Genomic DNA, 57,671 nt, shown 5'->3' on the forward strand with positions numbered 1-57,671 from the left:
GGTTTTTCGATGACATGCAGCTGTTTATCAGCCTTGATGGATTCCACGTCTGCGGGGCGCGGATTCAATGTAACCTGGCACTCGTCTTTTTTGAGTTTTTGAATGCGTACCGAGGCATCCGTATTGATTGCAAAGATCAACTGATCAATTTTAATCCGGCTCGGATCCCAGAACTGTTTGTTAGCGACATAGCGGATCTGCGAGTCTTTTTGGTACCGCTGGAATACGAACGGACCGGTACCGATGGGCGCCTGGTTAATATCGCGCACATTACCCGAGGCCATCAGTTTGTCAGCGTATTCAGCCGAAAGAATCGATGCGAAGTTCATCGCAATGTTCTGGATAAATGCCGCATCAACTTTGTTGAGCGTGAACACCACCGTCATTGGCGAAGTTTTATCCACCGACTTGATGTTTTTGTCCAGACCCATGCTGGTGAAGTAAGGAAACTCTGTCGGGTACGCAACCCGGAAAGGGTGGTCCTTTTGCAGCATGCGGTTGAAGGTGAAGAGCACATCGTCGGCGTTGAAGTCGCGGGTCGGCGTGAACGTCTTGTTGCTATGAAATTTCACTCCCTCGCGCAGGTGAAACGTGTAAGTCAGCCCGTCAGGCGAGATGTCCCAACTTGTCGCCAGGGCAGGTACCACACTGGTCTGGCCCCGTTCGAATTCGGCGAGACGGTTGTAAATCGGTTCCGCTGCATCATTGTCGGTGCCCGATGTGTACTGCCCGATATCAAAACCGGCCGGGCTGCCTTCCGAGCAAAACACCAGACTCTTGCTGGCGGCCTGGGTGACAGGCGTCAAGACGAGAAGACCGGCTGTAATCAATGATGGCATAACGATATTCGAACGCATGATATTCCTTATCGTGATTGACGCGTTGAGACGAGTGCCTGTTTAGATCCGTGGCAATCGTTTGCGCAAATGGACGGTCGACGCCTGGATAACACCCCGATGTTCAGTCTGAACGACGAATGCATTTCGGCTTATCAAAAGGTATGTCTCTGACGCCAGACAGTCCATAGTCGTGCATGCTTCAAAGTGTGTAGGAAAAGTGCTTATTGTTAGTAGGCAAGGTCTGTCGGCAAACCATTACTCATCTAACGATATTCACTTTCGTTTAATGATCGCGCACATGACAGCGCGGTCGCATTGCCCATGGGCAACGCGACCGGTCAGTCATATTGAAGTGTTACTTGCCGCTGACGCTGACGCCGTAGAAGGAGTTCAGACCAAATGGGCTGATCTTGAAATCCTGAACTTCTTTGCGCATCGGCTGATAAACAGTCGAGTGCGCAATCGGAGTCATCGGAACCGCGTCTTTAAGCAGATGTTGAGCCTGCTTGTAGAGTTCTGTGCGTTTGGCCTGATCGGTGGTTTCCTTGGCCTGGTGGATCAAGGTGTCGAAAGGCTTGTCACACCATTTGGCAAAGTTGTTGCCGTTGATGGCGTCACAGCCAAACAGGGTGCCGAGCCAGTTGTCCGGGTCACCGTTGTCGCCGCTCCAGCCAATCAGCATTGCGCCGTTCTCGCCAGCTTTGGCGCGTTTGATGTACTCGCCCCACTCATACGAAACGATCTTCGCGTTGATACCAATTTTCTTCCAGTCGTTCTGGAGCATTTCGGCCATCAGTTTGGCGTTCGGGTTGTAAGGACGCTGAACCGGCATCGCCCACAGGGTGATCTCGGTGCCTTCCTTGACGCCGGCCTGCTTGAGCAGGTCCTTGGCCTTGGCGATGTCGTACGGTGCGTCCTTGATGGTGGTGTCGTAGGACCATTGGGTTGGCGGCATGGCGTTGACCGCCAGTTGGCCCGCGCCCTGGTACACCGCGTCGATGATGGCTTTCTTGTCGACAGCCATGTCCAGCGCCTGACGCACTTTCAGGTCGGCCAGCGGGTTGGGCTTGTCGTCACCCTTGATCTTCGGCATCACGTTGTAGGCGATGTAACCCAGGTTGAAGCCCGCCTGATCAGGCATCTTCAACGCAGCATCGGCCTTCAGCGGAGCGAGGTCGGCAGGACGCGGGTAAGCCGTGATCTGGCATTCGCCCTTCTTCAGCTTTTGCGCACGAACCGAAGCGTCGGTGGTGATGGCGAAAATCAGGTTGTCGACTTTGACGTCTTCAGGCTTCCAGTAATCCTTGTTCCCTGTGAAACGGATGTTGGAGTCTTTCTGGTAGCTCTTGAAAACAAACGGACCGGTGCCGATCGGCTTCTGGTTGATGTCTTCCGGCTTGCCTTCCTTGAGCAACTGAGCAGCGTATTCAGCGGACTGAATGGAGGCAAAGCTCATTGCCAGGTTCTGGATGAACGCAGCATCTACAGTGCCGAGGGTCATCTTGACGGTGTGATCGTCGACCTTCTCGATCTTGGTGATGTTGGTGTCCATCGCCATGTCGGTGAAGTACGGGAATTCGGTCGGGTACGCCTTACGGAACGGGTCGTCCTTGTTGATCATGCGGTTGAACGTGAACAGCACGTCATCCGCATTGAAGGTACGGGTCGGTTTGAAGTAAGGCGTAGTGTGGAACTTCACACCTTCACGCAGATGGAAGGTGTAGGTCAGGCCGTCCGGGGTAACGTCCCAGCTGGTTGCCAGACCTGGAATGACAGCGGTGCCGCCACGTTCGAACTGGCTCAAACGGTTGAAAACGGTTTCGGCCGAAGCGTCGAAGTCGGTACCGGTGGTGTATTGACCTGGATCGAAACCAGCAGGGCTGCCTTCGGAGCAGAACACCAGATTCGATGCTGCATGGGCGAAGGGAGCGCTGGCGATCAAACCTGCGCCGAGAAGAAACGGAATGACCGCTTTTTTGAGCATGGTGGCCTCAGTTGTTGTCATTTTTTGATTGAGGGTACGGCCTTTTGAGCCGGTCCCGCGGATACTTATGCAGGCGCCATACCCAAAGCAAGATGTTGGCGCCAGACGGGTGACAAACAGTGGCACGAACGTACACGAATGTCGCATAACTGTAATTTCTGACGCTGTTGAACGTTTGCGTGTCGCATATCGATATCTTTGTCGCCCCAAAAAGGTGCATCGCAACGTGGCGATTGCACCCGCTTCGGTCAACAAGTGTTACTTCGCTGTTGGTTTCAGCCGATTATTTAGACAGGCTCACGCCGTAGAAAGGCGTCAGACCGAACGGGCTGAGCTTGAAGTCCTGAACCTCCTTACGCATCGGTTGAAACACCTTGGAATTGGCAATCGGGGTGATGGGGACATCGTTTTTCAGGATGTTCTGTGCCTGCTGGTACAGCTTGATCCGCTCGTCGCGGTTGCTGGTCAGTTTCGCCTGGGTGACCAGTTTGTCGTAACCGGGGTTGCACCACTTGGCGTAGTTACTGCCATTGACTGCCGCGCAGCTGTACAGCACGCCGAGCCAGTTATCCGGATCGCCATTGTCACCGGTCCAGCCGTAGATCATCACGTCATGCTCCCCGGCCTTGGCGCGCTTGATGTACTCGCCCCATTCGTAGCTGACGATATTGGCCTTGATGCCAATCTTCGCCCAGTCCGCCTGGATCATCTGCGCCGACATCCGCGCGTTCGGGTTGGACGCCCGCTGTACGGTCATGGCCCAGAGGTTGATCTGTGTGCCGGGTGCGATACCCGCCTCTTTGAGCAGCTGTTTGGCTTTTTCCGGATCGTGTGGCGCGTCCTTGATCTTCGGATCAAAGCTCCATTGCGCGGGGGGCAGGGCGTTCTGGGCCAGCTGTCCGGCCCCCTGATAGACCGCTTTGATGATGGCAGGCTTGTCGATCGCCATGTCCAGCGCCTGACGGACCTTCAGTTGATCAAGCGGTGGGTGGGTCACGTTGTAGGCGAGAAAACCCAGGTTGAACCCGGCCTGACTCAGCACTTTGAGATTGGGGTCTTTCTGCGCTTCTTCGATGTCCTGCGGGCGGGGATACCCGCTGATCTGGCATTCACCGGTCTTTAGCTTCTGCAGACGGGTGGCCGGATCGGTAGTGATCGAAAAGATCAGGTTGTCGAGCTTCACGTCCGCAGGCTTCCAGTAATCCTTGTTGCCGACGTAGCGAATCTGCGCGTCCTTTTGATAGCGCTTGAACACGAACGGCCCGGTGCCGATCGGCTTGAGGTTGATGTCACCGGCCTTGCCCTGCTTGATGAGTTGCGCTGCGTATTCTGCTGACTGAATAGAGGCGAAGCTCATTGCCAGGTTCTGGATGAACGCTGCATCAATATTGTTGAGATGAAAGCGGACCGTTTGATCGTCGACTTTCTCGACCTGCTTGATGGTGGTGTTCATGCCCATGTCGGTGAAGTACGGAGACTCCGACGGGTAGGCTTTGCGGAAGGGGTCATTGGGGTCGAGCAGGCGATTGAAGGTGAACAGCACGTCGTCCGCATTGAAATCGCGCGTGGGCTTGAAGTAATCCGTGGTGTGGAATTTCACGCCGTTGCGCAGATGGAAGGTGTAGTTCAAGCCGTCGTTGGACACTTCCCATTTCTCTGCCAGACCCGGCTCGACATCAGTGCCGCCGCGCTTGAACTGCGTCAGGCGATTGAAAACTGTTTCTGCTGACGCGTCGAACTCGGTGCCGCTGGTGTATTGGCTGGGATCGAAGCCGGCGGGACTGGCTTCTGAGCAGTAAACAAGCGTGCTGGCCGCTTGAGCCGAGGGCACGCAGAGCGCCATTGCAGCTGCCAGAAGCAGGGGTTTGAAGGCTGTGTCCATCTGAACCTCGTAAAGTGCGGCACTCAGGCCTGAATCCATCGACGTGACAGTAGACCGCCAAGAATGCCGCACGGCTCACCCGGCCAACAAACTATGAATAGTTCTAAGCTTATTACTTGATGAGCTTTTGCAGGTCCTTCCACCAGGATGTGTTGTGAACCAGCTTCATGAATCCTTGTTCGAGGTAACCCTGGAAGGCTGCAGACTGTTCGTCAGTGCTTTTGAAGACGTAGTCAAGATAGCGCTGACTGTCCCGTACAAGTGTCTTCTGGATGCCGCGCAGTTCATCGATCGCGTGCTGGTGGGTTTTGTCGAGCTCGCTCTTCGATTCGCTTCGCGCCACTTCATCGGGATTGCTGCCCGCCCATGCTGTGATGATCGGGTGCTGCCATTCGCTGTCGGCTGGATGGCAAAACAGCGCCGAGGCGACGGCGACCGGATCGGCACCCGGTTTGCCCGCCCAGTAATCAACCATGGACCGGGCTACCTTGCGCACGGCTTCTGTGGCGAGCAGCGCGGCCAGGTCGTGGAGAGGGTGTTCGGCGTGATCCTTGGACAATTGGGAGTGGCTCGGCTCAACCGTGGCATCCACATTTGGATCGCTGCCCAGCAAGGTTTGCGCATCGTCGACGCTGTTGCCGATCCAGGTGAGAACCCCTTGCGCCGCGCTGTTATAAGCGTTGACCAGGATGCCCGCCGGGGTGTTGACCAGCCAGCGGTAAAACTTGAGGGTGTCGACGCCCACTTTCTTTGCGAGTGTGACCAGGCCGTCCCTGGCCTTGAGCAGCGCGATGAATGCGTTGAAATAGTCCTGATCAGGATGCTCGCTCAGCAGGACCAGCATCACTTTGTCCCGCTCCGAGCGATAGCCTGGCTGGGTGAGTTCGAACTCCAGTTCAGCCGTGGAAAAGAGAATTTTGCCCAGCGGTCCTGCCAGGCTTGCCACGACATCACTGGCGCCGAACGTGCCGGTCACGAGAGGCAAACCCCATTTCACGTCGCCCCGGGTTGTCCACGGCAAGACTTGGGTGTGGCCTGCCTTGATCAGGCTCAGCTCTGCGAAGTTTGAATGAGCGAACAGGTCTTCAACCACGTGCAGCGCCGCGCCAAGGTTGCGCAGCCCGTCCAGCGAGCGACCAAGCCGCATGGCCAGACGCAGTTCCTGCGTCATGTAGTCCACGGACCGGGCGATGTAGCGTTTCCTGGAGGTGTCCGGGTCTACGCCCAGTACTGGATTGTCTTGCAGTACCCAGGGTTCAAAGTCCGGATCGCGCATCCTGGGATCTGCAAACGGCGGATCAATCACTAACGGGTTGTCGATGTGTTCATGCGGGCGGTACACGCCGAGCTTTTCGGGCGTGACTTTTAGCTTGTCCGGGTACTGAAAGCGCAAGTCGAAGAATTTCTTCGCTGCCAGTACGTCGACGAGGCTCGTCCAGCCTTCGCGGGACAGTGTCGCCGGAAAGTCCTTGGGCATGTCTGCAGCCCGGGTGATTTTCGGATCGACAATTTGAGAGTAATCCCGCAGCCAGTTGCCAAAATACACAGCGTCGATCTCGTTCTGCTTGAATTCGAAATCCCGCAGTACCCATTCGATTGTCTGGTGCGTGCTGCCTTTGGCTTCGCCGCTGCCGGCCTCGAATGCCTCACGATCCGCATGGCCGTGCGAGGGCTCTGATTGAAAGTCAACGCTGGACAGATACTCGCGAATGTCTTGGCATGCAGTCGTCCACGCTACTTTATAGCCGCGGTCTGGCGCCGGAGGCTCGATGATCGAGTACGTGGCAAAGGTCAGTTCATCCAGTTTCGGGCGGGCGGCTTCGGTTATCCACAGCGTGAAAAGATGGCCTTCCTCACCCGGCGCGTCGGCTGCCACCCAGGGGCGGTCGTTGATCAGGTCATGCCGCAGGAGATTATCGATGTGATGACCGAATTCATGAACCAGCGCCATCAACAACCACCAATGTTGGTGTTCGTGAGAAGTCGCGCGAACGAAGAACGCCCAGTCGATGCGGATCACACGCTCCCGGTTGTCATAATCCGCTTCGCGGCCCAGCTCCCAAGTCAGCAACACGGGAGGCTGTTCGATCTCGCCTGCCGTTAATTTTTCTTGCAGGGTGCAGTAGAGGTGAAGCGGTGTGTCTTTGCCGAAAACGTCGCTCATTTCCTGCGCGAACACGTCGGGGGGAAGCGTTGCGGCCATCTGCGTCAACAGCTCCAGCGCAACGCGGCTGTGCAGGGTATGGGAGGTCATGTCGACCGGCGTTTGAGAGGGGGCTTGATGCAACATTCTGGATTCTTCCTTGAACCAATGGCTGCGCATCGCCGTGGCCCGCCAAACAGGTGGCCGTCGATGCGCAATGAGAGTGGGTGGTGCGGGGACAATTCTAACGATCTGAAACAATGCGCAAATCGGGCGAATCGCTGGAGGGCGTAGGAGAGAAAGACTGCACTTAGAGGGAAGCGGCCACGCAAGAGCGGAAAAGGAGCCGGTGCAGGATAGGGAAAAGGCGGCAACCCCCGGCTGCCGCCGTGTGCATCAAGGGATGGCGACTTCGATGATGCCGTCTGCGGTAACGGTGACCTGGCTGGTGCCCGCTTCCACGTCAGGCGTCGGCGCTCCGTCAGAGCGCTCAGCCTTCATCATCATCACTGGCGCGCGCAGGTAAGGCTGCGGGTAGCCCGCCGTGTTCAGGTTCATGTTGACCAGCTTGTAACCCGTACCACCCAGCGCGTCGGTGACCAGCTTGGCGCGGGCGCGGAAGGCGTTGACGGCGTCTTTGAGCAGCGTGTCTTCGCTGGCCTTGCGCGCGGGGTTGGAGATCGAGAAGTCCATGCCGCCCATCTTCATGTCCCCGCCCAGAAGGTCGCCGGTCAGTTTGGACAGAGCCGCGAAGTCGGCGCTTTCCAGGCGCAGCTCGGCATGTTCACGCCAGCTGGTGATTTTCTGGCCCTTGTCGTCGTAGACGGGGTAGCTGTTGCGGCTGCCCTGACGGATGTTGATGTCCTTGACCTGACGGGCCTCGCCCAGGGCCTTGTTCAGCGTGTCAGTGATGCCAGCCGCGAGCTTGGCCGGGTCGGTGTTTTGCGATTCGGTGTAGAGCGTGACAGTCATCAGGTCGCGCTGGACCTCCTGACTGACCTCTGCACGCACCGACACCTGATTGTAATGAACGTCGTCTGCCAGAGCAGGGGCGCTGGCCAGCGCGAATGCGCCGAGGGTGAACAGTGTGGCTGTAGGGCGAAGGCTGAGCATAAAAACTCCTTGTTTGGCGAACCGTCCCCAAGTGTGCAGCAAGCCCGGCGGACGGATGCCCATGAGACTGTCGAGGCCGGGGCTTGTTCCGGAGCGCCGTCAACGCGCGCCCCGGCCCGGGTCGCGAAACAGTGGATCGAGTGTGGCGCTTTGACGCACATTGGCAGCATCTGTGGTCGCATTGGTTATACTCGTTCCGATTCGCCTGGAGCGCTCATCAGGAGAGCTCATGCTCGCCCCCTTACAATTGCTGTCTGCCACCCGTCAAAACCTCTGGCGCCTGACGTTCATCCGCATTTTAGTGCTGGGTGCGCAAGCGGGTTCGGTGGGGTTCGCCTATCTGTTCGATTTGCTGCCCTTGCCCTGGCTGCAACTGGACATCACCCTCGGTTTCTCCGCGATCGTCTGTCTGCTGACGGCCATTCGCCTGCGCACTTCGTGGCCGGTCACCGAGCTCGAATACGCCGTGCAGCTGGCATTCGACCTGTTTATCCACAGCGCGCTCCTGTACTTCTCCGGCGGTTCGACCAACCCCTTCGTTTCCTATTACCTGGTGCCGCTGACCATCGCCGCAGTCACATTGCCGTGGCGCTACTCGCTCATTCTCTCGGGTATCGCGCTGGCGCTGTACACCTTGATGCTGGCCAAGTTCTTTCCGCTGGACGCTTTCGTTGCTCGCGAAAACATGCAGATCTACGGCATGTGGCTGAGCTTTGCGCTGGCCGCCGGGGTGATTACCTTTTTCGCCGCACGCATGGCTGAAGAGCTGCGCCGTCAGGAACACATGCGTGCGCTGCGCCGGGAAGAGGGCGCACGCGACCAGCAGTTATTAGCGGTGGCGACTGAAGCCGCCGGCGCCGCTCACGAACTGGGCACGCCGCTGGCAACCATGAGCGTATTGCTGAAGGAAATGCAGCAGGACCATAAGGACCCTGCGTTGCAGGAAGACCTGTCGGTGCTGCAGGATCAGGTCAAGCTGTGCAAAGAGACCTTGCAGCAACTGGTTCGCGCCGCAGAAGCCAATCGTCGGCTCAACGTGGAGGAGCAGACAGTCACGCGCTGGCTTGATCAGGCGCTCAACCGCTGGCACCTCATGCGTCCGGAAGCCACCTACCGCTTTCAACGTCTGGGGCAGGGTGATGTGCCCATGCTTGCGCCGCCGCCCGACCTGACCCAGGCACTGCTGAACCTGCTCAACAATGCGGCCGATGCCTGCGCAGAAGGGCTTGAGGTCAATCTGGACTGGACCGCCACTGAAATCCGCATCAGCATCCGCGATCATGGCGCCGGCGTGCCGTTGGCCATCGCCGAGCAGATCGGTAAACCGTTTTTTACCACCAAGGGCAAAGGTTTCGGCCTCGGCCTGTTTTTGAGTAAGGCCAGCGTGACCCGCGCGGGCGGCTCGGTGAAACTTTACCCTCACGAGGAAGGTGGCACGCTCACCGAGCTGCGCCTTCCCCGTAACGCACGAGGAGATGACGCATGACTGAAGAAATCCAGGTTGAAGGCGAAGAACTGCCGCACCTGCTGCTGGTGGACGACGACGCCACCTTTACCCGCGTGATGGCGCGGGCCATGGCTCGCCGTGGGTTCCGCGTGAGCACTGCCGGTTCTGCCGAAGAAGGCCTGACCCTCGCGCAGCAAGACATTCCTGATTACGCCGCCGTCGATCTGAAGATGGAAGGCGATTCAGGGCTGGTGCTGCTGCCCAAGCTGCTGGAACTCGACCCGGAGATGCGGGTGCTGATCCTCACGGGCTATTCGAGCATTGCCACCGCCGTTGAAGCGATCAAGCGAGGGGCCTGCAATTACCTGTGCAAACCCGCCGACGCCGATGATGTGCTCGCGGCGCTGCTGTCCGAGCATGCCGACCTGGACACGCTGGTGCCGGAAAACCCGATGTCGGTGGACCGCCTGCAGTGGGAGCATATCCAGCGCGTGCTGACCGAGCATGAAGGCAATATCTCCGCCACGGCGCGCGCTCTGGGGATGCATCGACGCACTTTGCAGCGCAAGTTGCAGAAGCGGCCGGTCCGTCGCTAGGCAGGGAGCACTGGTTAAACATTTCTTCATGGAAGATCGTCTGCGGCGTCTGGCACATTGGCGCCGACGTCCTTCACTGCCCGCTGCCGAGCTTTTGCCATGAATTTCGATGTAGATGAGTCCAGGGTCAACGACGCTGTGAACGGGAGTTTCTTCTCCCGGGTCTGGAAGCTGGTGGCGCCTTACTGGCGCAGCGAAGAGAAAGGCATGGCCTGGGTGCTGCTGATCGCCGTGATCGTGCTGTCGCTGTTCAGCGTGTTTATTTCTGTGCTGGTCAACAGCTGGTATCGCGATTTCTATAACGCCCTGCAGAACAAGGATCTGGGCGCCTTTACGCATCTGATCCTGTATTTCTGCGGTATTGCCGCTATCGCCATCCTTGGCGCTGTGTACCGGCTTTACCTCACTCAGATGCTGACCATTCGCTGGCGTCGCTGGCTGACCGAACAGCATTTCGCCAAGTGGCTCGCGCACAAAAATTACTACCGGCTGGAGCAGGGCGGTTACACCGACAACCCGGACCAGCGCCTGTCCGAAGACCTTAATAATTTCACGTCCGACACCTTGAGTCTGAGCCTCGGACTGCTCCGTACCGTGGTCAGTCTGGTGTCATTTTCAGTGATCCTGTGGGGCGTGTCCGGCAGCATCGAGCTGTTTGGCATCACCGTTCCCGGCTACATGTTCTGGGCCGCGCTGATCTACGCCGCCGTCGGCAGCCTGCTGACTCACTTGATCGGCAAACGCCTCATCCTGCTGAGTAATCAGCAACAGCGCTACGAAGCTGATATGCGTTTCTCGCTGGTGCGTGTACGCGAGAATGCCGAAAGCATCGCCCTGTCGGACGGCGAGGCCAACGAAAATCAGCGCCTGAGTGCGCGCTTCGGCATGGTCTGGAGCAACTTCTGGACAATCATGAAGGTGCAGAAGCGCCTGACGTTCTTTACCGCAGGCTATTCGCAAATCGCAATTGTGTTTGCCTTCGTGGTAGCTGCACCACGTTACTTCGCCGGCAAAATCGAATTGGGCGAGCTGATGCAGATCAACTCGGCGTTCGGCAACGTGCAGGAAAATTTCAGCTGGTTCATCGACGCGTATACCCAGCTGGCCTCGTGGCGCGCTACCTGTGATCGTCTGCTCAGCTTCCGTCAGGCCATGGATGAAAACGAAGCGCGTGTGCCATCGATCAAGGTCAGCCACGACAGTAACGCTCTGCAAATCGATGGGCTGGCGCTGTCTCTGGTCGGCGGTCGCCAGCTTCTCGCCAATGCCCACATCAATATTGCTGCGGGCGAGCGCGTCATGCTCAGCGGCCGCTCCGGCAGTGGCAAAAGTACGCTGCTGCGCGCCATGGGTGGGCTGTGGAATGAAGGCCACGGAGCGGTCAGACTGCCGGCCAAACGTGCGTTCTTCCTGCCGCAAAAACCGTATTTGCCCATTGGCACATTGCGCGAGGCATTGAGCTATCCACAGGCGCCCGAGGTCTATCCTGCCGAGCGTTTTGCGCAAGTCCTGGAAACCTGTCGCCTGGGCCATCTGGTCGCGCGGCTGGACGAAAGCGAACATTGGCAGCGCATGCTGTCGCCGGGTGAGCAACAGCGCGTCGCATTTGCCCGGGCATTGCTGTTCGCTCCGGATTGGCTTTACCTGGATGAAGCCACATCCGCGATGGACGAAGAGGATGAGGCCGCGCTGTATCAGGCGTTGCTGGACGAGCTGCCGGGCGTGACCCTGCTCAGCATCGGCCATCGCAGCAGCCTCAAGCGATTCCATCGTCGGCATGTGCGCATCGAAGCCGGGCAACTGCACGAGCAGCCGCTCACCGAAACGGCGCTTTGAGCGTAAAGTGCGGTAAATCCCTACAGTCTTGCCGGGTTTGCGGTGTGATCGCGCAACCCGGTAGGCTATTATCAGCGTTTCAGCGTATTTAGAGATGCCAGTTGGATATGGAAAATCAGAGTGCTCCGCCTCGCGCACGCAGAAAGCACCGCAGTCTCGCGCAGGAACTGGTGACTGAACTCTCCGAGCGGATCCGCAATGGCGGGCTGAAGCGCGGGGACAAGTTGCCTACCGAGTCTGCAATCATGGAAGAGCAGGGCGTCAGCCGCACGGTTGTTCGCGAAGCCATCTCTCGCCTGCAGGCCTCCGGGCTCGTCGAAACCCGTCACGGCATCGGCACCTTCGTGCTCGACACGCCAAGCCCGAGCGGCTTTCGTATCGATCCGGCCACCATCGTCACCCTGCGTGACGTGCTGGCGATTCTTGAGCTGCGTATCAGCCTGGAAGTGGAATCTGCCGGCCTGGCGGCTCAACGCCGGTCCGCCGAACAACTGGCCGATATGCGCGCCGCGCTGGATGCACTCAGCGAAAGCGCAGCGCACGCCAGCGACGCAGTAGGCGCTGACTTCCAGTTCCACATGGCCATCGCACTGTCGACGGGCAACCGCTACTTCACCGACATCATGAATCACCTGGGCACCAGCATTATTCCCCGCACGCGCCTGAATTCCGCGCGGCTGGCTCACGATGACAACCAGCATTACATGAGCCGACTGAGCCGCGAGCACGAGGAAATCTACGACGCCATCGCGCGCCAGGATTCCGATGCCGCCCGCGCCGCCATGCGCCTGCACCTGACCAACAGCCGCGAACGCCTGCGCCATGCCCATGAAGAGGCGGAGTCGCAACGGGCTTGAGCTGATTCATCGAAAGGGCAGGCGACGCCGATCCACTGTAGGCGCGCGCTTGCCCGCGAAGGCGGTGGGTCATCTTGCGCAGCGGCGCCTGGAGAAACGCTTTCGCGGGCAAGCGCGCTCCTACAAAGAGCCCTGCAACAGCACCAACCTTTCCTATCCCACCTTCTCCACATCCCGCCTTACCTGAAAATCACCACTGATCCGCACTCGTCATAAATATTTCAAAACGCTATTGAGTGATCACCTTGCCAGTTGTACGATGACTTACGACATCAGCGCAGGACTGGTGCTTCATCCACAAAAATAGCTCCCCAGGGTGTTCGAATAATGAATCCACAAGAACTGAAGTCCATCCTCTCTCACGGTCTGCTTTCCTTCCCGGTTACCGATTTCAATGCCCAAGGCGACTTCCACCGCGCTGGCTACATCAAGCGTCTGGAATGGTTGGCCCCTTACGGTGCGTCCGCATTGTTCGCAGCGGGCGGTACAGGTGAGTTCTTCTCCCTGACCGGCGACGAATACTCCGAAATCATCAAGACTGCCGTCGACACTTGCGAAACCAGCGTGCCTATTCTGGCTGGCGTCGGTGGCCCGACCCGCCAAGCGATCCAGATGGCTCAAGAAGCCGAACGTCTGGGCGCCAAAGGCCTGCTGCTGCTGCCGCACTACCTGACAGAAGCCAGCCAGGACGGTGTTGCCGCCCACGTTGAAGCGGTCTGCAAATCGGTCAAGATCGGCGTCGTCGTCTACAACCGTAACGTCTGCCGCCTGACACCTACGCTGCTGGAGCAACTGGCCGAGCGTTGCCCTAACCTGATCGGCTACAAAGACGGCCTGGGTGATATCGAACTGATGGTTTCGATCCGCCGTCGTCTGGGTGACCGCTTCTCGTACCTGGGTGGCCTGCCCACCGCAGAAGTCTACGCCGCTGCCTATAAGGCGCTCGGCGTGCCGGTCTACTCCTCCGCGGTGTTCAACTTCCTGCCGAAAATGGCCATGGATTTCTACCATGCGATTGCCAAGGATGACCACGAAACCGTTGGCAAGCTGATCGACGATTTCTTCCTGCCTTACCTGGACATCCGTAACCGCAAACACGGCTATGCCGTGAGCATCGTCAAGGCTGGCGCCAAGCTCGCCGGTTACGACGCAGGTCCGGTCCGCGCTCCGCTGACCGACCTGACGTCGGACGAAGTCGACATGCTGGCTGCACTGATGGACAAGCAGGGCAAGCAGTAACTGCCCGGCTCCCCAAAACCGCTGAGCGATCAGCGGTTTTTTGCCCTCGGGGCTTCGGTTACCGGCAAGCCGGTTCAACCTCCTTATCAGGATTCTGCATTTCGTGCCGGCAAGGCTGCTGGCGTTCGAGGTCCCCAGGCATTGCCTGAAGGTTCTCGTTCATAGCGCTTCACATCGCGTCTGGTTTTTAGGGGCAGAGGCGAGCAGCACACACATAAGATCGTTTACCCGCGCAAAAAAATAATTAGTGGGAGTTTCGAACATGCAAAAAACCAAGCCGACTCACGTCCGCTATTTGATCTTGCTCATGCTGTTTCTGGTGACCACGATCAACTACGCCGACCGTGCAACCATCGCTATCGCAGGCTCCAGCCTGCAGAAAAGTCTCGGCATTGACGCCGTCACCCTCGGTTTTATCTTCTCTGCGTTTGGCTGGGCCTACGTTGCCGGTCAGATCCCCGGCGGCTGGCTGCTGGACCGTTACGGTTCCAAGAAAGTCTACGCATTGAGCATTTTCACCTGGTCTCTGTTCACCGTGCTGCAAGGCTACGTCGGTGAATTCGGCCTCTCGACCGCGATCTTTCTGCTATTTGCGCTGCGCTTCATGGTGGGTCTTGCTGAAGCTCCCTCATTCCCTGGCAACGCCCGCATCGTCGCGGCCTGGTTCCCGACCTCCGAACGCGGCACGGCTTCGGCGATCTTCAACTCGGCGCAATACTTCGCCACCGTGTTGTTCGCGCCGATCATGGGCTGGATCGTCTACACCTTCGGCTGGCAGCACGTGTTCATCGTGATGGGCAGCATCGGCATCCTGTTCTCGCTGATCTGGCTGAAAGTGATCCACAGCCCGCGTAACCACCCGAAAATCAACAAGGAAGAATTCGATCACATCGCCAATAATGGCGGCATGGTCGACATGGACCAGGACAAAGGCAAAGGCTCGGCAAGCGGCCCGAAATGGGATTACGTGCGTCAGCTGCTGACCAACCGCATGATGCTCGGCATCTACCTGGCTCAGTACTGCATCAACGGCATCACCTACTTCTTCCTGACCTGGTTCCCGGTGTACCTGGTTCAAGAACGTGGCATGACCATTCTCAAGGCGGGGTTCATCGCTTCGCTGCCAGCGATCTGCGGGTTCATCGGCGGCGTCCTGGGCGGGATCATCTCCGACTACCTGCTGCGCAAAGGCCACTCGCTGACCTTCGCTCGCAAGGCGCCGATCATTGGCGGTCTGCTGCTGTCGACTTCGATCGTGACCTGCAACTACGTGGACATCGAATGGGTCGTCGTGGGCTTCATGGCACTGGCCTTCTTCGGCAAAGGCGTGGGCGCACTGGGCTGGGCGGTCATGTCCGACGCATCGCCGAAACAAATCGCCGGTTTGAGCGGCGGTCTGTTTAACATGTTCGGTAACATCGCATCGATCACCACCCCGATTGTCATCGGCTACATCATCAGCACCACCGGCTCGTTCAAATGGGCTCTGGTGTTCGTCGGCGCCAACGCGCTGGTGGCGGTGATCAGCTACATCTTCATCGTCGGTGAAATCAAACGTGTAGAACTCAAGGACACCCCAACGAAGGGTGCCCAACCGGCCAGTGAAGCCGAACTTTCTCAAGCGAAAATCTGAGGAAAAACCGTGATGAACTTGATCCAGCATGCCGACTCGCCACGTTACATTCGCTTGCATGCGCTTGATAACGTTGTCGTCGTGGTCAATGACCAGGGCGTTCCGGCGGGGACTGAATTCGATAACGGTCTGGTGACCGTCGACAATGTGCCGCAGAGCCACAAGGTAAATACCGTGGACATCGCCGAAGGGGAGCCGATCATTCGTTACGGCCACACCATCGGCTATGCCTTGCAGCCGATACCGAAGGGCAGTTGGGTCAGGGAGGATCAGCTGCGCATGCCATCTGCGCCAGCGCTGGACAGCTTGCCGATGTCCGATGCCGTGCCGGCCAGGGGCGAGCCGCTGGAAGGCTTCACCTTCGAGGGTTATCGCAACGCCGACGGCACCGTCGGCACGCGCAATATCCTCGGCATCACCACCACGGTGCAGTGCGTGACCGGGGTGCTGGACTTCGCCGTCAAGCGCATCCGCGAGGAGCTGCTGCCCAAATACCCCAACGTCGACGACGTGGTGGCGCTGACCCACAGCTATGGCTGCGGCGTCGCCATCACTGCGAAAGACGCGTACATCCCCATTCGCACCGTGCGCAATCTGGCACGCAACCCGAACCTGGGCGGCGAAGCGCTGGTGATCAGCCTAGGCTGCGAAAAGCTGCAGGCCGATCAGGTCATGCACACCGACGATGCGTCGGTAGACCTGAGCGAGCCCTGGCTGTACCGCCTGCAGGACTCCAAGCACGGCTTCAACGAAATGATCGAGCAGATCATGGAGCTGGCCGAAACACGCCTGAAGAAACTGGATCAGCGTCGGCGCGAAACCGTGCCGGCGTCCGAGTTGATTCTGGGCATGCAATGCGGTGGCAGCGATGCGTTTTCCGGCATCACCGCCAACCCGGCGCTGGGTTTCGCTTCGGATTTGCTGTTGCGTGCGGGCGCGACCGTGATGTTTTCGGAAGTAACCGAAGTGCGCGACGCGATCTACCTGCTGACGTCGCGCGCGGAGAACATGGAAGTGGCCGAAGGCCTGGTCCGTGAAATGGACTGGTACGACCGTTATCTGGCCAAAGGTGAAGCGGACCGCAGCGCCAACACCACGCCGGGCAACAAGAAGGGCGGCTTGTCGAACATCGTCGAGAAGTCACTGGGGTCCATCGTCAAGTCCGGCAGCAGCGCCATTAACGGGGTGCTTGGCCCTGGCGAGCGGGTCTCACGCAAAGGCCTGATCTTCTGCGCCACGCCGGCGAGCGATTTTGTTTGCGGCACGCTGCAACTGGCGGCAGGCATGAACTTGCATGTATTCACCACGGGGCGTGGTACGCCCTATGGCCTGGCGATGTCACCGGTGGTGAAGGTGTCGACCCGGACCGAGCTGGCGCAGCGCTGGCCCGATCTGATCGACGTTGACGCAGGGCGCATTGCAACCGGCCGTGCCAGCATCGAAGATCTGGGGTGGGAACTGTTCCACTTCTACCTCGATGTCGCCAGCGGGAAGAAGACGACCTGGACCGAGAAGTACCGTCTGCACAACGACATTACATTGTTCAACCCGGCACCTATTACTTGAGTCAGATCGTGCGATCCTGGCTGTAAGCCCCTGCTTGCAGCCAGCGCGGCGAGCCGGCCCCAAACGGGGCTGACTTGCCGCTGTTCTGCTCAACTACTTTTTTGCTCAACCACTTCCTGACGTCATTGGGCCTTGCCAATGGCCTCAACCAGTTGTGGCTTGCTCATGGTCGAGCGTCCCGAAATATCCAGCTCTCGGGCCCGTTTAAGCAGGTCCGCTTTGGTGCGATCAGCCAATGCACCGTTGCCGTTCTGAGGGGCACCTTCCCGGGCGGCCGCTGCCCGTTTTGCCGAGTCTTTGCGATCATGCGCTTTGGCACCGGCGGGTTTTTTGGTGCCTGAACCGCCTTTCTTTTCACCACCACCGGATTGTTTATTCACAGTCGCCCAGGCGCGAGCTTCGGCTTCATCCTTCGACACGCCTTTTGACTCGTAGCTGTCCTCGATCTTGGCTGCCTTGCGCTTCTGTTTGTCGGTGTACTTGTCTTTGTTATCAGTCGGCATTTTCATACTCCCGTCCAGAGTGAAGATGTGCACGCTGCATTGCTTTAACGCTGTGCCGTTCAACTGTTTAGGAAGGGTATTTGCCGCATTTGTTCATCCCGAATTGATCAGCGGCCTGCAGTCTGCGGCTGAGTCTGTTGCTCATTGAGTACGGCATCCGGGTCTTCTACCGGCTCTGGAAACGCTTCGGTGTGGTCAAACTCGATGCCTTCGCCCATCGCCTTGTATTTCTTGCGCAGGGCGTGCAGTTCCTTCTGATCGAGGTTATCCAGGCTCAGCACAGCGTTCTGTGCGTCTTTGGTCACCCGCAGCAATTCGTCGATCTTGATGTGCAACTCATCGGTATCGCGGTTTTGAGTGTTCTGGATCAGGAAAACCATCAGGAACGTGATGATCGTCGTGGACGTATTGATGATCAGCTGCCACGTGTCGTTGTAGTGAAACAACGGCCCGGTGGCGGCCCAGACGCAGATAAGTGCAATCGCAACGAGGAAGGTTCGTGGGCTGCCGGACCACTGCGACAAGGCCTGCGCGAACTTCGAGAATTTCATTTACGGTTTCCTTGGTTAGTCAGAGAGATAACCAAGGGACCGCGTTGCTTCGCTGGAATTTCTTCGCGGAACATGAAATTGGCGACAGCTTCAGCCCCAGCCGAAGACCTCGCAAGCGTTGGCGCTGCTGGCGGCCGCCAGTGTGTCCGGGGCGATGTTCATGAGTTGAGCGATGGCGGCGCAAATGGCCGGCAAGTGCTCGGGGCTGTTGCGTAGCCCAGCGAACATTGCCGGTGCCATGTCCGGCGAGTCGGTTTCCAGCACCACGCTGTCCAGCGGCAGTTCGGCGATGACCCGGTGCATGCGCAGCGCCTGCGGCCACGTTGCGGCGCCGCCCAGCCCCAGCTTGAAACCCAGCTTCATGTACTCGCGCGCTTCTTCACGGCTGCCGGCGAATGCATGGACGACACCCTTGCGCGCCAGCCTGAAGCGCTTGAGGGCGGCGATCGTGTCAGCATGGCTGCGGCGCACGTGGAGTAGGGCAGGCAGGTTGAAGTCTGCAGCCAGTTGTAACTGCTGCTCCAACAGCGCCAGTTGGCGGGGGCGGTCCGGCGATTCGATGTAGTAATCGAGACCGACCTCGCCCACGGCGCACAGCTTGGGATGCCCGGCCAGGCGGGTCAGCCAGTCGCGCAGCTCCTGAACGTGCTCGGGCTGATGCTCTTCGAGGAACACCGGATGCAAGCCAAGGGCGGCGTAAACCGAGGGTTGGCTGAGCGCCAGGTCCCAAACGCGTTGCAGGTTGCGCTGATACACGCCCAACACCACCACGCGCTCGACACCCAGCTGCTGGCAGCTGGCAAGCACGGCATCACGGTCGGCGTCGAAGTCGTCGAAATCGAGGTGCGTGTGCGTGTCGATCAGTCGCATAGGGCTCAGGCCTCGTGAATGCGCTGCTTGAATGTCCGCACGATGGCATGTACGCCCGGCTCGTAGTGATCCTGCTCGACGGCCGACAGCGCCAGGGCAAGGGCTTTTTCGGCGATCAGATGATGCTGCTGGGCCATCGCGTTGACGGGCAGCGGCAGGAAATCCAGCAGTTGGGTGTCGCCGAAGGTGCCCAGATGAAGCTGATCCGGGTTCAGCCGACGCTGGTGCAGCAAATCGAACACGCCTTGCAGCAAGACGTAAGACGTTGTGATCAGTGCGTCGGGGAAATACCCCAGACGGTCGAACATCTCGCTGGCCAGTTGCAACCCGCAGTCACGGCTGAATGCGTCGCCGTGCTCAATGATGACCGAACCTTCGAAGCCCTCCAGCGCATCTTTGAAGCCACCGGCCCGAGCCTGACTCACGCTCAGCTCCGGGCGCGCGCCGATCAGGGCAATGTGCCTGGGCTTGATCTCCAGCAGGCTGCGGGTCAGTTGCTGGCTGGCGTCGTGGTCATCGCTGACCACCGAACAGAAATGCACCGGGTCCATTTCCCGGTCAATCGCAATAATCGGAACCCCTTGCTGCTGCAGCGCACGGTAACTGTCGTCGCTGGCGGGCAAACAGCTCGCGACGAACAATGCATCGCAGCGTCGCGCTCGGAACAGCTGCAACAGCTGCAACTCGCTGATGGGATCGTCGTCTGAACTGGCAATCAGAAGTTGGTAGCCACGAGCGCGAGCGCCCTGTTCCAGTTGTTTGGCAATGCGCGCGTAACTCGGGTTTTCGAGATCGGGCAGGATGAAGCCCAAGGTCCGGGTGTGCCGGCTGCGCAGGCCGGCCGCCTGAGGGTTGGGCCGAAAGCCATGTTCCTCAACCACCGCGCGCACGCGCTCCACCGTTGCACTGCTGATACGTTGCTGTTCGGCCTTTCCGTTGATCACGTAACTGGCCGTGGTCACAGAAACACCGGCCAGACGCGCAATATCACTGAGTTTCAAGCCGGGCATCCTTTTCGTGATGAATAGCAAAAGTGGCAGCTGACCTACCGTGGCAGGGATTTTCACCGATTAACAGCCATCATGACAGCAGACCGTCTCGTTGTAGGAAGGATATGAGGCACTAGAGACGTTTCCTACATGATTCGACCGGATGAGCTTCAAACCGCCGGTATTATCGAGTAACGTGCGCGACACCTTAGGTTAAACGATTCAGCAGGCGTGTTTATTGCCTTGTGCCCGACGAGAACCGTCTCGAAGCGCGCATGAAGATGGGGCGTTGTCTTCATCGTCCGTCACTGAAAGTCATCGGCCGTAGGGCCGGTCCTACAACAAGAATCAGGCGCGACCCCGCGCAGCACAGGAGAAAGCAATGCTCGAGCTGACCATAGAGCAAATATCCATGGAACAGTCGGCGGTGAACAAGCCCGCGGCGTTGCAGCTTCTGGCCGACCTGTTGGTCGCCGACGGACTGGTCGCCCCTGGCTACCTTGAAGGTCTGCAGGCGCGCGAGCAACAGGGTTCGACCTTCCTGGGCCAGGGCATCGCCATCCCCCACGGTACCCCGCAAACCCGCGATCAAGTATTTGCCACGGGCGTGCGCCTGATGCAATTCCCTGAGGGTGTGGACTGGGGCGACGGGCAGATGGTCTACCTGGCGATCGGCATTGCAGCCAAGTCCGACGAGCATTTGCGCCTGTTGCAACTGCTGACCCGCGCGCTCGGTGAGAACGACCTGGGTGAGGCGCTGCGTCAAGCGAAGGACCCGGAATCGCTGCTTCAGTTGCTCCAGGGCGCGCCGCAAGAGCTGGCCCTCGACGCGCAAATGATCAGCCTGGGCGTGATGGTCGATGATTTTGAAGAGCTGGTCTGGCGCGGTGCCCGCCTGTTGCGCAAGGCCGAATGCGTGAACAACGGTTTTGCCGCCGTGCTGCAGCAGGTTGAGCCTTTGCCGTTGGGCGAAGGCCTGTGGTGGCTGCACAGTGAGCAAATGGTCAACAAACCCGGCCTGGCGTTTGTCACGCCGGATAAACCGATGCGTCATCTGGGCCAGGCGCTGACCGGGTTGTTCTGCCTGGCCAGCCTGGGCGAGTCGCATCAGGCCTTGCTTGAACGTCTGTGTGCGCTGCTGATCGAGGGGCGCGGCCATGAGTTGGGCCAGGCTAAGAGCAGTCGCGCGGTACTTCAGGCATTGGGCGGTGACGTGCCGCCGGACTGGCCGAGCGAACGCGTGACCTTGGCCAACGCCCATGGCTTGCACGCGCGGCCGGCGAAAATCCTGGCGCAGCTGGCCAAAGGATTTGAGGGCGATGTGCGCGTGCGCATTGTCGATGGCACAGATAACCCCGTCTCTGCCAAAAGCCTGAGCAAGCTTTTGAGCCTCGGCGTGCAGCGCGGGCAGTCCCTGGAATTCATCGCCGAGCCGACCGTTGCCGCCCAGGCGCTGCCGGCGCTGGTGGCGGCGGTACTCGACGGGCTGGGCGAAGAGATCGAAGCGCTGCCGGCCCACTCCGAGCCTGCCGCAGACAAGGCCGTGGCGCAAAAGACCCTCAGCGCACCCGCAGCCGGTTCGCAGCGTCAGGCTGTGCCTGCCTCGCCCGGCATTGCCTTCGGTCCGGCTCATGTCCACGTGCTGCCGGTGCTTGATTATCCGTTGCAGGGCGAGTCCCAGGGCGTCGAACACGAACGCCTGCACAGCGCGCTGGCTCAGGTGCGTATCGACATCGAGCAGTTGATCGCGCGCAGTTCGGCCAAGGCCATTCGCGAGATATTTGTCACCCACCACGAAATGCTCGCCGACCCAGAACTGGTCGACGAAGTCGCGCAGCGCCTGAAACAGGGCGAAAGCGCCGCCGCAGCGTGGATGAATGTGATCGAGGCCGCAGCACGGCAGCAGGAACAACTCAAGGATGCGCTGCTCGCTGAACGCGCAGCGGATCTGCGTGACGTAGGCCGCCGGGTGTTGGCGCAAATCTGCGGCGTCGAGGACCTGGTCGAACCGGACGAACCTTACATCCTGGTGATGGACGAAGTAGGCCCCTCAGACGTCGCGCGTCTGGACCCTGCGCGCGTTGCCGGGATTCTGACCGCCCGGGGCGGCGCCACGGCGCACAGTGCCATCGTTGCCCGCGCGCTGGGCATTCCGGCGCTGGTGGGCGCGGGGGATGATGTACTGCTGATCACATCCGGCACGCAGTTACTGATTGACGGGCAACGCGGCCGTCTCGACGTCGCCCCGGACGAGGCCACCCTCAAGCGTGCGGTGCAGGACCGTGACACCCGCGAGCAACGGCTCAAGGCGGCGGCTGCATTGCGTATGGAACCGGCCATCACCCAGGACGGCCATGCCGTTGAAGTGTTTGCCAACATTGGTGACAGCGCCGGTACGCCGGCAGCGGTGGAGCAGGGCGCCGAAGGGATTGGCCTGCTCCGTACCGAATTGCTGTTCATGGCGCACAGCTCCGCGCCGGACGAAGCCACCCAGGAAGCCGAGTACCGCCGCGTGCTTGACGACCTCGACGGTCGTCCGCTGGTGGTCCGCACCCTCGACGTGGGCGGCGACAAACCGCTGCCTTACTGGCCTATCGACAAAGAAGAAAACCCGTTTCTCGGCGTGCGCGGCATCCGCCTGACCCTGCAGCGCCCGGACATCATGGAAAGCCAGCTGCGGGCGTTGTTGCGGGCGGCGGACAATCGGCCGTTGCGGATCATGTTCCCCATGGTCGGCACCGTTGAAGAGTGGCGTCAGGCGCGCGAGATGACCGAGCGGCTGCGCTTGGAAATCCCCGTTGCCGACCTGCAACTGGGGATCATGATCGAGGTGCCGTCGGCTGCCCTGCTGGCCCCGGTGCTGGCCAAAGAAGTCGACTTCTTCAGCGTCGGCACCAACGACTTGACCCAGTACACGATGGCCATCGATCGCGGTCACCCGACCCTGTCGGCGCAGGCCGATGGCTTGCACCCGGCGGTATTGCAACTGATCGACATCACCGTGCGCGCAGCCCATGCCCATGGCAAATGGGTGGGCGTGTGCGGCGAACTCGCCGCCGACCCGCTGGCGGTGCCGGTACTGGTTGGCCTGGGGGTGGATGAATTAAGTGTCTCGGCGCGCAGCATTGGTGAAGTCAAAGCCTGCGTCCGTGAATTGAATCTGATCGAAGCCCGAAAACTCGCGCAAACGGCTCTGGCCGCTGGCAGCGCAGCGGACGTGCGTGCCCTGGTGGAGGGGCTGTAATGGCGAAAATTCTTACATTGACGATGAATCCGGCGCTGGACCTGACCGTGCAGCTCGGTCCGTTGCACGTCGGCCAGGTCAACCGCAGCGACGCCATGCTCAGCCACGCGGCGGGCAAGGGCATCAACGTCGCCCAAGTGTTGGCTGACTTGGGTCACGAGCTGACGGTCGCCGGTTTTCTCGGGGTGGATAACCAGCAACCGTTTGAAAGCCTGTTCGCCAAACGCGGTTTCATCGACGAGTTCGTGCGGGTGCCGGGCGAGACGCGCAGTAACATCAAACTGGCTGAAAGCAGCGGGCGCATCACCGACCTCAATGGCCCGGGGCCTGAGGTCAGCGTGCAGGCGCAACAGGCGCTGGCGACTCGCGTGGAGCAGATCGCGGCCGGGTTCGACGCCGTGGTCGTGGCGGGCAGCTTGCCACGGGGCGTCAGCGCGCAGTGGCTAAAAACGCTGTTGCTGCGGCTCAACGCGATGGGGCTGAAAGTGGCCCTGGACACCAGCGGCGAAGCCTTGCGCGTTGGCCTGGAGGCATCGCCGTGGATAATCAAACCCAACACCGAGGAACTGGCTGATGCCCTCGATGCGCCCATCATCTCCATCGACGCACAAGCGCAGGCTGCGGCTGAACTGCGTCAGCGCGGCATCGAGCATGTGGTGATTTCCCAAGGCTCGGAAGGCGTTCACTGGTTCAGCGCCGACGCGGCGTTGCAGGCGCTGCCACCCAAAGTCACCGTCGCCAGCACCGTCGGCGCGGGGGATTCGCTGTTGGCCGGCATGGTCCACGGCTTGCTCTGCGGGCACAAGGCCGAGCAGACCTTGCGCACGGCCACCGCCATCGCGGCCATGGCCGTTACCCAGATCGGTTTCGGCATCAATGACCCGGCGCAATTGAAGCATTTGGAAAGCGGCGTCAGCGTCCGCGTCCTGACGGCATGACAAGAGAGGAAGTGTGATGAAGTTAGCCATCGTTACGGCGTGTCCGAACGGCAAAATCAGCAGCGTCCTCAGTGCCCGTCTGCTGGATGCAGCGGCGCAGCGTCAGGGCTGGAGCACTTGCGTAGAGATCCACGATCCGCGTCATCCGGAAAAGCAGTTGTCTGCGGCCGATATTGCAGCGGCCGACTGGGTGCTGGTCGTCAATACCGGTGCGCTGGACCTGACGCGTTTCTCCGGCAAGCGGCTGTATCAAGCCACGCCCGCGCGAGCATTGCAGGACGCAGACGAATTTTTGCGGTCTGCGGCAGAGCTTGCCACCGAGCACACCGCAAGCAGCGCGCCCGCGGTTACAGCCTCCGCACAACCGCGACTGGTGGCGGTCACGGCCTGTCCGACCGGCGTCGCGCATACGTTCATGGCCGCAGAAGCCATTCAGCAGGCGGCGAAGAAGCTCGGCTACGACTTGCAGGTCGAAACCCAGGGCTCGGTAGGCGCGCGTAACCCGCTCAGCGCCCAAGCCATTGCCGACGCTGATGTGGTGCTGCTGGCGGCGGACATCGAAGTCGCCACTGAGCGTTTCGCCGGCAAGCGCATCTATCGCTGCGGCACCGGCGTTGCGCTCAAGCAGGCCGAGGCCACGTTGAAAAAAGCGTTGGCCGAGGCTGAGGTGGAGTCCGCCGCGTCAGCTGCGAAAGGCGCGTCCAAAAAAGAGAAGACCGGCGTCTACAAACACCTGCTCACCGGGGTGTCCTTCATGCTGCCGATGGTGGTGGCGGGCGGTCTGCTCATTGCTCTGTCGTTCGTGTTCGGGATTCACGCGGCGGAGGAGCCGGGTACGCTGGCGGCAGCGTTGAAACAGATTGGCGCGGGCGCGGCGTTCCAGCTGATGGTGCCGTTGCTGGCGGGCTACATCGCTTATTCCATTGCAGACCGGCCGGGGCTGGCGCCAGGTATGATCGGCGGCTTGCTGGCCAGCACCCTGGGAGCGGGGTTCATTGGCGGGATCATCGCTGGCTTCCTTGCGGGGTACAGCGCGTGGGCGGTCAATCGCTACGCAAAGCTGCCGGCGAGCGTCGAGGCGTTGAAGCCGATTCTGATCATCCCTTTGCTGGCGAGTCTGTTCACCGGTCTGGTGATGATCTACGTGGTGGGCAAGCCGGTCGCTGGCATGCTCGAAGGCCTCACGCATTTCCTCGACACCATGGGCACCGCCAACGCAGTGCTGCTCGGCGTGCTGCTGGGCGCAATGATGTGCGTGGACCTGGGTGGCCCGATCAACAAGGCCTCGTATGCGTTTTCGGTGGGGCTGCTGGCTTCCAGCAGCGGCGCACCGATGGCAGCGACGATGGCCGCTGGCATGGTACCGCCGATCGGCATGGGCATCGCCGCGTTGATCGCCCGCCGCAAATTCGCTCAGAGCGAACGTGAAGCAGGCAAGGCGGCGCTGGTGCTGGGGTTGTGTTTCATTTCGGAAGGGGCGATCCCGTTTGCCGCCAAAGACCCGCTCCGGGTGATTCCGGCGAGCATTGCCGGTGGCGCGCTGACCGGTGCGCTGTCGATGTTCTTCGGCTGCAAACTGATGGCGCCCCACGGCGGTCTTTTCGTGCTGCTCATTCCTAACGCGATCAATCACGCGCTGCTGTATCTGCTGGCGATCGTCGCGGGCAGCGTCGTGACCGGTGTGCTCTATGCGCTGCTCAAACGCCCTGAAACGGCCGAACTGGACGCAGTGCCCGCCGGCGCGTAACCGCTGGCGTTTCCCCAGCTATAACCGGTTCCACGGGATGCACGCGATGCTTTTAGTGGGACCGGCTTTAGCCGGGAAGAGGCCGGTGTGCCCGCAATCAGAACCTTGGTGTGACTACCGACGCCTTCCCGGCTAAAGCCGGTCCCACCAGGTGAACGAGTTGTGTCAGTGATTTCCTCATCACCGGGTGCTGCGATCCGCTGTCATCTCCTGCAAACAATCCGCTGCTAGTTTCCTCACTTTGGCATTCGCTAGAGGAGGATAAACATGTCCCGGTTTGACCTGACCCGCCGCCGTATCATTCAGGCTGCTGGCGCCGGATTGTTGCTGCCGGGGCTCGCACCCGCTGTCATTGCGTCCGTGAAGGACCGCCCGAAGATGACCGACGGGGTGCAGTCCGGCGATGTCCTCGGCGACCGCGCGATGGTCTGGAGCCGCAGTGATCGCCCCGCCCGGATGGTGGTTGAATGGGACACCCGCAGCATGTTCACCCAGCCGCGCCGCGCGGTTTCGTTGCTCGCCGACCAGCGCACCGACTTTACCGCCCGCGTCGAGTTGACGGGCTTGCCGGCCGATCAGGCCATTTTCTACCGCGTCTACTTCGAAGACGCTCAAAGCGGCGTTGCCAGTGAACCGTGGTTTGGTCATCTGCGCAGCGTGCCGGTCAATCGACGCAACATCCGCTTCGTCTGGAGCGGCGACACGGTAGGGCAGGGCTTCGGCATCAACCCTGACATCGGCGGCATGCGCATCTATGAAGCGATGCGCCTGCGCCTGCCGGACTTTTTCATCCATAGCGGCGACACCATTTACGCCGATGGGCCTGTACCCGCCGAAGTCGTCACCGAGGGTGGACGCATCTGGCGCAATATCACTACCGAAGAAAAGAGCAAGGTCGCCGAAACCCTCGACGAATACCGAGGCGCCTACCGCTACAACCTGATGGACGACAACCTGCGACGCTTCAACGCCGAGGTCCCGCAGATCTGGCAGTGGGACGACCACGAAGTGACCAACAACTGGTCGCCGAGCAAGCAGCTGGATGACCGCTACAAGGTCAAAGACATCCAGTTGCTGGCCTCGCGCGGCCGCCAGGCGTTTCTGGAATACGCACCGATGCGCCTGCAGAGCGCCGACAACGGCGGGCGTGTGTACCGGAAACTCGGTTACGGCCCGATGCTGGACGTCTTCGTGCTCGACATGCGCAGCTACCGCGACGGCAACGATGCCAATCTGGCCGACAAACCGGGGCCGACCACCGCCTTTCTGGGTCGTGAGCAACTGGACTGGCTCAAGCGCGAACTGCAGGCTTCGACGGCGCAATGGAAAGTCATCGCCGCCGACATGCCGATAGGGCTCGGCGTCCCGGACGGTGAGATCAGCCCCGGCGTGATGCGCTGGGAAGCGATCGCGAACGGCGACAATGGCGCGCCAAAAGGCCGTGAAATGGAGGTCGCCGAGTTGCTGGGATTCCTGCGCCAACAGAAGGTGCGCGACACCGTCTGGCTAACTGCCGATGTGCATTACTGCGCCGCGCATCACTACCATCCCGATCAGGCAATATTTCAAGACTTCGATCCGTTCTGGGAATTCGTCGCCGGGCCGCTGAATGCCGGCAGCTTCGGGCCTAACACGCTGGACAAGACGTGTGGGCCTGAGCTGGTGTTTCAGAAAGCCCCGCCCGCGCAGAACACTTCGCCGTTCGCCGGGTTCCAGTTCTTTGGTGAGGTGAACATCGACGGGCAGAGCGCCGAGATGACCGTGACGCTGCGGGACCTGGATGGCGCGTCGGTGTTTGAGAAAAAGCTGCAGCCTGCCAATCAGGCCTGACGCAACCCCTGTAGGAGCGCGCTTGCCCGCGAAAACGGCGGTACATTCGCTACATGTTTAGCGGTTGAAATACCGTCTTCGCGGGCAAGCGCGCTCCTACAATTTTGCGGCGCGCCACCCTCTACCATCAGGGCCAGTGAAGTGGCGGCCTGCCATCCGATCAGGGCCCGATGGAGTCGCAGTTGTACGATGACTCGCAATTGCCGTTAACACTTCGCGCTCCGCTGGCCTATCATTAGCTACCTAACGACGGCTCAGGGTTTGGCGTGCATGCTGGCAATCTTTCTGGAAACCCTGAACATTACCGCCCCGGTCTTCGCCATGCTGTTCCTGGGCGTGGTCCTCAAGCGCGTGGGCTGGATCAACGACAACTTCATCCACACGGCTTCCTCGCTGGTGTTCAACTGCACAATGCCGGCGCTGCTGTTTCTGGGGATCATCCACGCTGACCTTCATGCGGCGCTGCAGCCTGGGGTGTTGATCTATTTCATCGTGGCGACGCTGCTGGGTTTTGCGTTGTCGTGGGGCTGGGCCATTTACCGTGTGCCGTTCGCCGAGCGCGGGACCTACACCCAAGGGGCGTTTCGCGGCAACAACGGCGTCATCGGCCTTGCGCTGGCCGCAAGCATGTACGGCGACTACGGCATTTCGCTGGGCGCGATTCTGGCCGCGCTGGTCATTCTTTTCTACAACACCCTGTCCACCGTTGTGCTTGCGGTCTACAGCCCGGTCATCAAGTCCGACCCGTGGAGCATCACCAAAAGCGTTATGGCCAACCCGCTGATCATTAGCATCGTCGCGGCCGCGCCATTCGCCTACTTTCAGATCCCGTTCCCCAAATGGCTCGACACCTCCGGCAGTTACCTGGCGCAGATGACCTTGCCGTTGGCGCTGATGTGCATCGGCGGCACCCTGTCGTTGAAGTCATTGCGCGAGAGCGGCACGCTGGCGATCAGCGCCAGCCTGATGAAAATGGTCTGGTTGCCGCTGATTTGCACACTCGGCGCGTGGCTGCTGGGCTTCCGTCATGCAGAGCTGGGGATTTTGTTTCTGTACTTCGGCGCGCCGACAGCCTCGGCCAGCTTTGTCATGGTGCGTGCGGCCAATGGCAACCACGAACTGGCTGCATCGATCATCGTCATCACCACCCTGGCGGCCGCGGTCACGACCAATGTCGGGATTTTCATCCTGCAATGGGGCGGGTGGATATAGACCTTCAGCCCATCCTGGAACCACTGCCAATCCCGGAACCCCTGCCGGTCCTGGAATCGCAGCCAGTTCACGGCGCAGTCTTTAGGAGCCGGCTTGCTGGCGAACCCGGTGCATCAGGCGCCATCCTCGTCACTGATGTACCGCTTTCGCCAGCAAGCCGGCTCCTACAGCGGGTCGTGGTTCATTTTCAGGCGTTCAGTGCTGCCGTCGCCACGCGCGTATCGTTCCGACCACGATGCACGCGGCTTTCACCAGCCTAGGCAATAACGCCATGCCCATCTCACCGGCGACATTCCACGACTAGGATCGCAATCGTAGGAGCCGGCTTGCTGGCGAACCCGGTGCATCAGGCGCCATCTTCGTCACTGATCTACCGCTTTCGCCAGCAAGCCGGCTCCTACAGTGGGTCGTGGTTCATCCTCCAAGCCGGCTCCTACAGTGGGATGTTGTTCATCCTCAGGTGTTCAGTGCTGCCGTCGCCATGCGCGCATCGTTCCGACCACGATGCACGCGGCTATCACCGGCAACGCGTAGTGAATCATCAGACGTTCCAGCCGCTCTGCCAGCGGCATGCCGGTGGTGAAGGAGACGATGTGCAGCCCATACACAGCGTAAAGCCCGAGCAGCAACAGCCCCTCCAGCCGGGTGATCCGATAACCCGAGTAAAACAGCGGCACGCACAGCACGGCCACGCCCAGCATGACCGGTAAATCGAAATCCAGCGCGTTGGGCGATATAGACAGTGGGCCGGTGGCAATCAGCGACGTGATGCCCAGCACGCCCAACAGGTTGAACAGGTTGCTGCCGATAATGTTACCCACGGCGATGTCCCGTTCACCGCGCAATGCTGCGACCAGCGAGGTCATCAAGGCGGGCAGCGATGTGGCCACGGCGATCACGGTGAGGCCGATGACCCGCTCCGACAAACCAAGGTCCAGCGCTACCGTCACCGCCGCGCCGACCAGCAAGTGGCTGCCGAAGGTCAGCAGGGCCAGGCCGCATGCCATCAACGCCAGCCGGCCGAGTATGGGCCTGACGCGACGACGCGGAGCGACGCCGACCTTCGAGACATGTCGCGCGCCGTGGGCAAACTGGCGCACCACGACGAACAGGTACGCTGCCATTCCAAGCAGCAACACGATGCCATCCAGTGCGCTCAGCTCGCCGTTCCAGGCCAGCGCGGCGACCAATACGGTCGCGCCGATCATCAGCGGCAGGTCAACACGCACCAACTGGCGAGCCACCCTGAGCGGGATGATCAACGCCGACAGCCCCAGTGTGACCAGCACGTTGAAAATATTGCTGCCGATGACGCTGCCGACCGCGATGTCGGTGCTGTCGGTGAAGGCTGCCTGCAATCCGACGGCAAGTTGAGGCGCGCTGCTGCCGAGGGCGACGACTGTCAGACCGAGGAACAGCGGGCGGGTTTTGAGCAGCGCGGCGAGGGCCACGGCAGCGCGTACCGACAGTTGCGCGCCGATGATCATCAGCAACAGGCCGCAGGCGAGCTCGATCAGGGTAGGCAAGGGCAGATTCGTTAGGGCGAGAATTCAGGGCACCAGTCAGTCGTCGAGGGCTTGTACCCGCACTTGTGCGGTTCCGCTGCGCAGCATACCCAATTGCGTGGCCGCTGCGCGCGACACGTCAATCAGCCGACCGCGCGTGTGCGGGCCGCGATCGTTGATGCGTACGATGACCTTGCGGTCGTTGTCCAGGTTGGTGACTTGCACGCGCGTGCCGAACGGTAGTTGACGGTGCGCGGCAGTCAGGGCATTCGGGTCGAAGCGCTCACCACTGGCGGTGCGCTGACCGGCGTGTTGTGAGCCGTAATACGAGGCGCCACCGGTTGCGTTGTAACCGTGCGGATCGATGAGGCCGTCACTGGCGCAGCCGGCCAGCAGGGAGAGCAGGGCGCAAGCGCCGAGGATTCGCCGCATGGGGCAGGGTCCCTTGGAAATGTTCAGTTCGGCAATTCGGCATCGCCCGGGACTGACCCGGGCGAGCACGTTTGTGCAGAAGACCGCGATTTGCGGCCGCGGTCCCTTGTAGGAGCGCGCTTGCCCGCGAAGACGGTATCTGAATCGCTAAAAATTTAGCGGGTGTACCGGCCTCTTCGCGGGCAAGGTGGAGCGCCACCCGGTCGCTCCTACAGGTTTCGCGTTCAGCCTTCGAGCTTGCGCTTGAGCAGTTCGTTGACCTGGCCCGGGTTGGCCTTGCCCTTCGATGCCTTCATCGCTTGCCCGACAAAGAAGCCGAACATCTTGCCGCGTTTGGCTTCGTCGGCCGCACGGTACTGCTCGACCTGTTCAGCGTTGGCAGCGAGTACATCGTCCAGCATCGACTCAATGGCGCCGCTGTCCGTGACTTGCTTGAGACCGCGCTGCTCGATGATCTCGTCGGCGTTGCCCTCGCCATTGGCCATGGCCTCAAAAACCATCTTGGCGATTTTGCCCGAGATGGTGTTGTCCTTGATGCGCAGCAGCATGCCGCCCAGTTGTTCAGCGCTGACCGGCGATTCGTCGATCTCGACGCCCTGCTTGTTCAGCAGTGAACCCAGCTCAACCATCACCCAGTTGGCCGCCAGTTTCGCGTCGCCCGAGATGCTGACGACCTTCTCGAAGAAGTCGGCCTGTTCGCGGCTGGAGGCCAGCACGCTGGCGTCATACAGCGAAAGCCCGAACTGCGACTGGAAGCGCTCGCGTTTCTGCGGAGGCAGTTCCGGCAAGGTCGCCCGGGTCTGCTCCAGGAACGAGTCTTCAATGATCACCGGCAACAGGTCAGGGTCGGGGAAGTAGCGGTAGTCGTTGGCTTCCTCTTTGCTGCGCATGGCGCGGGTTTCATTGGTGTTCGGGTCGTACAGGCGGGTCTGCTGAATGACCTTGCCGCCGTCTTCGATGAGATCGATCTGACGCTGGATTTCGCTGTTGATCGCCTTCTCGATGAAGCGGAACGAATTGACGTTCTTGATCTCGCAGCGCGTGCCGAACTCAACCTGGCCTTTCGGGCGAATCGACACGTTGCAGTCACAGCGCAGCGAGCCTTCCGCCATGTTGCCGTCGCAAATGCCCAGATAACGAACCAGTGCATGCATCGCCTTGACGTAGGCAACCGCTTCCTTCGCCGAGCGCATGTCCGGTTCGGAAACGATCTCCAGCAACGGCGTACCGGCGCGGTTGAGATCGATGCCGGTCATGCCGCTGTAATCTTCGTGCAGGCTCTTGCCTGCGTCTTCTTCAAGGTGCGCGCGGGTCACGCCAATGCGCTTGATCGTGCCGTCTTCGAGGGTGATGTCCAAATGGCCCTTGCCAACGATCGGCAATTCCATCTGGCTGATCTGATAACCCTTCGGCAGGTCAGGGTAGAAGTAGTTCTTGCGGGCGAACACGTTGTGCTGGCCGATCTCGGCGTCGATGGCCAGGCCAAACTTGACCGCCATCTGCACGGCTTCCTTGTTCAGCACCGGCAAGCTGCCGGGCATGCCCAGATCTACCAGACTCGCCTGGGTATTAGGCTCGGAGCCGAACGTGGTGGCGCTGCCGGAGAAAATCTTCGACTGGGTGGTGAGCTGGGTATGAATCTCCAGCCCGATGACGACTTCCCATTGCATGTGTTTTCTCCTTAGAAGCCAGCCGGCGAGCGGGTGTGCCAATCGGTTACTTGCTGATATTGATGGGCAACGTTCAGCAAGCGACCTTCCTGGAAATACGGCGCCAGCAATTGCACACCCACCGGCAGGCCGTCGGCGAAACCGGCGGGCATTGACAGGCCCGGCACGCCTGCGAGGTTGGCGGTGATGGTGTAGAAGTCTTCCAGGTAAGCCGAGACAGGGTCCGCGTTCTTGGCGCCTATTTTCCAGGCGGGGTTCGGCGTGGTCGGGCCCAGAATCACGTCGACTTCGGCGAACGCGTTCATGAAGTCGTTCTTGATCAGGCGGCGAATCTTCTGCGCCTGCACGTAGTAAGCGTCGTAGTAACCGGCCGACAGCGCATAGGCGCCGACCATGATCCGGCGCTGAACTTCAGGGCCGAAGCCTTCGCCACGGGAGCGCTTGTACAGGTCGGTCAGGTCTTTCGGGGCTTCGCAGCGATAGCCGAAGCGCACGCCGTCGAAACGCGAGAGGTTGGAGGAGGCCTCTGCCGGTGCAATCACGTAATACGCCGGGATGGCGTGCTGCAGGTTGGGCAGGCTGACTTCCTTGACCACGGCGCCGAGCTTCTTCAGCTCTTCGACGCTGGCCATGACCAGGTCCGCAATGCGCGGGTCCAGGCCGGCGCCGAAATATTCCTTCGGCACGCCAATGCGCAGACCCTGCAGCGATGCGCTCAGGCCAGCGCTGTAATCGGGCACCGGTTCGTCGATGCTGGTGGAGTCATTCACGTCGAAACCGGCCATGCCTTGCAGCAGCAATGCGCAGTCTTCGGCGGTGCGCGCCATCGGGCCCGCCTGATCCAGGCTGGAGGCGTAGGCAATCATGCCCCAGCGGGAAACCCGGCCGTAGGTCGGTTTCAGGCCGGTGAGGTTGGTGAGTGCGGCTGGTTGACGGATCGAGCCGCCGGTATCGGTGCCGGTAGCGCCGGGCAGCAGACGCGCCGCAACGGCAGCGGCCGAACCGCCGGACGAGCCGCCGGGAACATGCTCGAGGTGCCACGGGTTTTTAACTGCGCCGTAATGGCTGGATTCGTTGGCCGACCCCATGGCGAACTCGTCCATGTTGGTCTTGCCCAACGTCACGGTCCCGGCGGCGGCGAGCCTGGCAACCACAGTGGCGTCGTAGGGGGCCTTGAAGTTGTCGAGCATCTTCGAGGCGCAACTGGTGCGAATGCCCTTGGTGCAGAAGAGGTCCTTGTGCGCCAATGGAGCACCCAGCAAAGGCCCGGTTTCGCCTGCCGCGCGGCGGGCGTCGGCAGCCTGGGCCTGAGTGATCGCCAGGTCTTCGGTGACAGTGATGAAGCTATTGAGCTGCGGATCCAGCTGAGCGATGCGCGCCAGCAGATTGCGGGTCAATTCTTCGGAAGAAAACTTTTTATCGGCGAGTCCGCGAGCGATCTCTGCCAGAGTCATTTCATGCATTGCAGGCTCATTCCCTTAGTCGATGACTTTCGGAACCAGATAAAGGCCGTCTTGGACCGCTGGTGCGATGGCTTGATAGGAGTCGCGATGATTAACCTCGGTAACGGCGTCTTCACGCAGGCGTTGGGAGGCTTCAAGGGGATGCGCGAGGGGCTCGATGCCGGTGGTATCGACCGCCTGCATCTGGTCAACCAGCCCGAGAATGCTATTCAGTGCTTCAGTAGTACGCGGGATATCGGCGTCATTAAGACCCAGTCGGGCCAGATGAGCGATTTTTTCCACGTCGGAGCGATCAAGCGCCATGGGGTTCTCCAGTGGAATGCGCAGGGCATGAGCCATACGTCAGATTGCGGAACACTACGCCCTTTAAACGGTCATAAGGCCGCGATCTTCCAGGGTAGTGCTCGGAAAAACCGCCAATTTAACATATTGGCTCCTTGCCCAAAATCCCTGTCGTTGTTAGAGTTTGCCGCACTTTTTTACCCACGCGTTGCCTAGGGTCCTTTCCCCATGTTCAAGAAACTGCGTGGCATGTTTTCCAGCGATCTTTCCATCGACCTGGGCACTGCCAACACCCTTATTTACGTGCGTGAGCGCGGCATTGTTCTGAATGAGCCATCAGTTGTGGCCATTCGGACCCACGGAAATCAGAAGAGCGTTGTTGCGGTCGGGATGGAAGCCAAGCGGATGCTGGGCCGTACCCCGGGCAACATCGCGGCCATTCGCCCCATGAAAGACGGCGTGATCGCCGATTTCAGCGTGTGCGAAAAAATGCTTCAGTATTTTATCAACAAGGTTCACGAGAACAGCTTTCTGCAGCCCAGCCCTCGTGTGTTGATCTGCGTTCCCTGCAAATCCACGCAGGTCGAGCGTCGCGCCATCCGTGAATCCGCTTTGGGTGCCGGTGCGCGCGAAGTCTTCCTGATCGAAGAGCCAATGGCAGCGGCCATCGGTGCCGGCCTGCCGGTCGAAGAGGCTCGCGGTTCGATGGTCGTCGACATCGGTGGCGGCACCACGGAAATCGCCCTGATTTCCCTGAACGGTGTGGTCTATGCCGAATCCGTGCGTGTCGGTGGCGACCGCTTCGACGAAGCGATCATCACTTACGTGCGTCGCAATTACGGCAGCCTGATCGGTGAATCCACCGCCGAGCGCATCAAGCAGGAAATCGGCACGGCCTACCCGGGCGGCGAAGTGCGCGAAGTCGATGTTCGCGGTCGCAACCTGGCTGAAGGCGTGCCCCGCGCGTTCACGCTGAATTCCAACGAAGTGCTGGAAGCGTTGCAGGAATCCCTGGCAACCATCGTTCAGGCTGTGAAGAGCGCACTGGAGCAGTCGCCGCCAGAGCTGGCCTCGGACATCGCCGAGCGCGGTCTGGTATTGACCGGCGGTGGCGCACTGCTGCGTGACCTGGACAAACTGCTGGCCCAGGAAACCGGTCTGCCGGTGATCGTTGCCGAAGACCCGCTGACCTGCGTTGCACGCGGCGGTGGCCGTGCGCTGGAAATGATGGACAAGCACACCATGGACCTGCTCTCCAGCGAATAAGTCGCCGGAACGCAGCATGTTGCGCTTAACGGGCAGCACCTTACCGTGCTGCCTGTTCGTGTCCGACCTGTTGACGTCGCGCAGCGATGTTGCAAGTCTGGCACCCTGCATTTCCATCCATCCGCATCAGGCCGGTTTCGTGTCGCATGAATAAGCACAGCTACACTCACGCACCTCTGTACGCATCTCTGGAAGGAGCGGCCCATTAAACCGCTTTTCTCCAAGGGCCCGTCCCTGGGCGTCCGTCTACTGGTGCTGGTCGTATTGTCCGTGGCCATCATGGTCGTGGACGCGCGCTTTACCCTGCTCAAGCCTGTTCGCAGTCAAATGTCGCTGGTGCTGATGCAGTCCTACTGGATCGCCGATTTGCCAGAGCGTCTGTACCAGGGCGTCGCCAGCCAGTTTGGCAGCCGTACAGAACTCGCTGCCGAGAACGAAAAACTCAAGACCGAAAACCTGCTGCTGCAGGGTCGCCTGCAAAAGCTGGCTGCCCTGACCGAGCAAAACGTGCGCCTGCGCGAGCTGCTCAACTCCTCAGCGCTGGTCAACGAGAAAGTCGAAGTCGCCGAGCTCATCGGCATGGACCCCAACCCGTTTACCCACCGCATCATCATCAACAAGGGTGAGCGCGACGGCGTGGTGCTGGGTCAGCCGGTGCTTGATGCGCGAGGCCTGATGGGGCAGGTGGTCGAGCTGATGCCCTACACGTCCCGCGTGTTGCTGCTGACCGACACCACCCACAGCATCCCGGTGCAGGTGAATCGCAACGGGCTGCGGGCGATTGCCAGCGGCACCGGCAACCCCGAGCGACTTGAGCTGCGCCATGTGGCAGACACCGCCGACATCAAGGAAGGCGACCTGCTGGTGAGTTCCGGCCTTGGGCAGCGCTTCCCCGCGGGGTATCCGGTGGCGACGGTCAAGGAAGTGATTCACGACTCAGGCCAGCCCTTTGCCATCGTGCGGGCGGTGCCGACCGCTGCGCTGAATCGCAGTCGTTATCTGCTGCTGGTGTTCTCCGATGGCCGCTCGCCTGAAGAGCGCGCTGCCGACGCCGCCCAGCAGCAGGAGTCTCTGGACCGTCAGGCGGCTGATCCGGCAGCGGTGCCGTCCGCTACTGTCCCTGGTGCGGCCCCCGCTGCAACGCCCAACAAAGCAGTCGTTCCGGCCACTGTGCCGAAACCTGCCGGGCACAGCACCTCGTCCGCGCCTGCCGCGAACAGCGCGCCTGCATCGACAACCACCGCGCCGGCGACCACGCCTGCCAAGCCCGCTGCCAGCAAACCCGCCGCCAAACCTGCGGCCAAACCCGCCGCAACTCGCCCGGCGACGCCCGCCGCTGCTCCGGCAACCCAACGCGAGAGGGAAGAATAATGGCGCGTCATGCTCCCGCACGAAACGGCTGGGTGGTCTGGTTGACCTTTGTCATCGGGCTGCTGCTCAGCGTTTCGCCCCTGCCGCAATTCATGGAAATATTTCGCCCGCTGTGGCTGGCGCTACTGCTGGCCTTCTGGGCGCTGGCACTCCCGCACAAGATCGGGATGGTCACTGCATGGATGCTGGGTCTGGCCGAGGATGTTCTATACGGCACCTTGCTGGGGCAGAACGCATTGATCCTGACGCTGATCACTTTTCTGGTGCTGTCGTTGCAGCAGCGCTTGCGGATGTTCCCGATGTGGCAGCAGTGCCTGGTGATTCTGGTCATCTTCGGGCTCGCGCAACTGGTTCAGCTGTGGCTCAGTGCCTTGACCGGCAACCGTCAGCCGACCCTCGCCCTCGTGTTGCCGGCATTGGTTAGCGCATTGCTCTGGCCATGGGTCAGCTACGGTCTGCGAGGATTGCGCCTGCGTTTAAAGATCAACTAAGTAATTGGGAGCGGCATCTGCCGGTTTTTGTAGGACCGGCTTCAGCCGGGAAGAGGCCAGTGTGAGCACCCTCGATCCTGTGGCGTGACACACGACGCTTTCCCGGCTAAAGCCGGTCCCACAGGTTGGATGCGGTGTTTGAGTGGGACCGGCTTCAGCCGGGAAGAGGCCAGTGTGAGCACCCTCAACCTGTGGCGTGCCACACGACGCATTCCCGGCTAAAGCCGGTCCCACAGGTTGGAATGCGGTGTTTGAGTGGGACCGGCTTCAGCCGGGAAGGGGCCAGTGTGAGCATCCTCGATCCTGTGGCGTGACACACGACGCTTTCCCGGCTAAAGCCGGTCCCACAGGTTTGAACGCGGTGTTTCAGTGGGACCGGCTTCAGCCGGGAAGGGGCCGGAGTGAGCACCTTGATATAGCGGTGTGGCGCCCCGGCTCTTTCGTAAGACTACGCTTGTGATCAACGACACGGAGACGTCCCATGCCCCAACTTCTTCTTGCCTCCGGCTCCCCGCGACGTCGTGAGCTGCTCGCCCAGATCGGCGTGCCATTCACGACCCTCAGCGCTGACATCGACGAAACCCCTCTGACCGGCGAAGCGCCGGACGCCTACGTCCTGCGGCTGGCCCGCTGCAAGGCTGAAGCGGGTTTACTGACGCTCGCCAACGATGCGGCATACCCCACCGCCTGTGTACTCGGGGCTGACACCGCCGTGGTGCTTGACGGTCGCATTCTGGGCAAACCGGCGGATGAAGCCGAGGCGCTGGCAATGTTGGCCGCGCTTTCAAATCGCGAGCACGAAGTCCTGACCGCCATTGCCGTGGTTCGCGAAGAGCGCTGCGAGACGAGAACCGTGACCAGTCGCGTACGGTTTCGGGTCATCGGCGAAGACGAAGCACGCCGGTACTGGGCAAGCGGCGAACCCTGCGACAAAGCCGCGGGCTATGGCATTCAAGGGCTTGGCGCAGTGTTCGTGGAAAACCTCAGCGGCAGCTATTCCGCGGTGGTCGGCCTGCCGTTGTGCGAAACCGCAGAAATCCTCCAGCGTTTCGGCATACCCTGTTGGCAACGCCCGGAAGGTGACAAGTCATGAGTGAAGAGATTCTGATCAACATCACGCCAATGGAATCGCGCGTGGCGGTCGTTGAGAACGGGGTGTTGCAAGAGGTGCATGTCGAACGCACCCAGCGCCGCGGGATCGTGGGCAATATCTACAAAGGCAAGGTGGTGCGCGTGTTGCCTGGCATGCAGGCTGCGTTCATCGATATCGGCCTGGACCGCGCGGCGTTCATTCATGCGTCCGAAATCTCCATGCGCGAAGGCCCGGCCGTGGAAACCATCAGTTCCCTGGTTCACGACGGCCAGAGCCTGGTCGTGCAGGTCACCAAGGACCCGATCGGCAGCAAAGGTGCGCGGCTGACCACCCAGCTGTCGATCCCCTCGCGTTACCTCGTTTACATGCCGCGAACGGCGCATGTCGGCATTTCCCTCAAAATCGAAGACGAGGCCGAGCGCGAGCGCTTGAAGCAGGTGGTCAGCGATTGCGTCGCCAAGGAAGGGATCAAGGAGAAGGGCGGCTTCATCCTGCGCACCGCAGCCGAGGGCGCAGGCGCTGAAGAAATCATGATGGACATCCGCTACCTGCGCAGGCTGTGGGACCAGATCGGCGAGCAGATCAAGACCATCAGCCCGGCCAGCGTGATCTACGAAGACCTGGGGCTGGCGCTGCGCACGTTGCGCGACCTGGTCAGCCCGCGGACCGAGAAGATTCGCATCGATTCACGCGAGACCTTTCAGAAGACCACTCAGTTTGTCGCTGAACTGATGCCCGAAATTGCCGATCGCCTGGAGCACTACCCTGGCGAGCGGCCGATCTTCGATTTGTATGGCGTGGAGGATGAAATCCAGCGGGCGCTGGACCGCAAGGTCCCGCTCAAGTCCGGCGGCTATCTGGTCATCGACCCGGCCGAAGCCATGACCACGATTGACGTCAACACCGGCGCGTTCGTCGGGCATCGCAATCTTGAAGAAACCATCTTCAAAACCAACCTGGAAGCGGCAACCGCCATTGCGCGGCAACTGAGGCTGCGCAACATCGGCGGCATCATCATCATCGATTTCATCGACATGGAAGACGCCGAGCACCAGCGCCAGGTGCTGCGCACGCTTGAAAAACAGCTCGAGCGCGATCACGCCAAGACCAACATCATCGGCATCACCGAACTGGGTCTTGTGCAGATGACGCGCAAGCGCACCCGCGAAAGTCTGGAGCAGGTGCTGTGCGAACCGTGCAGCAGTTGCCAGGGTCGGGGCAAACTGAAGACGCCCGAAACCATCTGCTACGAGATATTCCGCGAGATCCTGCGCGAAGCCCGTGCTTACCAGGCGGTGGGCTATCGGGTGCTGGCCAATCAGAAAGTGGTGGATCGACTGCTGGACGAGGAATCTGGCAATGTGGCGGAGCTTGAGGTGTTCATCGGCCGGACCATTCGTTTTCAGGTCGAGACCATGTATTCCCAGGAACAATATGACGTCGTGCTGCTCTGACGGTGCGTGACGCCCGGCGCTACCCGGCGGCGGTGTGGTTGAACTAGAAAACTGTGCCCTTGAGGCAGACGGAACGGATGCCGTCCAAAGAGAACAACGCGTGGCGATTGAGCACAACCTGGACGTACCCGCACCTGCACGATTGGGCCGGATGCCAGATGCAGGCCGTTTTTGCGGAGGCGCAGCGACATGGAGCGTCTGACCCGGTTTCTGGCTGTGATGACCCGTTGGGGACTGAGCCTTTGCGCCCTCGTCGTGGTGCTGGTTGCGCTGTACGTGAGTGTCGGTCGTCAGTTGGTGCCCATGGTGGCCGAATACCGCGCCGACGTTGAAGCCAAGGCGCAGGCCGCGCTGGGCATGCCCGTGAGCATCGGACGGCTGGAAGGCAGCTGGAGCGGCTTCGCCCCGGTATTCGTCGCGCGGGATGTGATGATCGGCACAGGCGGTAATGCCGTTCGGCTCGACCATGTTCAGGCAACGCCCGACCTGCTTGCCAGCTTGCGCAGCCGTGAGGTGCGCCTTGAGCGCCTTGAACTGGACGGCCTGCAGTTGGGCCTGAAAGAAGACCAGAACGGCCACTGGGCGCTACAGGGTTTACCTGTGCAGCCTGATCAAGCGTTCGACCCCGAGAAAATCCTGAACCAAATGCAGGTTGTTTCGCAGCTGTCTCTGTTCGACAGCCAGATCACCCTCCAGCCTTATGACCAGTCGCCGCTGACGTTGACCTATGTGAGCCTGACACTGAAGACGGGCAGTTTGCATCAGCGCCTCGATGCGCGATTGAACCTGCCGGACGGTCAGCCGCTGTCGCTCAATGTCCGTTCAAAGGTCACCGCCCATGAATGGCGCGACGGCGAGGCCCAGGCCTACCTGAGCCTGCCGCAGAGCGAGTGGTCGAAATGGCTGCCGAAAAGCCTGACCCGCGACTGGAAAATTCGGAGCCTGAAAATGGGCGGCGAGGCCTGGTTAACGTGGGGGCAGGGCGCGTTGCAAAGCGCGGTCACGCGTCTTAACGCGCCGCATTTCAAGGGCGGGTACGCCGATCGCAAGCCGGCGATCATCGACAATCTGGCGCTAAATGCCTGGTTTCAGCGCGATCAGAAAGGCATGCGCGCCACCGTCGACTCGCTGGCCATGGACCTGAACGGCAAGCGCTGGGAAAGTCGTCTGCAACTGCAGCAGAGCGCCGCCACCGCCGACAGCGAAGAGGTGTGGCACGCACAGGCCGACCGGCTGGACCTGACGCCCGTTACGCCGCTGCTTGATTCGCTGGCGCCGTTGCCTGACAAACTCATGGTTGTGCTCGACCGGCTGAAGGTGACTGGCGGCCTGCGCAATGTGCTGGTGGATTATCGACCCCAGGCCGAGGCGCCCAAGCGTCTGGCCTTCGCCGCCAATCTGGACAAGGTCGGTTTCGACGCCTACCACGGTGCACCGGCGGCCGGTAACGTCAGCGGCGCCATCAGCGGTGATCTTGGTCAGGGCGAACTGCGTCTGGATACGGATGATTTCATGCTGCATCTGGACCCGATCTTCCGTAACGAATGGAAGTATCGCCACGCCAATGCACAGCTGACCTGGGCGCTGGATGACAAAGGCTTCACGCTCATTGCGCCGTATATCAAGGTCGAAGGGGAGGAGGGCAACATCGCCAGCGACTTCCTCATTCGCCTGCACTTCGATCACAGCCAGGAAGACTACATGGACCTGCGCGTCGGTCTGGTCGACGGCGACGGTCGCTACACCTCAAAGTACCTGCCTGCTGTGCTCAGTCCGGCGCTCGACCAGTGGCTGCGCACGGCGATTCTGGGCGGCAATGTCGATCAGGGTTTTTTCCAGTATCAAGGCTCGATCAGCCGCGATGCGACCGATGTGGCACGCGTCATCAGTCTGTTCTTCAAAGTGCGCAACGCGAATCTGGCGTTCCAGCCAGGCTGGCCTCAGCTGACCAATGTCGACGGCGACGTATTCGTCGAGAACAGCGGCGTGCGCATCCGTGCCAACAAGGGCCAGTTGCTCAACACCCAAGTGAGCAATGTCGCGGTGGATATTCCTCACGTCTCGGCGGGGCAGACCAGCCACTTGCTGGTGGACGGGGATCTGAAGGGCAGTCTTCAGGACGGCATGAAAATCCTGCAGGAAGCCCCCATCGGAACCGGCCAGACCTTCGCCGGCTGGCAGGCCGAAGGGCCTTTGCAGGGGCATATCAACCTGGATATTCCGCTGGTCAAAGGGCAGGAGCCCAAAGTCGTGGTGGATTTCAGTACCGACAGCGCGCGCCTTAAGTTGGCCGACCCGGTGCTGGAGCTGACGCAACTGCGCGGCGATTTCCGTTTTGATTACACCAAAGGTCTGAGCGGCAAAAACATCAAGACCGTTGCTTTCGATAAACCGGTGTCTGCCGAGATTTTCGCCGAAGGCAAACCCGGCGCGCCGGTGACGCGGATCACTGCCAGCAGCGTGATTGCCAGCAAGCGCCTGACCGACTGGCTGGGCGTCACTCAGCCGCTGCCCATCTCGGGCGATCTGCCTTACCAGTTGCAGCTGACATTGAGCGGCAATGCCAGTCAGCTGCAGATCAACTCGAACCTCAAGGGGCTCGCGGTTGATCTGCCGGCACCATTTGGCAAAGCCGCAGACGAGGCGCGTGACACCGACTTTCGCATGAACCTGCAGGGCCCCGAACGGCGTATCGATGTCGGCTACACCAACATCGCCAACCTGGCGTTCGCCTCGCCACCCGGCAAGTTCGGCGACGGGCGAGGGGAGTTGTTTCTGGGCGAGGGCGGGGCGATCGTGCCGGACAGCAAAGGCTTGCGCGTTCGCGGCGCGTTGTCCGAACTGGACATAGCACCCTGGCAGGCCATGGCCGAGCGCTACGCCGGCGGCGATCCGGGTGGTAGCGCCAAGCAGCTTCTCAGCAGCGTTGACTTACAGATCGGCAAACTGACCGCAATGGGCACGACGCTCGACCAGGTCGGTGTGCTGCTCAAGCGCAGTGATGCCGCGTGGGCGCTGTCCCTTGATAGCGCGAAGGTGAAGGGCACTGCCACCTTGCCGGACAGCAAAACTGCGCCCATCGATATCAGCCTGTTGTATGTGCGGCTGCCAGCGCCAGACCCGAATGCGGCGGTAGTGGAAAACGCTCCGGATCCGCTGGCAGATGTTGATCCTCGCAAAATTCCGGCGGCGAACGTCAACATCACCCAGCTGTTTCAGGGCGATCAGTTGATGGGGGCGTGGTCGCTCAAGGCGCGGCCGACGACTAACGGCGTCCAGTTGACGGACATGAACCTGGGCCTCAAAGGTATTGCGCTGCTGGGCAATGGCGGCTGGGAGGGCACACCGGGCGCGACATCCAGTTGGTTCAAGGGTCAGGTCAGCGGCAAGAACCTGGCGGATGTGCTTAAGGCCTGGGGGTTTGCCCCGACGGTCACCAGTCAGGAGTTCGAGCTGAACGCTGACGGCCGCTGGCCGGGTTCGCCCGCCTGGGTGGGCTTGAAGCGCTATTCCGGCAGCCTGGACGCGACGCTGAAAAACGGGCAATTCGTTGAGGTTGAAGGGGGCGCACAGGCGCTCAGGGTGTTTGGCCTGCTCAACTTCAATTCGATTGGCCGGCGGCTGCGTCTGGACTTTTCTGACCTGCTCGGCAAGGGCTTGAGCTACGACAAGGTCAAGGGTTTGCTGGTTGCCAGCGATGGCGTGTATGTCACCCGCGACCCGATCACCATGACCGGGCCTTCGACGAATCTTGAGTTGGACGGCACGCTGGACATGGTCCGTGATCGCGTAGACGCCAAGCTGTTGGTGACCCTGCCGGTGACCAATAACCTGCCCATTGCTGCATTGATCGTCGGCGCACCGGCGATTGGCGGCGCGTTGTTCCTGGTCGACAAGCTGCTGGGCGACCGCGTGTCACGCTTCGCCAGTGTCCAGTACAAGGTTCAGGGGCCGTGGAAAGAACCCAAGATCACCTTCGACAAACCGTTCGAAAAACCCCAGTAAACACCGTGTTGGCAGGCGTCTGACATTTGCAGTGTGACCACAGACGCCTTCCCGGCTAAAGCCGGTCCCACAAGTGAACGCGCCGTGAGTAGGACAGGCTGAACCCAGCGCCCCAGATGAATGCGATATTTAGTGGGACTGGCTTTAGCCGGGAAGGGGGCCAGTGCGTGCAACGAGATTTCACTGCTCGCCGCTGATCAGTGTAGGAGCGCGCTTGCCCGCGAAGAGGCCGGCGCATCCAACGCATATGCGCAGCCCGTGCCTACGCCTTCGCGGGCAAGCGCGCTCCTGCATTCAAATCTGCGGCACGTCATTGCTCCGGTGTGACATCCAACGCCTCTTGGCTGAAGCCGATTCCACTAGGTGAACGCGATATTTAGTGGGACTGGCTTTAGCCGGGAAGGGGCCAGTGCGTGCAACGAGATTCCCTTGTTCGCCGCTGACCGGTGTAGGAGCGCGCTTGCCCGCGAAGAGGCCGGCGCATCCAACGCATATGCGCAGCCCGTGCCTACGCGACCAGATGAACGCGATATTTAGTGGGACCGGCTTTAGCCGGGAAGGGGCCAGTGCGTGCAACGAGATTTCACTGCTCGCCGCTGATCAGTGTAGGAGCGCGCTTGCCCGCGAAGAGGCCGGCGCATCCAACGCATAGGCGCAGCCCGTGCCTACGCCTTCGCGGGCAAGCGCGCTCCTGCATTCAAATCTGCGGCACGTCATTGCTCCGGTGTGACATTCATGGGCCGTGACGACGAATTCGGGCTGTCGAGCGAGCCCAATCATCGGTGTCTGGAGTAAAGTGCAGGTCTATTGATCAGGGAGTGGGTATGTCCTTCGCCGTCATTCAAATGGTCAGCCAAAGCGACATCAAGGCCAATCTGGCCCAGGCCCGCAGGTTGCTGGAACAGGCCGCTGCGTCGGGTGCAAAACTGGCCGTGCTCCCGGAAAACTTCGCCGCCATGGGCCGTCGAGACGTCGCCGAGATCGGTCGCGCCGAGGCAATGGGCGAAGGTCCGATCATACCGTGGTTGAAACTTGCCGCCCGCGACCTCACCTTATGGATAGTGGCCGGGACATTGCCGCTGCCCCTTGAGGGTCAGCCTGATGGCAAAGTCACTGCCTGTTCGTTGCTGATTGACGATGAGGGCCAGCAAGTTGCGCGATACGACAAGCTGCACCTGTTCGACGTCGATGTCGCCGATGCACGAGGGCGGTATCGAGAATCCGACGACTACGCCCATGGCGGCAACGTCGTGGTGGCCGACACGCCGGTTGGACGGCTGGGGCTCTCGGTGTGTTACGACTTGCGCTTCCCGGAGCTGTACACCGCGCTGCGGGAGGCAGGAGCAGAATTGATCACCGCGCCGTCGGCCTTTACCGCCGTCACAGGGGCGGCGCACTGGGAGGTCTTGCTGCGCGCTCGGGCCATCGAAACCCAGTGTTATGTGCTGGCGGCGGCGCAAGGCGGCATCCATCCGGGGCCGAGAGAAACATTTGGGCATGCGGCGATCATCGATCCATGGGGCCGCGTGCTGGCCGAGCAGGCGCAGGGTGAAGCGGTGCTGCTGGCCGAACGAGACAGCGTAGAACAAGCGTCCATACGGGCGCGCATGCCGGTAACGAACCACCGGCGATTTTTTTCGCAGGCCGCCGTGCGACCTGCCAATACCCCGGAGTGAATATGAGCCACTTGTCCTCTGTCAGCGAACACCTTCTGGCGCCAGGCGGCCTGAGTATCGACAGCCTGCAATCGGTGCTGGGTGAGCTGGCCGGCCCAGGCATTGACGCGGCCGACCTGTATTTTCAGGGTCAGATTTCCGAGTCTTGGGCCCTGGAAGACGGCATCGTCAAAGAAGGCAGCTTCAACCTGGACCAGGGCGTCGGCGTGCGCGCGCAATCGGGCGAGAAAACCGGCTTCGCCTACAGCAACGCCATCACCCCCGAGGCGCTGACTCAGGCCGCCCGTGCCGCGCGCTCGATTTCACGCGCTGGTCAGAACGGCCGGGTGCAGGCGTTCACTACCCAGGACGTCGCCCAGCTGTACGCGCCGGACAACCCCCTTGAAGTCATGACTCGCGCCGAGAAGGTCGAGCTGCTGAAGCGTGTCGACGCCGCTACCCGCGCGCTGGACCCGCGTATCCAGCAAGTCACCGTGAGCATGGCCGGTGTCTGGGAGCGCATTCTGGTGGCCTCCACCGATGGCGGGCTCGCGGCCGACGTGCGTCCATTGGTGCGCTTCAACGTCAGCGTGATCGTTGAGCAGAACGGCCGGCGTGAGCGTGGCGGGCATGGCGGTGGCGGCCGTACCGATTACCGTTATTTCCTCAGCGACGACCGCGCCATGGGCTACGCCCGTGAGGCGCTGCGTCAGGCGCTGGTCAACCTCGAAGCCATCCCGGCGCCAGCCGGTACGTTGCCGGTGGTGTTGGGTTCCGGCTGGTCCGGTGTGCTGCTCCACGAAGCGGTCGGCCACGGCCTTGAAGGCGATTTCAACCGCAAGGGCAGCTCGGCATACAGCGGTCGCATGGGCGAAATGGTCGCGTCCAAACTCTGCACCATCGTCGACGACGGCACCCTCGTTGATCGACGCGGTTCGCTGAGCGTTGACGACGAAGGCACACCCACCGAGTGCACCACGCTCATCGAAAATGGCGTGCTCAAAGGCTACATGCAGGACAAGCTCAACGCGCGGCTGATGGGGGTGGCGCGCACCGGCAATGGTCGGCGCGAGTCCTATGCGCACCTGCCGATGCCGCGCATGACCAACACCTACATGCTGGGCGGGGAGAGCGATCCGGCGGAGATCATCGCGTCGGTCAAACGAGGCATCTATTGCGCCAATCTGGGCGGCGGCCAAGTGGACATCACCAGCGGCAAGTTCGTGTTCTCGACCAGCGAGGCGTACCTGATCGAAGACGGCAAAATCACCGCACCGGTCAAAGGTGCAACGCTGATTGGCAACGGTCCTGAGTGCATGAGCCGGGTGTCGATGGTCGGTAACGATTTGTCGTTGGACAGCGGCGTCGGCACCTGCGGCAAGGACGGTCAGTCGGTGCCGGTGGGCGTAGGCCAGCCGACGCTGAAAATCGATGCAATCACCGTTGGCGGCACAGGCGGGGCTTGATGGTCGAGGGGCTTGCGCCGGTTGAGGAACTCAAACGGCGCAGCGGTTCTAGCGCAGTCCGCGTTTGCTTTCGTCCAGCTCGCGGATGTATTTGAAGATTTTGCGGGTCGCGGTAGGGGCCTTGTTCTGCGCGGCTTCATGCTGAGCCTGACGGATCAGCGAGCGCAGTTGCTGACGGTCTGCGTCGGGGTATTCGGCGACGAACTGCTCCAGCACGTCGTCGGTCCCGGTCACCAGGCGGTCGCGCCAACGTTCCAGATTGTGGAAGCGTTCGTTGTACTGACGCGTAGAAGCGTCGAGCTGATCGAGCAGCACCAGGATTTCATCCAGATCCTGATCGCGCATCAGCTTGCCGATGAATTGAATGTGGCGTTTGCGCGCAATGTGCGCGGTGTGCTTGGGAGCATCGGCCAGTGCCCGACGCAGAGGGTCGGTCAGTGGCAGCTTGGCCAGCACATCGGGCTTGAATGTCGTCAAGCGTTCGCCCAGCTCCACCAGAGCATGCAGCTCTCGTTTGACCTGGGTTTTGCTTTTCTCTCCGTCGAAGGAGTCGTCGTAAGAATCAACCATGGGGGCCGTCCGCAAATAAACGCCGCCATGATAACCAGTCAGGACCCGATTGTCCGGCCCGGCTGCTGAAATCAGAATTTGATGGAGAACGTCATGAGTGCATCAGAAAGCGTCGGCCCGCAGGCTTTGCCGGCATTGCAACAGCAGGTCGAAGAGATCGTCGCCGAAGCCAGGCGTCAGGGCGCGACCGCATGCGAAGTAGCGGTGTCGCTGGAGCAGGGCTTGTCCACCTCGGTGCGCCAGCGCGAAGTCGAGACGGTCGAGTTCAATCGCGACCAGGGTTTCGGCATTACCCTGTACGTAGGCCATCGCAAAGGCTCGGCCAGTACCTCGGCCAGTGGCCCCGACGCCATCCGTGAAACAGTGGCCGCTGCGCTGGCGATCGCCAAACACACCTCAGAAGACGAAAGCTCGGGCCTGGCTGATGCCGCCTTGATGGCGAAAGAACAGCCGGATTTTGATCTGTTCCATCCATGGGACATCACGCCGGAACAGGCCATTGAGCGCGCGCTGATCTGCGAGGCGGCTGCTTTTGACGCCGACAGCCGGATCAAGAACGCCGATGGCACCACCCTGAACGTGCATCAGGGTTGCCGCGTGTACGGCAACAGCCACGGTTTTATCGGCGGTTACGCTTCGACTCGCCACAGTCTGAGCTGCGTGATGATCGCCGAAGGCGAGGGCCAGATGCAGCGCGATTACTGGTACGACGTGAACCGACGCGGCGACCAGTTGATGGACGCTCGCCTGATCGGCCAAAAAGCCGCCGAGCGTGCAGCGAGCCGTCTTGGCGCCCGGCCTGTTCCGACCTGCGAAGTGCCGGTGCTGTTCTCCGCAGAGCTGGCGGGCGGGCTGTTCGGCAGCTTTCTTGGCGCGGTCTCCGGCGGCAACCTGTACCGCAAATCGTCCTTCCTTGAGGGGGCCATCGGCCAGCGTCTGTTCCCCGAGTGGATGACCATCGACGAACGCCCGCATCTGGTCGGCGCGATGGGCAGCTCGGCGTTCGATGGCGACGGTTTAGCGACCTATGCCAAGCCGTTCGTCGAAAATGGCGACCTGGTCTCGTACATCCTCAGCACCTATTCGGGCCGTAAGCTGGGCCTGCCGAGCACCGCGAACGCAGGCGGTGTGCATAACCTGTTCGTCAGCCACGGCACTGAAGACCAGGCCGCCCTGATCCGTCGAATGGGGCGCGGACTGCTGGTGACAGAGCTGATGGGCAGTGGCTTGAACATGGTCACCGGTGACTACTCGCGCGGCGCGGCAGGTTTCTGGGTAGAGAATGGCGAAATCCAGTTCCCGGTCCAGGAAGTGACCATTGCCGGCAACATGCGCGACATGTTCAAGCAGATCGTGGCGGTGGGGAATGATCTGGAAATGCGCAGCAATATCCGCACAGGTTCGGTGCTGATTGAAAAGATGATGGTGGCGGGAAGCTGATCCCCGCTGGCCCCAGTGCTCCGCCCAAAAGCCCGCCCAGATTATGGTGCGGGCTTTTTTATGGTCGTCTTTAAACCATTGCACCCGCGCAAATCCTCTAGGCGCGCGCTTGCCCGCGAAGAGGCCGGTGTGTCCGGTGCATGTCCACCATTCCACCGCACATTTTCGCGGGCAAGCGCGCTCCTACAGCCGGGCGTTGGTTCGACCAACGCTCATCATGAATTCATTGCCGGGCTTGTTTTGATTCTTAAACTCATTTAATAATGAATCTCATTCGTTAGATGGGCCACGGTCATGGATTCTGTGCTGCATGAGTCGCCATACCTGGAAAACTGGCGTGCGCTGAGTCTACGGATTCGTTGCGCGCTGGACCCGGACGAGCCACGGCTCATCGAGCACTATCTGGCCGAAGGCCGCTATCTGGCGCGCTTCACTGCCACGCCCAAGCCCCTCATCGCCGAAAGCACTTTCCGCCTGCTGATCGACACCGCCAGCGACACCGCGCTGCCCTGGCACTGGCGCTGCCTGTGTCTGGATCAGGCGTGGAGGCCGCTGCGGGACATGCAAGCGCTCGCCCACTCGCCTGCGCAACAAGAGCGCTTCCAGGCCTTCGCCCAGCGCCTGGCGACCTGCGTGCTGAAGCCTTCCGTTGTTCTGACAGACCCTGAAGCACCCAATCCGCAAAACGCCCCGCCGACGGCGTCCGAACGCCGGCGCCACTCGTGAGGACCTGCGCCATGGAGCAATGGAAACGTACCATTCTGATCGGTAACAGCTACTTCAACCGAGGTGAGCTGATCGACGCCCGCGAACAGTACCTGCAGGCCCTGGCCTTGGCGCAGGTGCTCTTCGACCGCTGGGCCGTGGCTGATGAAGCGGTGGCGGCGTTCGTGATTTCGCACCATAACCTGGCTGATCTGCACCTGAACCTCAACCAGCCGGAGGAGAGTGCCGAGTATCTCTGTGCCGTACACCAGCGCCTTTTACAGGTGATCCAGGATCCGCAAATGGCGCCTGACCTGAGACGGGCGGCCTTGCGCCACAGTAATAAAACCTACAGCGAACTTCTGGGTTTCGTCAGCCAATACGGCGAATACCCGCGCACCCAACGCCTGCTGGGCAACAGCGGCGGCGAACATTCCCGCTCGGCGCTTCAGCACCCTGCTGTTTACGCCGGCACCCACTCGTATGGAGTCCATTGACATGCCATTTACCTTGCCTGCCTTGCCTTACGCCTACGATGCGCTAGAGCCGCACATTGACGCACAGACCATGGAAATCCATTACAGCAAGCACCACCAGACGTACATCAACAACCTCAATGCGGCGGTCGAGGACACTGAGTACGCTCAATGGCCCATCGAGAAGCTGGTCGCCAGCGTCGCCGAGCTTCCCGAGAAAATGCGCCCGGCGGTGATCAATCAGGGCGGCGGCCATGCCAACCATTCGTTGTTCTGGGAAGTCATGAGCCCGCAGGGTGGCGGTGTCCCCACCGGCGCGTTGGCTGCAGAAATCGACCAGCAACTGGGCGGCTTCGATGCGTTCAAGGACGCCTTCACCAAAGCGGCGTTGACCCGTTTTGGCAGCGGCTGGGCCTGGCTGAGCGTGACCCCCGACAAGAAGCTCGTTGTGGAAAGCAGCGGCAATCAGGACAGCCCACTGATGAACGGCAATACGCCAATCCTCGGGCTGGACGTCTGGGAGCATGCCTATTACCTGCGTTATCAGAACCGTCGCCCTGAATACATTGCCGCGTTTTATAACGTGGTGAACTGGGACGAAGTCGCCAGGCGCTACGCGGCAGCCCTCGGCTGAACACCCTCAGACCTCGGATAAGGCGATTTATGCGCTCGGACATAGCGGCGATCAGCAGCGGACGGTTACTGCGGCTGGCAATGGGCTCGATTTTATTGCTGGTCGGCGCCGGCTTGCTGCTGGCGCAGGGGCTCTCGTGGCTGGCTCTTGAGCCCAGAATGTTACGAGCGCTGGAAGGCGGCGCGCTTTGTGCGTTAGGCACTGCCTTGGGCGCCGTGCCGGTGCTGGTGATTCGCGGCATGCCGGTGGCGGTGTCCGACGGGCTGCTCGGTTTTGGCGCGGGCATCATGCTTGCGGCCACGGCGTTTTCGCTGATCGTGCCAGGCCTCGGTGCGGCTCAGGATCTGGGGTTCACTCCGTGGGGTGCCGGAGCGCTGGTCAGTTTCGGGATATTGCTTGGCGCTGTCGGGTTGTTTCTCGTTGATCTGCTGGTGGCGCCGGGGCCGCAGTTATCCGAAGTGGCAGGAAAGCCGGCGATCCCTTCAAACATCTGGCTCTTTGTCATCGCCATCATTGCCCACAACATTCCCGAGGGCATGGCGGTGGGGGTGTCTGCGGGCGGCGGTCTGGCCCATGCCGACAGCCTGGCGATGGGCATCGCCTTGCAGGACGTGCCGGAAGGGTTGGTGATCGCGCTGGTGCTGGCCGCGGCCGGTATGTCGCGGCCCAAAGCCTTTCTGATTGGCGCGGCGTCCGGGCTGGTCGAGCCGGTGTTCGCGGTGCTGTGCGCCTGGCTGGTCGAGGTGGCGGCCTTGCTGTTGCCGTTGGGACTGGCGCTGGCGGCAGGGGCAATGCTGCTGGTGGTCACGCACGAGATCATCCCCGAATGACGCCGCAACGGGCACGACAAGGTCGCCAGCTTCGGCTTGCTGGTCGGGTTCTGCTTGATGATGGTGATGGATACGGCGCTGGCGTAAACAGGGCTGCGGGTGCCGCTTTTCAGGCCCACCCTGAATTGTTCATCTGGCGCTGCCCATGCTGTAGGAGCCGGCTTGCCGGCGAACGCGATGGGGCAGTGACATTAACGTCTCAGATCCACCGCGTTCGCCAGCAAGCCGGCTCCTACGGACAGCGTCGTTCGGGCGAATTCCGGAAGCCTGTTGGCAGGGTCGAGACGCGGTCCATTGCAGGAGCGCGCTTGCCCGCGAAGAGGCCAGTACATTCGCCAAATCTTCAGCGCACCTGCCACTGCATTCGCGGGCAAGCGCGCTTCTACGATTGGACTGCGTTGAATCCGATAATCCGCAGGGTCTGTCTTGACCGCGTTACATCCGTTGATCCGCTAGCCCCGCTAGGTCTCGCCGGCGGCACTGATCCAGGCGAGCCGCTGTAAGATATTCAGCCCAGCTTCGACAGCGTCAGCTCATCCGCCTGACCCTTGAAAAACACCTCAAGCACGTCGCGGAAAGCCTGTTGCTCGGGTGCGACCGCTGCAAACAGCGTCATGCTTGAGCGCAGCTTCATGTCATCCGGCGACCCCATGATGTGGGCAGCGCTGCGATCCTTCCACTCAAGCAAGGCTGCGCAACAGCGCGCCAACCGCTCGCCCAGCAGTGGATGCTGCAAGTAGGCGATTGCCTCTTCGCGCCCGCTGATCCCGTAACGCCGGGCCATGTCGCTGTGGCCGAGACCGGTCAGTTGTGGAAAAACGAACCACATCCAGTGCGACTGTTTGCGCCCGGACTGCAGCTCCTTGAGTGCTCGCTCGTAGGTCGACGCCTGCGCACCGACGAAGCGCTGCAGGTCGAATTGATCGTGCATGTCTCATCTCCTTCGCTGGACACGAATCGCTAACATTGTTGCGATTGAGACCCCGGCAGCGGCAGATGTTTCCAGGGCTGGCAGACGCTGCTGCCCGGCGGGATAAAAACCCTTATAATCCTGCGCCTATTCATCTGATGCGAGAGTCGCCGTGAGTTTACCGCCGTGCCCAAAATGCAATTCCGAGTACACCTATGAAGATGGCAGCCAGCTCGTTTGCCCGGAATGCGCTCACGAGTGGACGGTCGATGGCGCCAGCGCTGACGCGGGTGACGACGCCAAAGTCATCAAGGACGCCGTTGGCAACACACTGCAGGACGGCGACACGGTCACCGTCATCAAGGACCTGAAAGTCAAAGGCTCCTCGCTGGTGGTCAAGGTCGGCACCAAGGTCAAGAACATCCGCCTGGTGGACGGCGATCACGACATCGACTGCAAAATCGACGGTATCGGCGCGATGAAGTTGAAGTCCGAGTTTGTGAAGAAGGGCTGATCCCGCCACTCGGTAGCTAATGCTCGTTCCTCACGCTCCGCGTGGGAACGATCAACCCTGCGCCGCGGATGCTCCAACGCTTCGTGAGCAAGCTCACTCCCACAGTATCGGGATCGCTCAGGGTTTGAGTCGCGCCGCTGGACTTGTGGGAGTGAGCTTGCTCGCGAAGACGGCATTCCAGCCGCTGAATACGCGGCGGACTTACCACCGCTCGGCGCGCAAGCTGATTCCCACAACGGTTCAACTCGGCAGATTGATCCCGAACGTATTCACCCCGTCCTCGCTGCGCACGAACACGGTCCCGCCGTGCATCAGCGCGATGGCTTTGACGATCGCCAGGCCCAGGCCATGATTGGCGCCGCTGTTGCTGCGCGAGGCGTCGACGCGGTAGAAACGCTCGAACAGCTTCGGCAAGTGCTCCCCGTCAATCTGCGCGCCCGGATTGGTCACACCGATGCTCACATGATCGCCTTCGTCGCGAATGTCCACATGAATCAGCTCCCCCGGCGAGGTGTGCTGCACGGCGTTGTGCAGCAGGTTGATCAGCGCGCGGCGCAGATGAGCGGTTTCGATCGGGGCGCTGGCATCTCCGCGGACCTCAACCTGCATCTGGGCGTCTTCCAGAATGAAATCCAGATAATCGAGTGTCTTCGCCACTTCCTGAGCCAGTGAGGACTGGGTCAACTGGGTGGCCTTGCTCCCCTGATCGGCGCTGGCCAGGAACAGCATGTCGTTGATGATCGAGCGCAGCCGTTCAAGCTCCTCAAGGTTCGATTGCAGCACCTCGAAGTAATGCTCGGCGGAGCGCCCACGGGTCAACGCCACCTGGGTCTGGCCGATCAGGTTGGTCAGCGGTGAGCGCAGCTCGTGGGCGACGTCGGCGTTGAACGACTCCAGTCGCGAATACGCCTGCTCGACCCGGTCCAGCGTCGAATTGAACGACGTCACGAATTGATCCAGCTCTGGCGGTAGCGAGGTCAACTTAAGGCGCCCGCTCAGGCGCGGCGGGGTGAGCTTGCGCGCTTCCAGCGACAATTCCTTGAGCGGTTTGAGGCCGATGCGTGCCACCCAATAGCCCAGCACCGAGGCGAGCAGAATGCCGACGGCTGCCAGACTGATCAGCGCGGTGAGCAAGGAGTGCTGGGTCTGCCAGAAGGTTTCAGTGTTGATCGCGGTGAGAAAACGCAGCGGCGGACGCTGATCTTTTGCCGGGAACTGACTGACCAGCACCCTGAAGGGGTAGTCATGGCCGCTCAGGTTCAAGTCGCGCATGCCGGTCGGCCCTTTGGCGAATGCGCGAATTTCAGCGTCCGGGTTCCCGAATTCATAAACAGGATTGTCGCTGACCACCCAAAAGCGCAGGCGCTTGTCCTCTTCGCTGAGCAGCTTGAGCTTGGCGTTGATCTTCACCCAGTGCTCGGGCGTCCCGTAGCGCTGAACGGCTGATTCGAGCACGCTGTAGCGGGCGTCAACTTCGGCCTCGGGCAGCAGACCCAGGCTTTTATCCACTTGCAGGTAAAGCGCCCAGCCGATCAACAAAAATACCAGAAGCGCCACCAGCGCGAACATGCCGCTCAGGCGCAGGGCGATCGAATTACTCGACACGACGGCTCTCCAGCACGTAGCCCATGCCGCGAATGGTGTGCAGCAGCTTGTGTTCGAAGGGCCCGTCCAGTTTGGCGCGCAGCCGCTTGATCGCAACCTCGACAACGTTGGCATCGCTGTCAAAATTCACGTCCCAGACCATCTCGGCAATCGAGGTCTTGGACAGGATTTCACCCTGACGTCGCGCCAGCACACTGAGCAGCGAGAACTCCTTGGCCGTGAGGTCCAGACGAACGCCTGCACGCGTAGCCTTGCGGCTGATCAGATCAATCCACAAGTCGGCGACGCTGATCTGCACTGGCTCGTGACCGCCACTGCGTCGGGTCAGGGCTTGCAACCGCGCCACCAGCTCGAGAAACGAGAACGGCTTGCCCAAGTAGTCGTCGGCGCCTTCGCGCAGACCGCGAATACGATCGTCGACGTTCTCCCGGGCGGTGAGCATGATCACCGGCGTCTGCTTGCGCGCGCGCAAGGCCCGCAGTACCCCATAACCGTCCAGGCCCGGCAACATGACGTCGAGAATGATCACCGCGTACTCGTTTTCCAGCCCCATGTGCAGGCCTTCGATGCCCTCGCGCGCGACGTCGGTGGTGTAACCCTGCTCGGTCAGCCCCCGATGCAGATAGTCGGCGGTTTTCTCTTCGTCTTCGATAATCAGGACACGCATCGGTCCACTCTCACTGTTCGGTGCTCATTTTTCAGCGGCCAATCGGGCGTCCGCCGGCGTGGCTGATGTGGCCGGGGCCGAGTTCGGAGTGGGCGTCGGACGCGGGCGGTGGAAAAGTCGCTCAAGCTGCAGGTAAATCACCGGCGTGGTGAACAGCGTCAACGCCTGGCTCACCAACAGTCCTCCCACGACGGCGATACCCAGCGGCTGACGCAACTCAGCGCCGACGCCATAACCGAGCATCAGCGGCAGGGCGCCCAACAACGCGGCAAGGGTGGTCATGATGATCGGCCGGAAGCGCGTCAGGCACGCCTCATAGATAGCGTCCCGTGGCGACATCCCGCGTTGACGCTGGGCCTCCAGCGCAAAGTCCACCAGCAGAATGCCGTTCTTCTTGACGATCCCGATCAACAGCACGATCCCGATCAGCCCCATGATGGAGAAGTCCTGACCCATCAGCCACAGCAGCAACAGCGCGCCGATACCGGCGGAGGGCAGGGTGGAGATGATAGTGAGCGGATGAACGAAGCTTTCATACAGCACGCCCAGAATGATGTACACCGCCACCAGCGCCGCAAGGATCAGCCAAGGCTGATTGGCCAGCGAGCTCTGGAACGCCTGGGCCGCGCCCTGAAAGTTACCGATGATCGCGGCCGGCATGCCGATCTCGTTCTTCGCCTGATCGAGCAGAGTGACCGCATCCCCCAGCGCAACCCCGGCGGACAGATTGAACGACAGGTTGGCAGCGGGGAACATCCCGTCATGGCTGATCGACAGCGGGCCCATCTTCGGCGCACCGACCTTGGCCAGTGCCGACAGCGGCACCATCTCCTGGGTCAGCGGCGAACGCAGGTAGAAGTAGTTCAGGCTTTCGGCCTTGCCCCGCTGCTGGGGATCAAGCTCAAGAATGACTTTGTACTGGTTGATGTCGGTCTGGTATTCGTTGATCTGGCGCTGGCCGAAGGCGTCGTACAGCGCCTGGTCGACGTCCTCGATAGTCAGGCCGAAGCGTGCGGCCGAGTTGCGGTCGATGTCCAGGTGGGTGACGCTGCCGCCCAACTGAAGGTCGTTGGAGAGGTCGCGGAACGCTGGCAGGGTCTTGAGTTTATCGGTCAGTTTCTGCGTCCAGACATTCAACAGCGCGCCGTCGTTGCTCTTGAGCACGTACTGATATTGCGCACGGCTGGGACCTGAGCTCAGGTTGATGTCTTGCCCCGCCCGCAGGTACAACACAATACCGGGGATCTGCGCCAGTTTCGGCCTGATCCGGTCGATGAACTGGCTGGCCGTCACGTCACGGTCCCCCCGGTCCTTGAGGGCGATCCACACGCGACCATTGGCGATGGTCTGGTTGCTGCCACTCACGCCGACCGAATGCGAAAACGCTTTCACAGCAGGGTCGGCCGCAATGATCTTTGCCAGCTGTTTGTGTTTCTCGACCATGTCCGGAAATGAGATATCCGCCGCCGCTTCGGTCGTGCCCAGCACCATGCCGGTGTCCTGGACCGGGAAGAAGCCTTTGGGGATCAGCACATAGCCGGCCACTGCGAGAACCAGCGTCAGGCCGAAGACCCCCAGCATCAGCCGCTGATGGGCGAGGGCGAAGCGCACCCCGCGCGCATAGCGTGTCAGCAGCCGTTCACCGAAACCGGGCTTGGCGTGGGGGTCGTGCTTCGGCGCGCGCATGAACAGCGCCGCCAGGGTTGGCGCCAGCGTGAGCGAGACCACCACCGAGATCAGAATGGTCGATGTCGCGGTCAGTGCGAACTCCTTGAACAGCCGGCCGACCACGCCACCCATGAACAGCAGCGGAATGAACGCGGCGATCAAAGAGAAGCTGATCGACACGACGGTGAAGCCAATTTCACTTGACCCTTTGATCGCTGCATCCCGCATGCTCTCGCCGGCTTCGAGGTGCCGATGGATGTTTTCCACGACGACAATCGCGTCGTCGACGACAAAGCCGACCGCCACCACAATCGCCACCAGCGTCAGGTTGTTCAGGCTGAAACCCAGCACGTACATCAGTGCAAAGCTGGCGACCAGCGAGACGCCCAGCACGGCAGTCACAATCAACGTGGCCGACAACTGACGCAGGAACAGGGCCATGACGGCAATCACCAGACCAATGGCGATCAGCAGCGTCAT

Annotated in this window: 44 protein-coding genes and 1 pseudogene (2 of these 45 cut by a window edge); 26 read left to right on the forward strand and 19 right to left on the reverse strand. The window is 60.9% G+C overall.

What is annotated here, in order from left to right; translation table 11 throughout:
* From QRN48_RS16815 to QRN48_RS16835, 5 genes are all read right to left on the reverse strand, one after another.
* Nucleotides 1-839, reverse strand: the 5' portion of a protein-coding gene (locus tag QRN48_RS16815) for an ABC transporter substrate-binding protein (RefSeq protein WP_420850609.1). Its footprint begins 745 nt before the window's first position; 839 of the gene's 1,584 nt are visible here — the first part of the coding sequence; the start codon lies at nucleotides 837-839; its stop codon lies off the left edge, out of view.
* Between the two features lie 355 nt (nucleotides 840-1,194).
* Nucleotides 1,195-2,823, reverse strand: a complete 1,629-nt coding sequence (locus QRN48_RS16820; RefSeq protein WP_037012627.1) for an ABC transporter substrate-binding protein — start codon at nucleotides 2,821-2,823, stop codon at nucleotides 1,195-1,197.
* Between the two features lie 283 nt (nucleotides 2,824-3,106).
* Nucleotides 3,107-4,705: an ABC transporter substrate-binding protein gene (locus QRN48_RS16825; protein ID WP_285351822.1), complete on the reverse strand. Its 1,599-nt coding sequence runs from the start codon at nucleotides 4,703-4,705 to the stop codon at nucleotides 3,107-3,109.
* 112 nt (nucleotides 4,706-4,817) lie between these two features.
* On the reverse strand, nucleotides 4,818-6,995 hold the full coding sequence (locus QRN48_RS16830; protein ID WP_285351823.1) for an HET-C-related protein: 2,178 nt from the start codon (nucleotides 6,993-6,995) through the stop codon (nucleotides 4,818-4,820).
* A 249-nt stretch (nucleotides 6,996-7,244) separates the two neighbouring features.
* Entirely contained in the window at nucleotides 7,245-7,961 is a 717-nt protein-coding gene (locus QRN48_RS16835; RefSeq protein WP_285351825.1) for an SIMPL domain-containing protein, read from the reverse strand.
* 229 nt (nucleotides 7,962-8,190) lie between these two features.
* On the opposite strand from QRN48_RS16835, the gene QRN48_RS16840 reads away from it, so the two are divergent.
* From QRN48_RS16840 to garD, 7 genes are all read left to right on the forward strand, one after another.
* Nucleotides 8,191-9,447, forward strand: a complete 1,257-nt coding sequence (locus QRN48_RS16840; protein ID WP_037012623.1) for an ATP-binding protein — start codon at nucleotides 8,191-8,193, stop codon at nucleotides 9,445-9,447.
* Entirely contained in the window at nucleotides 9,444-10,004 is a 561-nt protein-coding gene (locus QRN48_RS16845) for a response regulator transcription factor (protein ID WP_037012622.1), read from the forward strand. Before QRN48_RS16840 ends, QRN48_RS16845 begins: the two co-directional genes overlap by 4 nt.
* Nucleotides 10,005-10,103: 99 nt before the next feature.
* Complete coding sequence (locus QRN48_RS16850) at nucleotides 10,104-11,840, forward strand: ABC transporter ATP-binding protein/permease (RefSeq protein WP_191944332.1); 1,737 nt, start codon at nucleotides 10,104-10,106, stop codon at nucleotides 11,838-11,840.
* Between the two features lie 107 nt (nucleotides 11,841-11,947).
* Nucleotides 11,948-12,697: a FadR/GntR family transcriptional regulator gene (locus QRN48_RS16855; RefSeq protein ID WP_285351828.1), complete on the forward strand. Its 750-nt coding sequence runs from the start codon at nucleotides 11,948-11,950 to the stop codon at nucleotides 12,695-12,697.
* Between the two features lie 327 nt (nucleotides 12,698-13,024).
* Nucleotides 13,025-13,936, forward strand: coding sequence for a 5-dehydro-4-deoxyglucarate dehydratase (gene kdgD / locus QRN48_RS16860; RefSeq protein ID WP_037012619.1), 912 nt, complete (start codon nucleotides 13,025-13,027; stop codon nucleotides 13,934-13,936).
* Nucleotides 13,937-14,198: 262 nt separating this feature from the next.
* Entirely contained in the window at nucleotides 14,199-15,569 is a 1,371-nt protein-coding gene (locus QRN48_RS16865) for an MFS transporter (protein ID WP_037012617.1), read from the forward strand.
* Between the two features lie 12 nt (nucleotides 15,570-15,581).
* Nucleotides 15,582-17,135: a galactarate dehydratase gene (gene garD, locus QRN48_RS16870; protein ID WP_037012616.1), complete on the forward strand. Its 1,554-nt coding sequence runs from the start codon at nucleotides 15,582-15,584 to the stop codon at nucleotides 17,133-17,135.
* 122 nt (nucleotides 17,136-17,257) lie between these two features.
* Here garD and QRN48_RS16875 read toward each other — a convergent pair whose 3' ends face one another.
* The 4 genes from QRN48_RS16875 to cra all read right to left on the reverse strand — a co-directional run bounded on the left by QRN48_RS16875 (nucleotide 17,258) and on the right by cra (nucleotide 20,060).
* Nucleotides 17,258-17,638 carry a Rho termination factor N-terminal domain-containing protein gene (locus QRN48_RS16875; RefSeq protein ID WP_037013280.1) on the reverse strand — a complete coding sequence of 127 codons (381 nt, stop codon included), beginning with the start codon at nucleotides 17,636-17,638 and terminating at the stop codon, nucleotides 17,258-17,260.
* A 107-nt stretch (nucleotides 17,639-17,745) separates the two neighbouring features.
* The gene (locus QRN48_RS16880; RefSeq protein ID WP_052075232.1) at nucleotides 17,746-18,189 is read right to left on the reverse strand and encodes a low affinity iron permease family protein; all 444 of its coding nucleotides are present in this window, start codon (nucleotides 18,187-18,189) and stop codon (nucleotides 17,746-17,748) included.
* A gap of 90 nt (nucleotides 18,190-18,279) precedes the next feature.
* Nucleotides 18,280-19,059, reverse strand: a complete 780-nt coding sequence (locus QRN48_RS16885) for a TatD family hydrolase (protein WP_191944333.1) — start codon at nucleotides 19,057-19,059, stop codon at nucleotides 18,280-18,282.
* A 5-nt stretch (nucleotides 19,060-19,064) separates the two neighbouring features.
* Complete coding sequence (gene cra, locus QRN48_RS16890) at nucleotides 19,065-20,060, reverse strand: catabolite repressor/activator (protein ID WP_285351830.1); 996 nt, start codon at nucleotides 20,058-20,060, stop codon at nucleotides 19,065-19,067.
* A 370-nt stretch (nucleotides 20,061-20,430) separates the two neighbouring features.
* Here cra and ptsP point away from each other — a divergent pair, with 370 nt between their 5' ends.
* From ptsP to QRN48_RS16915, 5 genes are all read left to right on the forward strand, one after another.
* Nucleotides 20,431-23,292 carry a phosphoenolpyruvate--protein phosphotransferase gene (gene ptsP / locus QRN48_RS16895; protein WP_285351832.1) on the forward strand — a complete coding sequence of 954 codons (2,862 nt, stop codon included), beginning with the start codon at nucleotides 20,431-20,433 and terminating at the stop codon, nucleotides 23,290-23,292.
* Nucleotides 23,292-24,230 carry a 1-phosphofructokinase gene (gene pfkB, locus QRN48_RS16900; RefSeq protein ID WP_285351834.1) on the forward strand — a complete coding sequence of 313 codons (939 nt, stop codon included), beginning with the start codon at nucleotides 23,292-23,294 and terminating at the stop codon, nucleotides 24,228-24,230. The genes ptsP and pfkB overlap by 1 nt, the downstream gene beginning before the upstream one ends.
* 16 nt (nucleotides 24,231-24,246) lie before the next feature.
* The gene (locus QRN48_RS16905) at nucleotides 24,247-25,977 is read left to right on the forward strand and encodes a PTS fructose-like transporter subunit IIB (RefSeq protein WP_191944337.1); all 1,731 of its coding nucleotides are present in this window, start codon (nucleotides 24,247-24,249) and stop codon (nucleotides 25,975-25,977) included.
* A 267-nt stretch (nucleotides 25,978-26,244) separates the two neighbouring features.
* Nucleotides 26,245-27,807 carry an alkaline phosphatase D family protein gene (locus QRN48_RS16910; protein ID WP_285351836.1) on the forward strand — a complete coding sequence of 521 codons (1,563 nt, stop codon included), beginning with the start codon at nucleotides 26,245-26,247 and terminating at the stop codon, nucleotides 27,805-27,807.
* A gap of 270 nt (nucleotides 27,808-28,077) precedes the next feature.
* Nucleotides 28,078-29,019, forward strand: coding sequence for an AEC family transporter (locus tag QRN48_RS16915; protein WP_191944338.1), 942 nt, complete (start codon nucleotides 28,078-28,080; stop codon nucleotides 29,017-29,019).
* A 464-nt stretch (nucleotides 29,020-29,483) separates the two neighbouring features.
* Here the strand turns inward: QRN48_RS16915 and QRN48_RS16920 are convergent, their stop codons facing one another.
* From QRN48_RS16920 to gatC, 5 genes are all read right to left on the reverse strand, one after another.
* Entirely contained in the window at nucleotides 29,484-30,536 is a 1,053-nt protein-coding gene (locus QRN48_RS16920) for a calcium/sodium antiporter (RefSeq protein ID WP_191944511.1), read from the reverse strand.
* 45 nt (nucleotides 30,537-30,581) lie between these two features.
* Nucleotides 30,582-30,956, reverse strand: coding sequence for a septal ring lytic transglycosylase RlpA family protein (locus QRN48_RS16925; protein ID WP_037012605.1), 375 nt, complete (start codon nucleotides 30,954-30,956; stop codon nucleotides 30,582-30,584).
* Nucleotides 30,957-31,180: 224 nt separating this feature from the next.
* The gene (gene gatB, locus QRN48_RS16930; protein ID WP_037012604.1) at nucleotides 31,181-32,626 is read right to left on the reverse strand and encodes an Asp-tRNA(Asn)/Glu-tRNA(Gln) amidotransferase subunit GatB; all 1,446 of its coding nucleotides are present in this window, start codon (nucleotides 32,624-32,626) and stop codon (nucleotides 31,181-31,183) included.
* 11 nt (nucleotides 32,627-32,637) lie between these two features.
* Complete coding sequence (gene gatA, locus QRN48_RS16935) at nucleotides 32,638-34,089, reverse strand: Asp-tRNA(Asn)/Glu-tRNA(Gln) amidotransferase subunit GatA (protein WP_285351838.1); 1,452 nt, start codon at nucleotides 34,087-34,089, stop codon at nucleotides 32,638-32,640.
* Nucleotides 34,090-34,104: 15 nt separating this feature from the next.
* Nucleotides 34,105-34,392, reverse strand: coding sequence for an Asp-tRNA(Asn)/Glu-tRNA(Gln) amidotransferase subunit GatC (gatC, locus tag QRN48_RS16940; RefSeq protein WP_037012602.1), 288 nt, complete (start codon nucleotides 34,390-34,392; stop codon nucleotides 34,105-34,107).
* A gap of 207 nt (nucleotides 34,393-34,599) precedes the next feature.
* Here gatC and mreB point away from each other — a divergent pair, with 207 nt between their 5' ends.
* From mreB to tldD, 8 genes are all read left to right on the forward strand, one after another.
* Nucleotides 34,600-35,637 (forward strand): rod shape-determining protein MreB, encoded by a 1,038-nt coding sequence (gene mreB, locus QRN48_RS16945; protein ID WP_020292894.1) that lies wholly within the window; start codon nucleotides 34,600-34,602, stop codon nucleotides 35,635-35,637.
* A 234-nt stretch (nucleotides 35,638-35,871) separates the two neighbouring features.
* Nucleotides 35,872-37,008, forward strand: coding sequence for a rod shape-determining protein MreC (mreC, locus tag QRN48_RS16950; RefSeq protein WP_037012601.1), 1,137 nt, complete (start codon nucleotides 35,872-35,874; stop codon nucleotides 37,006-37,008).
* Entirely contained in the window at nucleotides 37,008-37,499 is a 492-nt protein-coding gene (gene mreD / locus QRN48_RS16955) for a rod shape-determining protein MreD (protein WP_037012599.1), read from the forward strand. The genes mreC and mreD overlap by 1 nt, the downstream gene beginning before the upstream one ends.
* 481 nt (nucleotides 37,500-37,980) lie before the next feature.
* A complete protein-coding gene (locus tag QRN48_RS16960; protein WP_191944340.1) occupies nucleotides 37,981-38,592 on the forward strand; it encodes a Maf family protein in 612 nt (203 codons plus the stop codon).
* Nucleotides 38,589-40,046: a ribonuclease G gene (gene rng, locus QRN48_RS16965; RefSeq protein ID WP_191944341.1), complete on the forward strand. Its 1,458-nt coding sequence runs from the start codon at nucleotides 38,589-38,591 to the stop codon at nucleotides 40,044-40,046. Before QRN48_RS16960 ends, rng begins: the two co-directional genes overlap by 4 nt.
* Before the next feature lie 189 nt (nucleotides 40,047-40,235).
* Nucleotides 40,236-44,051 (forward strand): YhdP family protein, encoded by a 3,816-nt coding sequence (locus QRN48_RS16970; RefSeq protein WP_191944342.1) that lies wholly within the window; start codon nucleotides 40,236-40,238, stop codon nucleotides 44,049-44,051.
* 824 nt (nucleotides 44,052-44,875) lie between these two features.
* Entirely contained in the window at nucleotides 44,876-45,727 is an 852-nt protein-coding gene (locus QRN48_RS16975; protein ID WP_191944343.1) for a carbon-nitrogen hydrolase family protein, read from the forward strand.
* Between the two features lie 2 nt (nucleotides 45,728-45,729).
* The gene (gene tldD / locus QRN48_RS16980) at nucleotides 45,730-47,172 is read left to right on the forward strand and encodes a metalloprotease TldD (RefSeq protein WP_191944344.1); all 1,443 of its coding nucleotides are present in this window, start codon (nucleotides 45,730-45,732) and stop codon (nucleotides 47,170-47,172) included.
* A gap of 48 nt (nucleotides 47,173-47,220) precedes the next feature.
* On the opposite strand, the gene yjgA is transcribed toward tldD, so the two are convergent.
* A complete protein-coding gene (yjgA, locus tag QRN48_RS16985; protein ID WP_037012592.1) occupies nucleotides 47,221-47,742 on the reverse strand; it encodes a ribosome biogenesis factor YjgA in 522 nt (173 codons plus the stop codon).
* Between the two features lie 93 nt (nucleotides 47,743-47,835).
* Between yjgA and pmbA the strand changes: the two genes are divergently transcribed.
* The 5 genes and pseudogenes from pmbA to QRN48_RS17010 all read left to right on the forward strand — a co-directional run bounded on the left by pmbA (nucleotide 47,836) and on the right by QRN48_RS17010 (nucleotide 51,914).
* Nucleotides 47,836-49,182: a metalloprotease PmbA gene (gene pmbA, locus QRN48_RS16990; protein ID WP_191944345.1), complete on the forward strand. Its 1,347-nt coding sequence runs from the start codon at nucleotides 47,836-47,838 to the stop codon at nucleotides 49,180-49,182.
* Nucleotides 49,183-49,476: 294 nt separating this feature from the next.
* Nucleotides 49,477-49,908 (forward strand): FagA protein, encoded by a 432-nt coding sequence (locus tag QRN48_RS16995; protein ID WP_244653670.1) that lies wholly within the window; start codon nucleotides 49,477-49,479, stop codon nucleotides 49,906-49,908.
* A gap of 11 nt (nucleotides 49,909-49,919) precedes the next feature.
* Entirely contained in the window at nucleotides 49,920-50,384 is a 465-nt protein-coding gene (locus QRN48_RS17000; protein ID WP_191944346.1) for a DUF2753 family protein, read from the forward strand.
* 1 nt (nucleotide 50,385) lies between these two features.
* Nucleotides 50,386-50,997, forward strand: coding sequence for a superoxide dismutase (locus tag QRN48_RS17005; RefSeq protein ID WP_191944347.1), 612 nt, complete (start codon nucleotides 50,386-50,388; stop codon nucleotides 50,995-50,997).
* Between the two features lie 29 nt (nucleotides 50,998-51,026).
* Nucleotides 51,027-51,914: pseudogene (locus tag QRN48_RS17010) on the forward strand (ZIP family metal transporter).
* 421 nt (nucleotides 51,915-52,335) lie between these two features.
* Here QRN48_RS17010 and QRN48_RS17015 read toward each other — a convergent pair.
* Complete coding sequence (locus QRN48_RS17015) at nucleotides 52,336-52,758, reverse strand: DUF1810 domain-containing protein (RefSeq protein ID WP_191944349.1); 423 nt, start codon at nucleotides 52,756-52,758, stop codon at nucleotides 52,336-52,338.
* Nucleotides 52,759-52,909: 151 nt separating this feature from the next.
* Between QRN48_RS17015 and QRN48_RS17020 the strand changes: the two genes are divergently transcribed.
* Nucleotides 52,910-53,251 carry a zinc ribbon domain-containing protein YjdM gene (locus tag QRN48_RS17020; protein WP_037012581.1) on the forward strand — a complete coding sequence of 114 codons (342 nt, stop codon included), beginning with the start codon at nucleotides 52,910-52,912 and terminating at the stop codon, nucleotides 53,249-53,251.
* Between the two features lie 240 nt (nucleotides 53,252-53,491).
* Here QRN48_RS17020 and QRN48_RS17025 read toward each other — a convergent pair whose 3' ends face one another.
* The 3 genes in view from QRN48_RS17025 to QRN48_RS17035 are tightly spaced (at most 24 nt apart) and all read right to left on the reverse strand, a layout consistent with a single transcriptional unit that may run on beyond the window.
* Nucleotides 53,492-54,856: a heavy metal sensor histidine kinase gene (locus QRN48_RS17025; RefSeq protein WP_285351848.1), complete on the reverse strand. Its 1,365-nt coding sequence runs from the start codon at nucleotides 54,854-54,856 to the stop codon at nucleotides 53,492-53,494.
* Nucleotides 54,846-55,523: a heavy metal response regulator transcription factor gene (locus QRN48_RS17030; protein ID WP_037012577.1), complete on the reverse strand. Its 678-nt coding sequence runs from the start codon at nucleotides 55,521-55,523 to the stop codon at nucleotides 54,846-54,848. Before QRN48_RS17030 ends, QRN48_RS17025 begins: the two co-directional genes overlap by 11 nt.
* Before the next feature lie 24 nt (nucleotides 55,524-55,547).
* Nucleotides 55,548-57,671 carry the 3' portion of a multidrug efflux RND transporter permease subunit gene (locus QRN48_RS17035; protein WP_285351850.1) on the reverse strand. It continues 1,017 nt past the right edge of the window, so only the last 2,124 of its 3,141 coding nucleotides appear in the window; its start codon lies beyond the right edge, outside the window — the gene reads right to left on this strand; the stop codon is at nucleotides 55,548-55,550.

The sequence above is a fragment of the Pseudomonas sp. ME-P-057 genome (genome assembly GCF_030208975.1).
GTDB lineage: Bacteria > Pseudomonadota > Gammaproteobacteria > Pseudomonadales > Pseudomonadaceae > Aquipseudomonas > Aquipseudomonas lutea.

Coding starts and splice junctions, on each gene's coding strand:
- QRN48_RS16820 (WP_037012627.1), bottom strand. CDS start 2,823: ATGCTCAAAAAAGCGGTCATTCCGTTTCTTCTCGGCGCAGGTTTGATC.
- QRN48_RS16825 (WP_285351822.1), bottom strand. CDS start 4,705: ATGGACACAGCCTTCAAACCCCTGCTTCTGGCAGCTGCAATGGCGCTC.
- QRN48_RS16830 (WP_285351823.1), bottom strand. CDS start 6,995: ATGTTGCATCAAGCCCCCTCTCAAACGCCGGTCGACATGACCTCCCAT.
- QRN48_RS16835 (WP_285351825.1), bottom strand. CDS start 7,961: ATGCTCAGCCTTCGCCCTACAGCCACACTGTTCACCCTCGGCGCATTC.
- QRN48_RS16840 (WP_037012623.1), top strand. CDS start 8,191: ATGCTCGCCCCCTTACAATTGCTGTCTGCCACCCGTCAAAACCTCTGG.
- QRN48_RS16845 (WP_037012622.1), top strand. CDS start 9,444: ATGACTGAAGAAATCCAGGTTGAAGGCGAAGAACTGCCGCACCTGCTG.
- QRN48_RS16850 (WP_191944332.1), top strand. CDS start 10,104: ATGAATTTCGATGTAGATGAGTCCAGGGTCAACGACGCTGTGAACGGG.
- QRN48_RS16855 (WP_285351828.1), top strand. CDS start 11,948: ATGGAAAATCAGAGTGCTCCGCCTCGCGCACGCAGAAAGCACCGCAGT.
- kdgD (WP_037012619.1), top strand. CDS start 13,025: ATGAATCCACAAGAACTGAAGTCCATCCTCTCTCACGGTCTGCTTTCC.
- QRN48_RS16865 (WP_037012617.1), top strand. CDS start 14,199: ATGCAAAAAACCAAGCCGACTCACGTCCGCTATTTGATCTTGCTCATG.
- garD (WP_037012616.1), top strand. CDS start 15,582: ATGAACTTGATCCAGCATGCCGACTCGCCACGTTACATTCGCTTGCAT.
- QRN48_RS16875 (WP_037013280.1), bottom strand. CDS start 17,638: ATGCCGACTGATAACAAAGACAAGTACACCGACAAACAGAAGCGCAAG.
- QRN48_RS16880 (WP_052075232.1), bottom strand. CDS start 18,189: ATGAAATTCTCGAAGTTCGCGCAGGCCTTGTCGCAGTGGTCCGGCAGC.
- QRN48_RS16885 (WP_191944333.1), bottom strand. CDS start 19,059: ATGCGACTGATCGACACGCACACGCACCTCGATTTCGACGACTTCGAC.
- ptsP (WP_285351832.1), top strand. CDS start 20,431: ATGCTCGAGCTGACCATAGAGCAAATATCCATGGAACAGTCGGCGGTG.
- pfkB (WP_285351834.1), top strand. CDS start 23,292: ATGGCGAAAATTCTTACATTGACGATGAATCCGGCGCTGGACCTGACC.
- QRN48_RS16905 (WP_191944337.1), top strand. CDS start 24,247: ATGAAGTTAGCCATCGTTACGGCGTGTCCGAACGGCAAAATCAGCAGC.
- QRN48_RS16910 (WP_285351836.1), top strand. CDS start 26,245: ATGTCCCGGTTTGACCTGACCCGCCGCCGTATCATTCAGGCTGCTGGC.
- QRN48_RS16915 (WP_191944338.1), top strand. CDS start 28,078: ATGCTGGCAATCTTTCTGGAAACCCTGAACATTACCGCCCCGGTCTTC.
- QRN48_RS16925 (WP_037012605.1), bottom strand. CDS start 30,956: ATGCGGCGAATCCTCGGCGCTTGCGCCCTGCTCTCCCTGCTGGCCGGC.
- gatB (WP_037012604.1), bottom strand. CDS start 32,626: ATGCAATGGGAAGTCGTCATCGGGCTGGAGATTCATACCCAGCTCACC.
- gatA (WP_285351838.1), bottom strand. CDS start 34,089: ATGCATGAAATGACTCTGGCAGAGATCGCTCGCGGACTCGCCGATAAA.
- gatC (WP_037012602.1), bottom strand. CDS start 34,392: ATGGCGCTTGATCGCTCCGACGTGGAAAAAATCGCTCATCTGGCCCGA.
- mreB (WP_020292894.1), top strand. CDS start 34,600: ATGTTCAAGAAACTGCGTGGCATGTTTTCCAGCGATCTTTCCATCGAC.
- mreD (WP_037012599.1), top strand. CDS start 37,008: ATGGCGCGTCATGCTCCCGCACGAAACGGCTGGGTGGTCTGGTTGACC.
- QRN48_RS16960 (WP_191944340.1), top strand. CDS start 37,981: ATGCCCCAACTTCTTCTTGCCTCCGGCTCCCCGCGACGTCGTGAGCTG.
- rng (WP_191944341.1), top strand. CDS start 38,589: ATGAGTGAAGAGATTCTGATCAACATCACGCCAATGGAATCGCGCGTG.
- QRN48_RS16970 (WP_191944342.1), top strand. CDS start 40,236: ATGGAGCGTCTGACCCGGTTTCTGGCTGTGATGACCCGTTGGGGACTG.
- QRN48_RS16975 (WP_191944343.1), top strand. CDS start 44,876: ATGTCCTTCGCCGTCATTCAAATGGTCAGCCAAAGCGACATCAAGGCC.
- tldD (WP_191944344.1), top strand. CDS start 45,730: ATGAGCCACTTGTCCTCTGTCAGCGAACACCTTCTGGCGCCAGGCGGC.
- yjgA (WP_037012592.1), bottom strand. CDS start 47,742: ATGGTTGATTCTTACGACGACTCCTTCGACGGAGAGAAAAGCAAAACC.
- pmbA (WP_191944345.1), top strand. CDS start 47,836: ATGAGTGCATCAGAAAGCGTCGGCCCGCAGGCTTTGCCGGCATTGCAA.
- QRN48_RS16995 (WP_244653670.1), top strand. CDS start 49,477: ATGGATTCTGTGCTGCATGAGTCGCCATACCTGGAAAACTGGCGTGCG.
- QRN48_RS17000 (WP_191944346.1), top strand. CDS start 49,920: ATGGAGCAATGGAAACGTACCATTCTGATCGGTAACAGCTACTTCAAC.
- QRN48_RS17005 (WP_191944347.1), top strand. CDS start 50,386: ATGCCATTTACCTTGCCTGCCTTGCCTTACGCCTACGATGCGCTAGAG.
- QRN48_RS17015 (WP_191944349.1), bottom strand. CDS start 52,758: ATGCACGATCAATTCGACCTGCAGCGCTTCGTCGGTGCGCAGGCGTCG.
- QRN48_RS17030 (WP_037012577.1), bottom strand. CDS start 55,523: ATGCGTGTCCTGATTATCGAAGACGAAGAGAAAACCGCCGACTATCTG.